At 73.9% G+C, this 43,698-nt stretch carries 37 protein-coding genes, 1 tRNA gene and 1 pseudogene; 17 read left to right on the forward strand and 22 right to left on the reverse strand.

Translation table 11 applies throughout. The features are described 5' to 3' along the window. Nucleotides 1-153: 153 nt before the first annotated feature. From ACZ4VT_RS34105 to ACZ4VT_RS34115, 3 genes are all read right to left on the reverse strand, one after another. Nucleotides 154-1,446, reverse strand: a complete 1,293-nt coding sequence (locus ACZ4VT_RS34105; protein WP_467955271.1) for a hypothetical protein — start codon at nt 1,444-1,446, stop codon at nt 154-156. Between the two features lie 293 nt (nt 1,447-1,739). Next, complete coding sequence (locus ACZ4VT_RS34110; RefSeq protein ID WP_467955272.1) at nt 1,740-3,008, reverse strand: S8 family peptidase; 1,269 nt, start codon at nt 3,006-3,008, stop codon at nt 1,740-1,742. Nucleotides 3,009-3,086: 78 nt separating this feature from the next. Continuing rightward, entirely contained in the window at nt 3,087-3,500 is a 414-nt protein-coding gene (locus ACZ4VT_RS34115) for a GNAT family N-acetyltransferase (protein ID WP_467955273.1), read from the reverse strand. A 209-nt stretch (nt 3,501-3,709) separates the two neighbouring features. Between ACZ4VT_RS34115 and ACZ4VT_RS34120 the strand changes: the two are divergent. Next, nucleotides 3,710-3,887: pseudogene (locus tag ACZ4VT_RS34120) on the forward strand (alpha/beta fold hydrolase); the annotation flags it as partial. Nucleotides 3,888-3,916: 29 nt separating this feature from the next. On the opposite strand, the gene ACZ4VT_RS34125 reads toward ACZ4VT_RS34120, so the two are convergent. Next, entirely contained in the window at nt 3,917-4,399 is a 483-nt protein-coding gene (locus tag ACZ4VT_RS34125; RefSeq protein WP_467955274.1) for a hypothetical protein, read from the reverse strand. Nucleotides 4,400-4,592: 193 nt separating this feature from the next. Between ACZ4VT_RS34125 and ACZ4VT_RS34130 the strand changes: the two genes are divergently transcribed. The 5 genes from ACZ4VT_RS34130 (at nt 4,593) to ACZ4VT_RS34150 (ending at nt 8,716) form a co-directional block, all read left to right on the forward strand. Then, nucleotides 4,593-5,057, forward strand: a complete 465-nt coding sequence (locus ACZ4VT_RS34130; protein WP_467955275.1) for a phospholipase — start codon at nt 4,593-4,595, stop codon at nt 5,055-5,057. Nucleotides 5,058-5,325: 268 nt separating this feature from the next. Then, the gene (locus ACZ4VT_RS34135; protein ID WP_467955276.1) at nt 5,326-5,895 is read left to right on the forward strand and encodes a hypothetical protein; all 570 of its coding nucleotides are present in this window, start codon (nt 5,326-5,328) and stop codon (nt 5,893-5,895) included. Nucleotides 5,896-6,261: 366 nt separating this feature from the next. Then, on the forward strand, nt 6,262-6,954 hold the full coding sequence (locus ACZ4VT_RS34140; RefSeq protein WP_467955277.1) for an LPXTG cell wall anchor domain-containing protein: 693 nt from the start codon (nt 6,262-6,264) through the stop codon (nt 6,952-6,954). Between the two features lie 17 nt (nt 6,955-6,971). Further along, complete coding sequence (locus tag ACZ4VT_RS34145; RefSeq protein ID WP_467955278.1) at nt 6,972-7,889, forward strand: sortase; 918 nt, start codon at nt 6,972-6,974, stop codon at nt 7,887-7,889. Nucleotides 7,890-7,900: 11 nt separating this feature from the next. After that, the gene (locus tag ACZ4VT_RS34150; RefSeq protein WP_467955279.1) at nt 7,901-8,716 is read left to right on the forward strand and encodes a phosphate ABC transporter ATP-binding protein; all 816 of its coding nucleotides are present in this window, start codon (nt 7,901-7,903) and stop codon (nt 8,714-8,716) included. A gap of 21 nt (nt 8,717-8,737) precedes the next feature. On the opposite strand, the gene ACZ4VT_RS34155 is transcribed toward ACZ4VT_RS34150, so the two are convergent. Further along, complete coding sequence (locus ACZ4VT_RS34155) at nt 8,738-10,039, reverse strand: phosphoribosyltransferase family protein (protein WP_467955280.1); 1,302 nt, start codon at nt 10,037-10,039, stop codon at nt 8,738-8,740. Between the two features lie 670 nt (nt 10,040-10,709). Continuing rightward, nucleotides 10,710-10,782, reverse strand: a tRNA-Arg gene (locus tag ACZ4VT_RS34160). 332 nt (nt 10,783-11,114) lie between these two features. Between ACZ4VT_RS34160 and ACZ4VT_RS34165 the strand changes: the two genes are divergently transcribed. The 5 genes from ACZ4VT_RS34165 to ACZ4VT_RS34185 all read left to right on the forward strand — a co-directional run bounded on the left by ACZ4VT_RS34165 (nt 11,115) and on the right by ACZ4VT_RS34185 (nt 18,058). After that, a complete protein-coding gene (locus ACZ4VT_RS34165) occupies nt 11,115-12,734 on the forward strand; it encodes a dynamin family protein (protein WP_467955281.1) in 1,620 nt (539 codons plus the stop codon). Nucleotides 12,735-12,738: 4 nt separating this feature from the next. Next, a complete protein-coding gene (locus ACZ4VT_RS34170; protein ID WP_467955282.1) occupies nt 12,739-14,601 on the forward strand; it encodes a GTPase in 1,863 nt (620 codons plus the stop codon). A 99-nt stretch (nt 14,602-14,700) separates the two neighbouring features. Further along, entirely contained in the window at nt 14,701-15,108 is a 408-nt protein-coding gene (locus ACZ4VT_RS34175) for a single-stranded DNA-binding protein (RefSeq protein ID WP_362808713.1), read from the forward strand. A gap of 161 nt (nt 15,109-15,269) precedes the next feature. After that, a complete protein-coding gene (locus tag ACZ4VT_RS34180) occupies nt 15,270-16,457 on the forward strand; it encodes a thioester domain-containing protein (RefSeq protein WP_467955283.1) in 1,188 nt (395 codons plus the stop codon). A 113-nt stretch (nt 16,458-16,570) separates the two neighbouring features. Then, a complete protein-coding gene (locus ACZ4VT_RS34185) occupies nt 16,571-18,058 on the forward strand; it encodes a phosphatase PAP2 family protein (protein ID WP_467955284.1) in 1,488 nt (495 codons plus the stop codon). A gap of 6 nt (nt 18,059-18,064) precedes the next feature. On the opposite strand, the gene ACZ4VT_RS34190 is transcribed toward ACZ4VT_RS34185, so the two are convergent. Continuing rightward, nucleotides 18,065-18,301 carry a hypothetical protein gene (locus ACZ4VT_RS34190; protein WP_467955285.1) on the reverse strand — a complete coding sequence of 79 codons (237 nt, stop codon included), beginning with the start codon at nt 18,299-18,301 and terminating at the stop codon, nt 18,065-18,067. A gap of 393 nt (nt 18,302-18,694) precedes the next feature. Here ACZ4VT_RS34190 and ACZ4VT_RS34195 point away from each other — a divergent pair, with 393 nt between their 5' ends. From ACZ4VT_RS34195 to ACZ4VT_RS34210, 4 genes are all read left to right on the forward strand, one after another. Further along, nucleotides 18,695-18,922 (forward strand): hypothetical protein, encoded by a 228-nt coding sequence (locus ACZ4VT_RS34195; protein ID WP_467955286.1) that lies wholly within the window; start codon nt 18,695-18,697, stop codon nt 18,920-18,922. Between the two features lie 183 nt (nt 18,923-19,105). Next, the gene (gene ettA / locus ACZ4VT_RS34200) at nt 19,106-20,770 is read left to right on the forward strand and encodes an energy-dependent translational throttle protein EttA (RefSeq protein ID WP_383575822.1); all 1,665 of its coding nucleotides are present in this window, start codon (nt 19,106-19,108) and stop codon (nt 20,768-20,770) included. Nucleotides 20,771-20,780: 10 nt separating this feature from the next. Continuing rightward, complete coding sequence (locus ACZ4VT_RS34205; RefSeq protein ID WP_467955287.1) at nt 20,781-21,263, forward strand: acyl-CoA thioesterase; 483 nt, start codon at nt 20,781-20,783, stop codon at nt 21,261-21,263. Continuing rightward, the gene (locus ACZ4VT_RS34210) at nt 21,260-22,009 is read left to right on the forward strand and encodes a DUF8010 domain-containing protein (protein WP_467955288.1); all 750 of its coding nucleotides are present in this window, start codon (nt 21,260-21,262) and stop codon (nt 22,007-22,009) included. Before ACZ4VT_RS34205 ends, ACZ4VT_RS34210 begins: the two co-directional genes overlap by 4 nt. 29 nt (nt 22,010-22,038) lie before the next feature. Here ACZ4VT_RS34210 and ACZ4VT_RS34215 read toward each other — a convergent pair whose 3' ends face one another. Next, the gene (locus ACZ4VT_RS34215; RefSeq protein WP_351591687.1) at nt 22,039-22,443 is read right to left on the reverse strand and encodes a globin; all 405 of its coding nucleotides are present in this window, start codon (nt 22,441-22,443) and stop codon (nt 22,039-22,041) included. A gap of 113 nt (nt 22,444-22,556) precedes the next feature. Between ACZ4VT_RS34215 and ACZ4VT_RS34220 the strand changes: the two genes are divergently transcribed. Continuing rightward, nucleotides 22,557-23,546, forward strand: coding sequence for a methyltransferase domain-containing protein (locus tag ACZ4VT_RS34220; RefSeq protein WP_467955289.1), 990 nt, complete (start codon nt 22,557-22,559; stop codon nt 23,544-23,546). Here ACZ4VT_RS34220 and ACZ4VT_RS34225 read toward each other — a convergent pair whose 3' ends face one another. The 14 genes from ACZ4VT_RS34225 to ACZ4VT_RS34290 all read right to left on the reverse strand — a co-directional run bounded on the left by ACZ4VT_RS34225 (nt 23,547) and on the right by ACZ4VT_RS34290 (nt 42,777). Further along, entirely contained in the window at nt 23,547-24,590 is a 1,044-nt protein-coding gene (locus tag ACZ4VT_RS34225; RefSeq protein ID WP_467955290.1) for an FHA domain-containing protein, read from the reverse strand. 44 nt (nt 24,591-24,634) lie between these two features. After that, complete coding sequence (locus ACZ4VT_RS34230) at nt 24,635-25,960, reverse strand: vWA domain-containing protein (RefSeq protein WP_467955291.1); 1,326 nt, start codon at nt 25,958-25,960, stop codon at nt 24,635-24,637. Between the two features lie 33 nt (nt 25,961-25,993). Continuing rightward, nucleotides 25,994-27,523, reverse strand: a complete 1,530-nt coding sequence (locus ACZ4VT_RS34235; protein WP_467955292.1) for a PP2C family protein-serine/threonine phosphatase — start codon at nt 27,521-27,523, stop codon at nt 25,994-25,996. Between the two features lie 132 nt (nt 27,524-27,655). Next, nucleotides 27,656-30,664, reverse strand: coding sequence for a serine/threonine-protein kinase (locus ACZ4VT_RS34240; protein WP_467955293.1), 3,009 nt, complete (start codon nt 30,662-30,664; stop codon nt 27,656-27,658). Then, nucleotides 30,661-31,950 (reverse strand): coiled-coil domain-containing protein, encoded by a 1,290-nt coding sequence (locus ACZ4VT_RS34245; protein WP_467955294.1) that lies wholly within the window; start codon nt 31,948-31,950, stop codon nt 30,661-30,663. Before ACZ4VT_RS34245 ends, ACZ4VT_RS34240 begins: the two co-directional genes overlap by 4 nt. Before the next feature lie 128 nt (nt 31,951-32,078). After that, on the reverse strand, nt 32,079-33,083 hold the full coding sequence (locus ACZ4VT_RS34250) for a glutamate ABC transporter substrate-binding protein (protein ID WP_467955303.1): 1,005 nt from the start codon (nt 33,081-33,083) through the stop codon (nt 32,079-32,081). A gap of 80 nt (nt 33,084-33,163) precedes the next feature. After that, nucleotides 33,164-34,573: a hypothetical protein gene (locus ACZ4VT_RS34255; protein ID WP_467955295.1), complete on the reverse strand. Its 1,410-nt coding sequence runs from the start codon at nt 34,571-34,573 to the stop codon at nt 33,164-33,166. Between the two features lie 204 nt (nt 34,574-34,777). Then, nucleotides 34,778-35,773: an N-acetylglucosamine kinase gene (locus ACZ4VT_RS34260; RefSeq protein ID WP_467955296.1), complete on the reverse strand. Its 996-nt coding sequence runs from the start codon at nt 35,771-35,773 to the stop codon at nt 34,778-34,780. Then, nucleotides 35,764-37,029: a 6-phospho-beta-glucosidase gene (locus tag ACZ4VT_RS34265; RefSeq protein WP_467955297.1), complete on the reverse strand. Its 1,266-nt coding sequence runs from the start codon at nt 37,027-37,029 to the stop codon at nt 35,764-35,766. The genes ACZ4VT_RS34260 and ACZ4VT_RS34265 overlap by 10 nt, the downstream gene beginning before the upstream one ends. 5 nt (nt 37,030-37,034) lie before the next feature. Beyond that, nucleotides 37,035-37,874: a carbohydrate ABC transporter permease gene (locus ACZ4VT_RS34270; protein WP_467955298.1), complete on the reverse strand. Its 840-nt coding sequence runs from the start codon at nt 37,872-37,874 to the stop codon at nt 37,035-37,037. Further along, the gene (locus ACZ4VT_RS34275; RefSeq protein ID WP_467955299.1) at nt 37,871-38,812 is read right to left on the reverse strand and encodes a carbohydrate ABC transporter permease; all 942 of its coding nucleotides are present in this window, start codon (nt 38,810-38,812) and stop codon (nt 37,871-37,873) included. Before ACZ4VT_RS34275 ends, ACZ4VT_RS34270 begins: the two co-directional genes overlap by 4 nt. A 14-nt stretch (nt 38,813-38,826) precedes the next feature. Further along, the gene (locus ACZ4VT_RS34280; RefSeq protein ID WP_467955300.1) at nt 38,827-40,161 is read right to left on the reverse strand and encodes an ABC transporter substrate-binding protein; all 1,335 of its coding nucleotides are present in this window, start codon (nt 40,159-40,161) and stop codon (nt 38,827-38,829) included. Nucleotides 40,162-40,323: 162 nt separating this feature from the next. Beyond that, nucleotides 40,324-41,559: an ROK family transcriptional regulator gene (locus ACZ4VT_RS34285; protein WP_467955301.1), complete on the reverse strand. Its 1,236-nt coding sequence runs from the start codon at nt 41,557-41,559 to the stop codon at nt 40,324-40,326. A 135-nt stretch (nt 41,560-41,694) separates the two neighbouring features. After that, nucleotides 41,695-42,777, reverse strand: coding sequence for a mechanosensitive ion channel family protein (locus ACZ4VT_RS34290; protein ID WP_467955302.1), 1,083 nt, complete (start codon nt 42,775-42,777; stop codon nt 41,695-41,697). A gap of 260 nt (nt 42,778-43,037) precedes the next feature. Here ACZ4VT_RS34290 and ACZ4VT_RS34295 point away from each other — a divergent pair, with 260 nt between their 5' ends. Beyond that, the gene (locus tag ACZ4VT_RS34295; protein ID WP_189737015.1) at nt 43,038-43,574 is read left to right on the forward strand and encodes an HNH endonuclease; all 537 of its coding nucleotides are present in this window, start codon (nt 43,038-43,040) and stop codon (nt 43,572-43,574) included. The last annotated feature ends 124 nt before the right edge of the window (nt 43,575-43,698 follow it).

Here is a 43,698-nt window from a genome sequence, read left to right on the forward strand (position 1 = left end):
AGAGGGGGGGGGGGGGGGGGGGGGGGGGGGGGGGGGGGGGGGGGGGGGGGGGGGGGGGGGTGGTTGGGGGGGGTTTTCGGGGGGGGGGGGGGGGGGGGGGGGGGGGCCCCCCCCCGCCCCCCCCCACCACCCTGGTGGAGCGAGTCGTACGGGTCAGGCGATCGAGAAGGTCACGACCGTCTGGTAGGTGTCGGCGAACATGAACGGCGGGAGCTGGATCATCCCGGCGCCGCCGACGGCGAACTCACCGCCGGTCAGCTCGTCCCCGCCGGCGGCCTGGGAGGCCACCTTCATCGGGACGTCGGAGATCGCGCCGGGCGTGCCCGCGGTGCAGGTGCTCGGGCTGTCCGGGTTGGTCACGGTGCAGGACGGCTGGATGCCGATCTGCGCCTTCGCCATCGAGTGGCCGGTGGCCTGGTTCAGGAACGGCGTACGCGTCGCCGTCACGTCCCAGCCGAGCGAGCCGCCGCGGAAGTCCTGGACGGTCGCGGCGTTGAAGACGCCGACCACCGACTGGGCCTTGCCGTTGATGGTGACCGAGCCGAAGCTGACGGCCGGCTGGCCGTCCTTCGGACCGAGGGCCAGCGGTCCGGGGAGGACCTCGACGTCGACCGGGTTCTTGACGCCGGCCTGCTCCTCCACGAACACGAACGGCTTGGAGGTGGTCGCACCGTTGATCTTGATCGTGTCGGCCTTCTTGGTGACCGTGAGGGTGCAGGTGGCCACGCCGGCGGCGTCCGCCGTGCCGGTGCCGTTGTCACCGGTCGGCGTGCCCGCGAGCAGGGCGGAGCAGGTGACGGCGCCGGGCGGCATGTTGGCGCCGCTGACGACGACCTCCTGGCCCGCCGGGCCGCTGTTGGGCGTCAGCTTCGTCGTGATCGGGTCCTTGGGCAGGGCCTCGACCGCGACCGAGCCGAGCGAGGCGCTCGGGCGGGGCGCCGGGGTGCAGGTGGTGGTGAAGACCGAACCGGAGAGGTCAGCGTCGGTCACCGCGAGGTCGAGCGCGACGTTGACCGTGGTGCCCTCGGTGCCGTCCGGAATCCTGATCGTTCCGGAGAAGGCCTTCGGGTCGAGCGGCTGCCCGGCCACGACGCTGACGGTCTCGGGCGGGCTGGTGACCACCTGGGTGGTCGTGCCGACCTTGAGGGTGATCTTGGAGGTGTTCACCGTGGTGACGGAGAACCCGGGGATCAGCGGGCTCGCGCCCGGGTCGATCGTGATCGGGACGACGTCGCCGGCCTTGGCTCCGTCGGGCAGGGTGACCGTCCAGTTCTGGTTGCCCGAGCCGTCCGGCTGCGGCGCCGGGGCGTCGCAGTTCTCGAAGACGGCGGTGGTCTTCGTCGCGGCCTGCGCGGAGCCTGCCAGGCCCACCACGCCGCCCGTCAGGGCCAGAGACAGGGCTCCCGCCCCGGCCAGCACTCTTCGTCTGAGCGTTCTCGTACTCACTGGGTCGCGACTCCTTCGTCATGACGAACCCCTCCCCCCACCCGCTGTGTGGGGGAGGCCGAGCCGGTGCGGTGGCCGATATTGACGCGTCGCGGTGATGAGAAGTCAATGACTTGCTTTCGCCCGAAGCACACAGAAATTGATGGGCCATCAGGGAGAGTCCGATGGCCCATCGGATACCGACTGGTCGGGGTGCGTCGGCTGCGCGGGGTGTGCGGGGTACGCGGGGTGAGCGGGGGTCCAGGTCGTCTCTTTCGGATCTTGCGTGTCAGGCGAGATCCGAAAGAGACGGCCTAGCGGTCGGTGGGGAGGTGGAGCAGCCGGTTCGGGGTGCCGGCCGGGAGCCCGGTGATCCGGTCGGGCACGGCGCCGTGCAGCAGCGCCTCGGACACCTGGGCGGGAGTGCGTGCCGTACCGCGCGCCAGGACGAGCGCGGCGACCCCCGCCACGTGCGGGGCGGCCATCGAGGTGCCGGAGGCGCGCGTGGTGGCGGTGGCGGAGTCCTTCCATGCCGAGGTGACACCGACGCCCGGGGCCGAGAGGTCCACGCAGGGGCCGTGGCTGGAGAACCGAGCGTGCCGGTCCGCCGCGTCGGTCGCGCCGACCGTGAGCGCCTGCGGGACGCGGGCGGGGGAGCCCGCGCAGGCGTCCTTGCGGTCGTTGCCCGCGGCCACGGTGAAGGTGATCCCGGAGGCCACGGCCCGGATCACCGCCGCGTCGAGGGCGTGGCTGGGGGTGCCGCCCATGCTCAAGTTGGCCACCGCCGGGGTGCCCGGGGCCTTCGCCGCGTCCTTCACCACCCAGTCGAGGCCCTTGAGGATGGCCGACAGGCTTCCGGAACCGCGGCAGTCGGCCACCTTCACCCCGACGAGCGAGACCCCCTTCGCGACCCCGTACGTCTCCCCGCCCACGGTCGCCGCCACGTGCGTGCCGTGCCCGTTGCAGTCGCGGGAGCTCCCGAGGAACACCGCGTTGTAGCCGAATCGGGCGCGGCCGCCGAACTCCTGGTGGAGGGTGTTGATCCCGGTGTCGACGATGTAGACGGTGACGCCCTCGGCCCTGGTGGGGTACGTGTACGAGCCGTCGAGCGGGAGCTCGCGCTGGTCGATGCGGTCCAGCGGCCAGGGCGCGGACGCCTGGGCCTGCGGCTGCGTGCCCGGCGTGCCCGGCGTGCCGGGGGTGTCGGGGGTGTCGAGGGTGTCGGCGGAGGTGACGGAGGTGGTGGTGGCGCTGGTGTGGAATTCCGCGTCCGGCTCCACGGAGGCCACCCGGGGGTCGGCGGCCAGGGTGGCGGCCCGGGCGGCGGTGGTACGGACGGCGAAGCCGTTGAGGGCGGCCTCGTAGAGGGGCCCGACCTCGTCGCCGGAGTCCGCGGCCTCGGCGGCCAGGGCGCCGGCCGGCGCACGCGAGCTGGTGTCCTTGAGGACGACGACGTAGGGGGCGACGGGGGCTTCGGCGGAGGCGGAGGCAGCGGAGGCCGGGAGCGGAGGCAGGGCGGCGGCCGTGGTGGCCGCCGCGAGGAGCGCGACGGCGGCGGGGAGGAGCGGGGCGAAGACGGTCATGCGGCCGATGCTCGGCGAGCGGCGGCGCGGGCGCGCGGAGGGTGCGCCGAGTGGGCGCACGACACGCCGCCGCGCGGGCTACGGGGTGAGGGGCCAGCCACGCATCGCGAAGACGCCCTCGTCGCAGGCTCCGGCGGCGTCGTAGGTGGCCAGGGCGGCCTCGTTGTCGGTGTCGACCCCCACCCACATGCCGTAACAGCCGCGGGCCTTCGCCTCGTCGGCGAGGGCCCGGGTCAGGGCGCGGCCGATCCCGCGGCGGCGGTACCCCTCGTCCACGGACAGCTCGTACAGGCACATCTCGGTGCCCTTGTCGGGGTGGCTCATCTCGATGCCGGAGACCATCCCCGCGGGCACGTCGTCGACGTAGGCGATGAGCATCACGTGCCCGGGGGCGGCGAGGAACCGTTCGGACCACTCCTCGCGGGCGGGCCCGTCGAGGAGGGATTCTGCGGCGGAGAGCTCGGCGGGGGTGAGGGCCCGGCGGATGTCCATGGCGGCCACGATAATGCGCGCATGACGGCTGGTGGGCGGAAGTCCGGCGCGGCGCGGCGGGCGGCGGGAAACTCCCGACCGGACGGCCGCGGCACCGGCCGGCTCCGCGACCCGGTGAACCTGCCCGGTCCCGGCGCCCGGACGGGCCGGATCCGAAGGAGACGGCCTGGCGTTGCCCTTCCGTCGATGACCGATTGAGGGGGAGCCTCGTGAGAAGTGCCGTCGTCACTCCGGAGGAGGACCGGATCCGCTGGGTCGAGCTGCCGGGGGGAGGAGCCGGCCCGGGTGTACGTGCACGGGCTCGGGGCCACCTCGCCGGCCCACTTCACGGCGAGTGCCACGCATCCGCTGCCGGCGGGGCGGCGCTCCCTGCTGGGCCGTCTCCTGCGGAGCCGTGAAGTCCGCGCGGGCGGAGGCTAGTTCCCCCGGGCCGGGGACGGGGTGCCGTCGGTCCAGGCGTAGACGCGCTTGCCGCGCACCGCGACCTGGTACTGGTGGGCGTCCCGGCACTCGGTCCGCACCTCGGCCCGGAGGCTGCCCGGCCACCACTTGGCGTGCAGGTCCGGGGCGCTCAGCTGCTTCGGCGCGCCCGCGCTGCACTGCGGGCCGTCGAGCGGTGTCGCGCCGAGGGTGAACCGGATCATCCTGGCCTCACCGTTGGTACGCATCCGTATGCGGACGTCGGTGGCGTCCTTGGGTATCCAGGACGGCAGCGCGAACCCGGACTTCGCGCGCACGGGCGCCTCGGCGGCGGTCGCGAACCGCCGGCCCTTCTCCTTGTACACCCGCTGTTCGATCGTGTCGGTCACGGGGTTGGGCGGCAGGTTGGGCAGGGCGAAGGCCGCGGTGGCGAGGACTCCCACCGTGGCGGCGGCGACGACGAGCGGGCGGCGGTTCATACCGTCCAGTCTCGTCCGGGAGGTGCCCCGCGCGCGTCCCTCCGCAGGACGAACCGCACGTGGGCCGGAAGTCTTATCCGGTCTCATACCTGGGAGGGGCACCGGTTCGGGCCGGGCCGGTGCGCAGTAACCGGGCGGCGTCCGCGGGAGTTGGCCGGAGGTGATCCGTCCGCCCCGGCCCCGAGGACCTTCCATGCGCCGTCGCCGCCTCGTCCCCGCCCTCGCCACCGCCGCCGCCACCGCGGTGCTCGCCCTCGCGCCGGCCGCCTGGGCCGCGCCGGAGGTCCCGGCCGACAAACCACTGATGCTGAGCCGCTGGACGCAGCCCAGCGCCGCGAGTTACCACGCGTGGGCCGACGCGCGCGAGCACCGGGACGCGTGGGCGGCGTACGGCTTCGACTGGTCGACCGACCAGTGCACGTCCTCGCCGGACAACCCCTTCGGCTTCCCCTTCGCCGAGGCCTGCGCCCGTCACGACTTCGGCTACCGCAACCACCGGGCGGCAGGTCTGTTTCCGGCCGCCAAGGCCCGAGTGGACCAGGCGTTCCACGCGGACATGAAGCGGGTGTGCGCCCAGTACGCGGGAAGTCGCAAGAGCTCCTGCGAGGGCACCGCCTGGACGTACTACCAGGCGGTCAGGCTCCTCGGGATCTCGTAGGGATCTCCGGGGTTTCCCCCAGGGATCACAAGGGGACCGCGTGACCCGCAGGCCGGGCGCGCAATCGCCGGGACGGCGCGTGCGCCTCCTCTTCTCGTTCACATGGTCTCCGTTTCTGCTTCACCAATCCGTGTGCCCCCCCCAGCCCTACGCCCCGTGGATTGTCATGCCCGCGACCATGGGTGGGTGGCCGATTTCCGGCCATGCACGGCTTGTGGGGAAGGGGGGCGGACCGATGTCTCGGCCACGTTTTCTGTTCGTGTCGTGGGTGGACGTCGCACGACGTCAGTCGCCGGCACGCGGTTCGGACCAGGGCGCCAAGGGCAGCGGTCCCGAGGCCGTGACCTGGCGGCTCGTCGGCGCCAACGACCACGAGCTCGGCCGCAGTCCGCACGTGCGCAGCAGCCTCACGGCCTGCTGCGCCGCCGTGCAGCGGCTCCGCGCGGAGGCCGACCGGGTCACCGCGCTCGTCGTGATGTCCCCCGGCACGGGCACCCGCGCCCACACCGCAACCGGCACACATGCCGGCACCGGCACCGGCACGGGAAGCGGAACCGGCGCCGGAAGCCGCACCGCTGCCGGACCCGGCACCGCCGCGGTCGCCGGCACCGGCGCCTGGACCTGGCAGCTCACCCGCGACGAGCACTGCGTGGCGGTGGCCGTACGCACCTTCCGCCGCCAGCGCGAGTGCCGGCACAGCCTCCAGCTGTTCCTGTCCGCCGCCGCCGAGGCGCAGGTCGCCTCCGGGGTCACCTACACCCGGCGGCTGCGCGGCCTGCGCCTGCCGGGCGCCGGAGACGCGCCGGGGCTGGCCGTCCGCGGGGGAGGCCTGCTGTGACCACCGCGACCACCACCGTCGTCGACGCGCCCGACCCCGCCGACCGGGGCGACGCGCCGCGCCCCCTCGCCAAGGGCGGGGACCCGGCCGACCGGATCTTCCGCGGCTCCGCCCGCGGGGCCGGCACCCTGGTCCTCCTCGTCATGACCCTGGTCGGCGTCTTCCTCGGCGGCCGCGCCCTGGAAGCGCTGCGCGACGCCGGCCCGGCCTTCCTCACCACCTCCGCGTGGGAGCCGGACTCCCGTCACTTCGGCATCGCGGCCGTGCTGCCCGGCACCGTCCTCATCGGGGCCGTCGCGATCGTCTTCGCCGTGCCTCGCCACCTCGGCGGCCTGCCCGGCGCCCGCCACCAACATCCTGGTGAAGGTGACCGGCAAGGGCTTCCCGGCCGAGGGCAAGAACGTGGTGGGCAACTCGCCGGTCTCCACTTACGGGCAGGCGCCCTCGGGCGGCATCGCCGTCCCGCTGACGATGACGATGCGCGACTACGCCAACGAGGCGGGCTTCACCACCCTGGAGGGCCGCTACGACCTGACCATGGTGTGCCGCAAGGCCTTCGGCAACGAGACGTACGGGGACTTCACCGGGTCGATGTGGTTCACGTCGAACACCGAGTACCGGACGACGGACCCGGGCGGCGGCGAGCCGACGCCGACGCCCACGGCCACGGCCACGCAGAGCCCGACGTCCACCCCGACGCCCACGCGGACGTCGACCCCGACTCCGACCCCGACCGCCACCTCGACCCCCACCCCGGACCCCTCCGGCAGCCCGACCCCGACCGCCACGGCCACCACGACCGGCGGCACCGGCCTCGGCCTGTCCACCAACGTCACCACCGGCGGCGCGGGCACCACCGCCGGCACCACCGCGGGCAGCGCGACCACCGGCGGCTCCGGCTCGGGCTCCGGCGGCGGCCTGGCCAACACCGGAACGGACGCCACCACCCTCGCCCTGATCGCCGCGGGCCTGGTGCTGACCGGCGGCTCGGCCGTCTGGTGGGCCCGCCGCCGCGGCCTGCTGACCTTCTCGGGCGCCTCCGGCGCCCCGGGCAACTGACCGACGGAGAAGCACAGATGACCGTCACCTCCACCGGGCCGGTGGACGTGCGCCCCGACCCCGCCGGAGCCTGGCAGGCTCCGGCGGAGCGGGCGGCGCGCCCCGCCCCGCCCGCGGGGCCCGGCCTGTGGGCCGCCGGAGCCGCCCTGGCCATCCTCGGCGCGCTCCTCCTCGGCTTCGTCGCCGAGGTCGGCCCGCTCGGCCACCTGCGCCACGAGCGGGACCGCCGCGTGGGCTACTCCCAGCTGCGCGACGAACTCGCCAACGCCACCGCCCCGGTGGGGCCGACGGAGGCCGGCAGGCCGGTCGCCCTGCTGGCCATCCCGCAGATCGGCGTACGGGAGGTCGTCCGCGAGGCGACCACCGCAGAGGTGCTGGCCTCGGGTCCCGGACACCGCCGCGACACCGTGCTCCCCGGCCAGCCCGGCACCAGCATCCTGATGGGCCGCCAGGCGCGCTACGGCGGCCCGTTCGGCGACATCGGCGACCTGGAGCGGGGCGAGACCTTCACCGTGACCACCGGCCAGGGCGAGCACGAGTACAAGGTGCTGGGCGTCCGCCGCGCCGGCGACCCGCAGCCCGCCGGGCCGAAGGGCGACGCGGCCCTGCTGACCCTGATGACCGCGGACGGCACCCCGTACATGCCGGGCGGGGTGCTCCACGTGGACGCCGAACTCGTCTCGCCCGCCCAGCAGTCCGGCGGGCGCACCCCCGGCCGGCTGCCCGCCGACGAGGCCCCGATGGCCGGCCAGTCCTCGGCCTGGGTCCCGCTGATCCTCTGGGGCCAGGCCCTGCTGCTCGCGGCGGCCGCCCTGGCCTGGGCCCGGGTCCGCTGGGGCCGCGCCCACACCTGGCTGGTCGGCTTCCCCGTACTGGCCGCCCTCGGCCTCGTGGTGTCCGACCAGGCCGCCCTGCTCCTGCCCAACCTCCTGTGATCGAGGCCCCCATGACCGAGACGCTCACCCTGCCCCAGGCCACCACCGCGGATGCTTCCTCCCTCGGCGCCCGCGAGATCTCCGCCTGGTTCGGCGGCCGCAAGGTCCTCAACCGGGTCTCGCTGACCATGCCCGGCGGCCAGGTCAGCGCCCTGATCGGCCCCTCGGGCTGCGGGAAGTCCACCTTCCTGCGGATCCTGAACCGCATGCACGAGCTGATCCCGGGCGCCGAACTCGCCGGTGAGGTCCTGCTGGACGGCGAGGACATCTACGCGCGCGGGCGCCGGCTGACGGACGCCCGCCGGCGCATCGGCATGGTCTTCCAGAAGCCGAACCCCTTCCCGGCGATGTCGGTCTACGACAACGTCACGGCGGGCCTGAAACTCACCGGGGTCCGCGCCTCCGGCGCCGTCAAGGACGACCTGGTGGAGGAGTGCCTCAGCAAGGCGGGCCTGTGGAAGGAGGTCCGTGACCGGCTGCGCCAGCCGGGCGGCGCCCTCTCGGGCGGCCAGCAGCAGCGCTTGTGCATCGCCCGCTCCCTCGCGGTCCGCCCCCGGATCCTGCTGATGGACGAACCCTGCTCCGCCCTGGACCCGACCTCGACCCGGCGCATCGAGGAGACCATCCGCGACCTGGCCGACGAGGTCACCATCGTGATCGTCACCCACAACATGCAGCAGGCGGCCCGCGTTTCCGACCAGTGCGCGTTCTTCCTCGCGGAACAGGGCACCCCCGGCCAGATCGTCGAACACGGCCCCACCCCGGCCATGTTCTCGACCCCGTCCGACCCCCGCACGGCGGACTACGTCGAGGGCCGCTTCGGCTGACGCGGCCCCCGGCCGGGGGCGCTACCGGACGAGGTGCCGGGCGAACCAGTCCCGGGCCAGGGCCGCCACCTCGTCCAGGGCGCCCGGCTCCTCGAACAGGTGCGTGGCTCCGGCGACGATCTCCAGCCGGTTCTCGCAGCGCAGTGCGCGCTGGGCCCCGCGGTTGAGGTCGAGCACGGTCGTGTCCCGGCTCCCAACGACGAGGAGCGTGGGGGCCCGTACGGCGGCCAGCCGGGGGCCGGCGAGGTCGGGCCGGCCGCCGCGGGAGACGACGGCGCCGATCCCGGCGTCCGCGTCGCCGGCCGCGGCTTCCGCGGCCGCCCACAGCGCCGCGGCGGCCCCGGTGCTCGCCCCGAAGTAGCCGATCGGCAGGGGCACACGGCGCCGCAGCCAGCGGGTGGCCTCCGCGAGCCGGCCGGCCAGGGGCTCGATGGCGAAGACGTTGGCCCGGTCGGCCTCCTCGGCGGGCGTGAGCAGGTCGAAGAGCAGGGTGCCGAGCCGCGCCCGGTTCAGTTCCGCCGCCACCGCGCGGTTGCGCGGGCTGCGGCGGCTGCTGCCCGAGCCGTGGGCGAACACCACGACCGCTCCGGCACCCTCCGGCAGGGCGAGGTCCCCGGCCAGGGTGAGGCCGCCGGCGTCCACCTCGACGGCGGCGGCCCGGACGTCCGCGCCGGGGCCGGGGCCGGGGCCGGCCGCTGCCCGCGCGAGCAGGGCGACGACCTCCTCGTCGGGGGTCTGGGAGAAGTCCTCGTACCACTCGCCGACGGCGCGGAAGGCGTGCGGTGTGGACAGGCACACCACTTCGTCGGCCGCGGTGCGCAGCCGGGTGACGGCGTCCGGCGGGGCCACGGGAACGGCCAGCACCACCCGCGCCGCGCCCTGCGCCCGTACGACCTCGCAGGCGGCCGCGGCCGTGGCCCCGGTGGCGATCCCGTCGTCCACCACGATCACCGTGCGGCCCGCGAGGGCCACCCGCGGCCGCTCGCCGCGGAACCTCCGCGCCCGCCGGGCCAGCTCGGCCTCCTCGGCGTGCTCGACCGCGGCGAGATCCTCCGGCCGGACCCGGCTGTCGCGGACGATGCGCTCGCTGATGACGCGTACGCCGCCCTCGCCGATGGCGCCGAAGCCCAGCTCGCGGTGGTAGGGGACACCGAGCTTGCAGACCACGATCACGTCGAGCGGGGCGCCGAGCGCCCGCGCCACCTGGAAGGCCACCGGGACTCCGCCGCGGGGCAGTCCCAGGACGACGGGATCCTCCCCCCGCAGGTGACGGAGTGCTTCTGCGAGACGCTCACCTGCGTCCGTGCGATGGCTGAACAGCACGGCGATTCACCCCCAAACCATGGGGAGTCGGAAAACCACGCCACGAAATCCACGCTACTCCGGTCCGGTGGGCACGGGGGCGGGCCAGAGGTGGCCGGGGGTGACGACGGAGGTGCCCGTGTCCCCGACGAGGGAGGCGTTCTCGGCGGGGAGTCGGGTGGCGATGGACTCCTAGCCGGGTATCTCCCCGTTGTGGCCGAGCCAGCCGTTGGTGTAGAGGATGCCGAGGCCGTAGGAGATCGGGGATCCCGGGGAAGCCGGTCGGCAGCGTCCGGAGCCGCTGCTCCTGCGTCTTCCCGGTCGGCAACCGGCCGTAGACGATCGCGTCGGCGGCCCAGCCCCAGGACGGGTTCCAGGTGTTGGCGTCGGCGACCGCGCCGCCGGGGGTGAAGTCGAAGAGGCCGCTGCGCATCTCGGCCACAGGGCGGCGCGCGGCGGAACCGGCGCGGCGGGTGCGGCGGCCCGGCGGTACCGCCCCCGGAATGGGTGATTCCCTGGCCATGGCCGGTCACCTTCGTCCGGGGTCGCCCAGACGTCGCGGAGCCCCCGGGGGTGTCCTTCCCACCGCAGGAGCGCCCGGTCCGCCCGGCGACCCAGCCGACCCCGGCGAACCGCCCTGACCTGCAAGAAAGCCCTCCGCGAAGGGAGGGCTCGGGTGGTGCGGAAAGAGTGCCCCCGGCAGGACTCGAACCTGCGGCCAAGTGCTTAGAAGGCACCTGCTCTATCCACTGAGCTACGGGGGCCGGAAGGTGGCCGTGGTGGGCCTGGAGCCCCTGGTGGGGGTGGGGCTGTGGTCCGTGCCGGATCAAGGATAGGGCTCCGGCCGCCTTGTCCCGGTTGCTTCACTCGCGGGCCACGATGTGGAGGTTCCGTGAAGCGGTCCCGATAATCGCAGGCAGGTGCGATTCTCGCATCGCTTTTGCGCCGCGGCGCCCTTGGTGTTGTGCACTCGTTATGCCTGCGCCCCACTCGTCCGTCGTGCCCAGAATGTCCCACTGGAGTCGCGGTCGGCGCGCAGAGGACGTATAAGCTTCAAAAATGGTCCTAAATTGGGCATTCTTCGCATGTGGTGACCTTGGATGTTCGGCCTCAGCTGCTCGATGCCCTGTCCGCCCTGCGCGACCGGGTCGCGTCCGTGCGTCTGCCGCTGCCCCTGCCCGGCGCCCCGCGCGCCCGCCAGACCAGAGCCGAGCTGCTCGCGCAGCTCGACGACTACCTCGTACCCCGGCTGAAGGCGCCCGAGGCGCCGATGCTCGCCGTCGTCGGCGGGTCCACCGGGGCCGGTAAGTCCACCCTCGTCAACTCCCTCGTCGGACGGCAGGTCAGCGAAGCCGGGGTGCTGCGCCCGACCACGCGCACGCCGGTGCTCGTCTGCCATCCGGACGACCATCACTGGTTCGCCGGAATGCGCGTGCTGCCCGACCTGATGCGCGTCTGGGTGCCCCACGAAGAGGAGGAACGCCCCTCGGCCATGTCACGGGCCCGACCCCGCGACCGCGGCCACGGCACCACCCACGCCACCCGCGAGATGCGCATCGAGACCGTCTCCAGCCTGCCCCGCGGACTCGCCATCCTCGACGCCCCCGACATCGACTCCCTCGTGGTCGAGAACCGGACGCTCGCCGCCGAACTCATCTGCGCCGCCGACGTCTGGGTGATGGTCACCACCGCCTCGCGGTACGCCGACGCCGTCCCCTGGCACCTGCTGCGCACCGCCAAGCAGTACAAGGCCACCCTCATCACCGTCCTCGACCGGGTCCCGCACCAGGTGCTCGCCGAGGTCTCCCGGCAGTACGGGGCCCTGCTCACCAAGGCCGGGCTGGGCGAGGTACCGCGCTTCACCGTGCCGGAACTGCCCGAATCGGCGGGCGGGGGCGGGCTGCTGCCGGCCAGCGCCGTCGCCCCGCTCTACGCCTGGCTCGCCCACCATGCCCAGGACCCGGCCGCCCGGCAGTACGCCGTCGGGCGGACCGCGCTCGGCGCGCTGGACTCCCTCGGCCGGCGCATGCCGGAACTCGCCTCCGCCGTCGCCGCCCAGCACGCCGCCGCCGTACGGCTGACCTCGGCCGTCGAGGACGCGTACCGGCGCGAGGGCAAGAGGGTCCGGGGCCGCCTCGACCACGGCGCCGTCCTGGCCGGGGACGCGCTGACCCGGTGGCGCGGCTACCCGCTCGACACGAGCGCCGACGAACTGCTCGACTCCCTCGCCGAGTCGCTCGCCGCACTGCTCCAGTGCGCCGTCGCCGCCGCCGACGAGCGGATCGCCGAGGCCTGGCGGCGCGAGCCCGCCGCCGGCGCGGTGGCCCTGCCCGCGCCCGACCGGGAAGCGGGGGAACGCATCGGCATGGCCGTACGGCGCTGGCGGCGCGTACTGGAGGAACTCGCCGAGGAAGAGGTCGCCAAGCTCGACAAGCAGCCCGCACCCGACCCCGACGGCGTCGCGGCCCTGCTCGTCGCCGCCCTGCTCGGCGGCAAACGCGCCCGGCCCGCGGGGGAGAAGCTCGCCGAACGCATCGGCGCCCAGGCCGCCCTGCGGCTGCGCGACCGGGGCGGCGAACTCGTCGGCGACCACCTCGACCAGGTGCTGCGCGCCGAGCGCGACCGCCGGCTCGCCCCGCTCGAAGCGCTCGAAGTGAGCCCGGAACCACAGGCCGAGCTGATCGCCGCGCTGTCCGTACTGCAGAAGGAGAGGTGACGCGGTGACCGCCCTGACCGACCGCACCGACGACCGCTGGGACGACGGACTCATCGCGCGCTCGCGCCCCCGGGCCGCCGGCGGGATCGAGGAGGACGGAGCCGACGGGACCGACGGGTCCGACGAGCGGGACATCGGCGACGACGCGCTCGTACGGGCCGTCTCCGGCGCCGGCAGCGACGGCGGCAAGTCGCACGCGCCCCCGCTCAGCCCCGAGGCGCAGGCCCTGCGCCTGCGCCTCGACGCACTGCGCCAGCTCGTCGGACTGTCCCGGACCAGGCTCGACGGCAAGACCCTCGCCGAGGCCGGGCGGGTCCTCGACGAGGCGGCGGCGCGCCGCGGCCTCTCTCCGCAGCACACGGTCGTCGCCATCGCCGGAGCCACCGGAAGCGGCAAGTCCACACTGTTCAATTCGCTCGCCGGGGTGCAGATCTCCGAGACCGGGCTGCGCCGCCCGACCACCGCGGCGCCCATCGCGTGCAGCTGGTCGGACGGGGCCGCCGGCCTGCTGGACCGCCTGGAGATCCCGGGACGGCTGCGCCGGCGCCCCCGCGAGACCTCGGAGGCGGAGGCCCTGCGCGGGATGGTCCTCGTCGACCTGCCCGACCTGGACTCGGCGGTCGGCGCGCACCGGGACCACGTGGACCGCGTCCTGGCCCTGGTCGACGCCGTGGTGTGGGTGGTGGACCCGGAGAAGTACGCCGACGCCGTCCTGCACGAGCGGTACCTGCGGCCGCTGGCCGGGCACGCGGAGGTGACCTTCGTCGTGCTGAACCAGATGGACCGGCTGCCCGGCGAGGCCGCCGACCTCGTACTGGACGACCTGCGCCGGCTCCTCGACGACGACGGCATCGCGCTCGGCGAGCACGGCGAGCCCGGCGCCACGGTCCTCGGGCTCTCCGCGCTGACCGGGGAGGGCGTCGGGGAACTGCGCGAACTCCTCGGACAGTTCACCCAGGAGAGGGGCGCCGCCACCCGGCGGATCTCCGCCGACGTCGACCGCGCGGCCGTGCGCCTGCGGCCGCTCTACGTCGCCGACGGGCACTCAGGTCCGGAGATCGGCGAGGCGGCGCGTGCCGAGTTCGAGGACCGCCTCGCCGAGGCCGTCGGGGCGTACGCGGCCGGACTCGCCGCCGAGCGCGCCTGGCGGCGCAACGCGGGCAAGGCCTGCGGGACGCCGTGGCTGCGGCTGTGGCGGTGGTACGAGGGCCGGCGCGCCCCGCGCTCCCTGGCGGGCCTGGCCGCGCTGGCGGCCATCGGCAGCCGCGGCCAGACGGTCGCGCAGCCGCCGGTAGAGGAGGAGGTGACCGCGCGTCAGCGGGTGGAACAGGCCGTACGGGCGGTCGCCGACGAGGCGGTGGCCGGCCTGCCCGACCCGTGGGCGCAGGCGGTCCGGGAGACCGCCGTGCGCGGCGCCGACCGGCTCCCGGAGGCGCTCGACGAGATCGCGGTGACGCTCGGGGCGGCCGTCGCGGTGCCCAGCGTCAAACCGCCGCGGCCCACATGGTGGCCGGCCGCCGTGCTGGGACAGGCGGCCATGACGCTCGTGCAGATCTTCGGCGGGCTGTGGCTGGTCGGGCAGATCGTCGGCGTCCTGGAGCCGAAGCTGCTGCCGCCGGTGCTGCTGATGGTGGCGGGCATCATCGGCGGGCCCCTCGTGGAATGGGCCTGCTCGATCGCCGCCCGGGGCCCGGCGCGCCGGTACGGGCAGGACGCGGAGCGCAGGCTGCGGCAGGCGGCGGCCGGATGCGGGCGGGCCCGGGTGCTGGAACCGGTGGCGGCGGAGCTGCTGCGCTACCGGGAGGTGCGGGAGCAGTACGCCACGGTGGCCGCAGGGGGGAGCCGGTTGTCCACAACCCGCCAGTAATCCACAGGCCGAAGCGGGGATCCGCGGCCTGCCCCAGCATGGCTCGTAGCTCGTACGGATGGACCGCACGGGCACGGACGACGGGGGAGGGCGGCCGGGATGAACGACACCCAGGTGACGCTGGTGGGCTGTGTGGCCACGCAGGTCGACTACAAGGAGACGGTGAACGGTCCGTCGGCGCGCTTCCGCTTCGCGGTGACGCCGAGGTACTTCGACCGGCGCAAGGAGGCCTGGACGGACGGGGCCACCAGCTTCTACACGGTGTGGGCGCGGCGCGTGCTCGCCGTCAATCTCGCCGGTTCCGTATCGGTCGGCGAACCGCTGGTGGTGCACGGGCGGCTGCGCGTGCGGGAGGACCCGCCCGACGGGGACGGCAAGCGGTGGGTGTCCGCGGAGATCGACGCGACCGCCATCGGACACGACCTGAACCGCGGCACGGCGGCCTTCCGGCGCGTGGTGCGAACGGACACTCCACTGATGGCCACTCAGAAGGCGGCGGTGGTCTGAGTGTTCGAGACGGTTAGGATTCCCCGGTACTCACGGGCACCTGGGTCTTTGGCCCGAAGGGGAAGACTGTGTCGATTGCCGTTCCCGCATCCTCCGCTCCTGAACCCGCTGCCGGCGCCGCGCCTCGCGCCGCTGCCGGCTCCGTACCTCGCTCCGCCGCCGTGCCCGCGCCTCTCGAACCTGCCGCCGCCGTACGGGGCTCCGCGCGCCGGCCGCTGGCGGTGGCCCTGCTGGCCGCGGCCCTCGCCACCGCCCCCGCCGCCCGGGCCGCCGCCGACTCCGACCCGGTGACGCCCCGGGCACCGGAGGGCGCGAGCGCCGTGCTGGACGGACTCAAGACGTACGGGCAGGCGGTCCTGCGCTCCGGGGACGGATCGGTCCGGCAGATCCCGGCCGGGCTCTACGAGATGCGGGTCGACGGCGGCGGAATGCTCCAGACGTACGGGGTCGGCGTGGCGGGCAACGCCCAGCCGCAGTCCCGGTACACCGAGAGCGGCTGGAGCGGCAGCCCGCTCGCCGGCAACCGGGAGGCGGGCCGGATCCGCTGGGTCCTGGAGCACTCCTACCCGCAGCTGAACGACCTGGCCGGGCTCGCCAAGGCGGCCGGTGCCGGGGCGCTCACCGCGGAGAGCGCGGCGGCCGGGACCCAGGTGGCGATCTGGCGGCTGGCGGACGGGGTGCACGTCGAGGCGGCGGACCCGGCGGCGGAGAAGCTGGCCGACTACCTCCAGCGGGCGGCCGGGCAGCTGCCGGAGCCGCCGGCCTCGCTGGGGCTGGACCCCGGCGACGTGTCGGGGCCGGTCGGCACCCGGCTCGGCCCGGTGACCGTGCGGACCGGGGCGCGGAGCGTGTCGGTCGTCCCGGACGCGGCGGCCGTCGCGATGGGGGTGCGGGTGGTGGACGCCGAGGGGGCGCCCGTGGACACCGCCGTCAACGGGAGCCGGCTGTACTTCGAGGTGCCCGCGGGCACCCCCGACGGCACGGCATCGGTCACCGTCCACGGTGCGACCAAGGTGCCGGTCGGGCGGGTCTTCACCGGCGAGGTGCCCGCACAGGCGCAGATCGTGGCCGGCTCCAGCGAGTCCGCGGCCGCCGCCACGGCCACGGCACTCTGGCCGCCGGCCCCGGTGGCCGGGGCGGGCACGGTCACCGGCTCGGACGCGGTGGCGCTGGGCGCGCCGTCGGCGGCCGTCCCGACGACCTCACCGGACGAGGAGCGGCTGGCGACCAGCGGCAGCTCGGCGGCCACCCCGGTGATCGCCTCCCTGGCGGTGGGCCTGGTGGTCCTGGGCGGCCTGGTGGTCCTGCTGCTGCGCAAGCGCCCGCTGGACGAGGAGGACGGGGCGTAGTCCTCCTCGGGGCGCCGAGGGGTGCCCGGCGGGTCGTCGGGGCCGTTGGGCCCGTTGGGCCGGGTGGCCCACCGGGGCAGATTCGGATCCGCCGCCCCGGGTAAGGGCAGAGGATGGCTGATCAGGAACTGACCTTGCAGGGTGCCGTCGCCCGATGGGACCGGCAGTTGTTCGACGTGGTGGCCCGGCGGCACTGGCCCGGGGCCGACCGGGTGCTGCCCCGGCTCGGGCGGGCCGCGAACCACGGCGTGCTGTGGGGCGGGGCCGCCGCGGCGATCGCCGTCTTCGGCTCGACCAGGGGCCGCAAGGCGGCCGGGCGCGCGGTCGCCTCCCTCGCGCTGGCCTCCGCGACCATCAACACCGTCGGCAAGTGGTCCGTACGCCGGCCGCGGCCACTGCTGGACGGGGTGCCCGCCGTACGGCAGCTGGCGACGCAGCCACAGACCACCTCCTTTCCTTCCGGGCACTCGGCATCGGCGTTCGCCTTCACCGCCGGGCTGGCGCTGGAGTCCCCGGGCTGGGCGGTGGCGCTGGCCCCGGTGGCGGCCTCCGTGGCCTTCTCCCGCGTCTACACCGGCGTGCACTACCCCTCCGACGTGGTCGCCGGCGCGGCGCTCGGGGTGGCCGCGGCCGGAGTCGTACGCCGCCTCGCGCGGGACGTACAGGAGGCCCGGGTCGTGCCGGGTGACGAACGGGCGGCCGCCGGGGCGCCCGCGCTGCCCGACGGGGCCGGGCTGACCGTGGTGGTCAACACCGCGTCGGGAACCGCCGCCGACGCGGGGCTCGGCCTCCTGCGCACCCGGCTCCCCAAGGCCGAGGTGATCGAGTGCGCGGGCGAGGAACTGCTGCCCGCCCTGACGGCGGCGGCCGGGCGGGCCGCCGTGCTCGGGGTCTGCGGAGGCGACGGCACGGTCAACGCGGCCGCCACCGCCGCGCTGCGCGCCGGGGTGCCGCTGGCCGTGTTCCCCGGCGGCACCCTCAACCACTTCGCGATGGACCTCGGCCTCGGCGGAAGCGAGGACACCTGCCGCGCCCTGGCCGACGGGCACGCCGTCCGCGTCGGCGTGGGCCGCTTCTCCCCGGGCCCCGGGGAAGGCCCGGCAGCGGAGCCCGGCTACTTCCTGAACAACTTCAGCATCGGCGCCTACCCGGAGCTGCTGGGCCACCGGCTGCGCTGGGGCCCGCGCATCGGCGGCGGCCCCGCCGCGCTGCTGGCGGCCTGGCGGGTGCTGCGCGCCCAGCGGCCCGTGCGGCTGCGGCTCGCCGGGCGGCCCCGGAGCGTATGGCTGCTCTTCGCGGGCAACGGCACCTACCACGGCACCGGCCCCACCCCCCGCCGCCGCGACAGCCTCGGCGAGGGCCTGCTCGACCTCCGGATCGTCTACGGCGGCGGCCGCCCCGGCCCCCGCCTCCTGGCCGCCGCCCTCGCGGGCCCCCTCAGCCGCTCCCCGGTCCACACCGCCACCCGCCTGCGCAGCCTCCGCATCGGCGACATCCCCCCGGGCACCCCCCTCGCCTACGACGGCGAATACGCCGAAGCCCCACCCGCCCTCGTCCTGGACGAACTCCCGGAAGCCCTCACGGTCTACCGCCCCCGCTGACCCCGCTCACGGGCCGACCGCCGGCGCTCCGCCCGCCTGAGGGCCCACCCCCAGGTCGGCTCTCATGGCGCCGCGCATGTCCTGCCACTGGCCCCCGACACCCGCCAGGGCGCCGTGCATCTCCTCGAACGACTCCCCGGGCCGCGGGTTGCCCCCTCCCAGGCGCATGGTCCGGCTGTACGCCCGGGAGAGGGTGTCGGTCATGGCGTCCAGCTCGGCCGGCACCGTGTCGGAGGCCATCATCTGGGCCTCCGTGAAAGCGGCGTGCAATGGCGTGCCGGGCGTCCTCCAGGTCCGCCCGCCCCTGAGCCGTCACCTCTCCCTTGTGGAGGAGCCACAGGTGGTTCATGAGCTCGACGCGGTAGCGGCGGCAGCCGGAGCCGGCCGTCACGTAGCACCGGCGCCGCCCTTCCAGCTCGGCGATCTCCCGCCCGCGCTGCCACTGCGCACCGGCCAGCCGCTCCTGCCGCGCGAACTGCTCCGCCTGCACGCGGGCCGCCAGGCGCTGCGACGGGACGGACCGATGCCCTCATGCCAGGGACCTCCTGCCCGTGACACCGACTGCATCCTTTGGACTACCGTGTTTTCGGCCCTGTGGAGGATGATCTTGCGGCATCGCCGCGAGAGGGTTGATCCGTGCGAACAACCATCGGATACACCGTCGAAAGCATCGGCTACGTCGTAGGAGCCCAGGGGCTTGTCAGCTTCGCCTCGCAGACCTTCTTCGGCACGGAGTGGGGCTGGATGCACAAGGTCGTCGACCTTCCGTCCACCGCCTACCTCGGCATCGTCGCCTTGGGGCTGGCGCTCATCGTCGGCGGGATGAAGACGCGGACGGCGCCCGAGCGCCGGGAGATCGCCTGACCTGCCGGCCGTCGAGAGCCCTCAGCGGCTACCCATGACGACCGGCGGTGACCAGAGCGTGAGACCCGTCCCCCGATCCGCGCCCCGGCTCAGGGGGCCGGACCATACGCGTTTCCCCCGGGGTATGGACGCCTGGCAAGATGGGGTGTATCTGCCCACCATCGATCTGCCGGACGGTTTCTCTTGGCTGAGTTCATCTACACCATGCGCAAGACGCGCAAGGCGCACGGCGACAAGGTGATTCTTGATGACGTCACCCTGAACTTCCTGCCCGGCGCGAAGATCGGTGTGGTCGGCCCGAACGGTGCCGGTAAGTCCACCGTTCTGAAGATCATGGCGGGCCTGGAGCAGCCGTCCAACGGCGATGCCTTCATCTCGCCCGGCTTCACCGTCGGCATCCTCATGCAGGAGCCCAAGCTCGACGAGTCGAAGACCGTCCTGGAGAACGTCCAGGACGGCGCCGCCGAGATCATGGGCAAGCTCAAGCGCTTCAACGAGGTCGCCGAGCTGATGGCGACCGACTACACCGACGCGCTCATGGACGAGATGGGCAAGCTTCAGGAGGACCTGGACCACGCCAACGCCTGGGACCTCGACGCCCAGCTGGAGCAGGCCATGGACGCCCTGGGCTGCCCGCCCGGCGACTGGCCCGTCACCAACCTCTCCGGTGGCGAGAAGCGCCGCGTCGCGCTCTGCAAGCTGCTGATCGAGGCCCCGGACCTGCTCCTCCTCGACGAGCCCACCAACCACCTCGACGCCGAGTCGGTGAACTGGCTGGAGCAGCACCTCTCCCAGTACAAGGGCGCCGTCGTGGCCGTGACCCACGACCGTTACTTCCTCAACAACGTCGCCGAGTGGATCCTCGAGCTCGACCGCGGCCGCGCGCACCCGTACGAGGGCAACTACTCCACCTACCTGGAGAAGAAGGCCACCCGTCTCAAGGTCGAGGGCCGCAAGGACGAGAAGCGCCAGAAGCGCCTCAAGGAAGAGCTGGAGTGGGTGCGGTCCAACGCCAAGGGGCGTCAGACCAAGTCCAAGGCCCGTCTGGCCCGCTACGAGGAGATGGCGGCCGAGGCGGACAAGATGCGGAAGCTGGACTTCGAGGAGATCCAGATCCCGCCGGGCCCGCGCCTCGGTTCCATCGTCGTCGAGGTCAACAACCTCTCCAAGGCCTTCGGCGACAAGGTGCTGATCGACGACCTGTCCTTCACCCTGCCGCGCAACGGCATCGTGGGCATCATCGGCCCCAACGGCGCCGGCAAGACCACGCTCTTCAAGATGATCCAGGGTCTGGAGGCGCCGGACTCCGGCTCCGTCAAGATCGGCGAGACCGTCAAGATCTCGTACGTCGACCAGTCCCGCGCCAACATCGACCCCAAGAAGACCCTCTGGGCGGTCGTGTCGGACGAGCTGGACTACATCAACGTGGGCCAGGTCGAGATGCCGTCCCGCGCGTACGTCAGCGCCTTCGGCTTCAAGGGTCCGGACCAGCAGAAGCCGGCCGGCGTTCTCTCCGGTGGTGAGCGCAACCGCCTCAACCTGGCACTGACGCTCAAGGAGGGCGGCAACCTGCTGCTCCTCGACGAGCCCACCAACGACCTCGACGTCGAGACGCTCTCCTCCCTGGAGAACGCCCTGCTCGAGTTCCCCGGTGCGGCCGTGGTCATCTCCCACGACCGCTGGTTCCTCGACCGAGTCGCCACGCACATCCTGGCGTACGAGGGCGAGTCCAAGTGGTACTGGTTCGAAGGCAACTTCGAGTCGTACGAGAAGAACAAGGTCGAGCGTCTCGGTGCGGACGCCACCCGCCCGCACCGTGCCACGTACAAGAAGCTCACCCGAGGCTGAGGTAGCCGTCATGGCCAGACACCACTACCGGTGCCCCCTGCGCTGGGCGGACATGGATGCCTTCGGGCACGTCAACAACGTCGTCTTCCTCCGTTATCTGGAGGAGGCGCGGATCGACTTCATGTTCCGCCTCGCGCCGGGGGAGGGCAGTGAATCCTTCACGGGCGGCTCCGTCGTGGCCCGCCACGAGATCGACTACAAGCTGCCCCTCGTGCACCGTCACGAGCCGGTCCTCATCGAGTCCTGGGTGACCCGGATAGGCGCCGCGTCCCTGACCATCCGCTACGAGGTCAAGGACGAGGCGACCGAGGACGCGCCCGAGACGGTCTACGTGCGCGCCGAGACCGTGGTCGTGCCCTACAACCTCGCCGCGGGGCGGCCCCGCCGCATCACGGCCGAGGAGAGGCACTTCCTGGAGGAGTACCTCGACGAGCCCGTGGCCGCGTCCGCGTCCGCTTCCGGCGACCGCCGGGAAGGACGCCTCGCGGCATGAACGAGCAGTTGCGCTTCGCCGATTCCGGGGAGGCGGCGGACCTCGCCGCCTTCCTGGGCCGGCTGGTGCACTACGACCGCGCCGCCGCCGTCCGCCTCCAGGCGGGCGGCGGTGCGCTCGGCGTCTTCGGACGGCCCCCGTCCTTCGAGGTCCTGGCCATCCGCACGGTGCGGCTCGCCGCGCCCGTCACCGCACCCCTCGACCTGACCGTGTCCGCCGGCGAGCTCCTGGAGTCCGTGGACGAGGCCTCGGCCGCGGCCACCGTGCCCGGGCCGGTCACCGGACCGCCCTGGACCGGGGTGCTCCCGCCCCGCGGCGGCTGGCGGCAGCTGCCGGGCCTGCCCGGCCCGCGGGAGATGAGCGAGGCCGTGGCGGCCGCCATCGCCGAGTTCCGCGCCCGTGACGAGGCCCTGCCCGCCCAGCACCGGACCCGGGCCGAGCGCGACCGCATCGGCCGTGAGATCTGGTCACGCACCCTCGGCGACACCGAACTCCCGCTGCGCGTCGTCCACGCCGCGCAGTCCCTGGGCTTCCTGCGGCCGGTACGGGCCGCCGTGCCCGCCGCCGCCCCCGTGCCCGCCGCCGCCCCCGTGCCCGCCGCCGCCCCCGTGCCCGCGGCCCCCGCCCCCGTCGCGCTGCTCGCCGCCGGGACCTGGCTGCGGCTGCGCACCCCGTACGGGTCCGTCGCCACCCGCCGCCCCGGCGTGACCGGCGGCCTGGGCGCCCTCCAGGTCCGTCCGGTCTGACCGTCCGCCCGCAGGCCCGGAGGGGGGCCCTAACCCGCCGTGTTGATCATCGACGCGGCGGCGTACGTCAGGTACTTCCACAGCTGCGCCTCGTGCTCCGGCGCCAGGCCCAGCTCGTCCACCGCGACCCGCATGTGCTTCAGCCAGGCGTCGTGCGCCGCCGCGTCCACCTGGAACGGCGCGTGCCGCATCCGCAGCCGCGGGTGCCCGCGGTGCTGGCTGTAGGTCGTCGGACCGCCCCAGTACTGCATCAGGAACAGCGTGAACCGCTCCTCGGCGGGGCCCAGGTCCTCCTCCGGGTACATCGGGCGCAGCAGCGGGTCCTCCGCGACCCCCTCGTAGAAGCGCCGGACGAGGCGGCGGAAGGTGTCCTCGCCGCCCACCTGCTCGTAAAAGGTCTGCTCCTGAACCGTGCCCCGCGGAATCTCATTCACCCGACCATCGTCTCAGACACCCGGACGGAGGACCGGGGGCCTAAGACTCTTCGACGGGGGCCGGCCGGGGCCGCGCGTTCGCACACGAAGGCCGTGCGCAGGACAGTGGAGGCATGGGCGCACACACCGCACGCACCGAGACGCGCGATCTGCGGGAGACCGCGCACGCCGCCCAGGTGCGGGAACTGACCGCTGCCGGGGCCCTGGAGGACCCGCGCTGGCGGGCGGCGTTCGCCGCCGTGCCCCGGCACGTCTTCGTCCCCTACTTCTGGACCGGCCGCGGTGCCGGCCACGAGCGGCTCTGGGCCGAGGACCCCGACCCCGAACGGCGGGCCCGCTGGCTGCGCGGGGTCTACGTCGACACCCCGCTGGCGACCCGGCTGCGCGACGGCCGGCTGGTCTCCTCCAGCAGCCAGCCCTCCCTGATGGCGAAGATGCTGCACGCCCTCGACGTGCGCGACGGCGACGACGTCCTGGAGGTCGGCGCGGGCACCGGCTACAACGCGGCCCTGCTCTGCCACCGGCTCGGCGAGGAGCACGTCACCACCATGGACCTGGACGAGGAGATCACCGACTCCGCGCGGGCGCACCTGGCCCGGCTCGGTTACCATCCGGTCGTGGTCACCGGGGACGGCGCGCGCGGCTGCCCCTCCCGGGCCCCGTTCGACCGGATCATGGTGACCTGCACGCTGCCGCTGATCCCGCACGCCTGGCTCGGCCAGTGCCGGCCGGGCGCGCGGATCCTGGCCCCCCTGTCGACCGGGCTGATCGCGCTCACGGTGCGGGACGCCGGTTTCGCGGAGGGCCGCTTCCTGCACACCTCGGCGTACTTCGTCCCGCTGCGCGGAGCCACGGCCTCCGCGCCGCCCGAGCCGGGCGAGGCGGCGTACGGGCTCCCGTACGAGCTGGTGGAGAACGAGCGGTTCCAGTTCATGCTCGTGCTGACCGCGGGCGTACTGCACCCCCGCGAGGCCCTGGACCTGTGGCGCAGCGAGGGCCGTCCGGCCCGCGAGCGCTTCGGGGTCTCGGTCAGCCCGGAGGGCCAGTGGTCCTGGCTCGACGATCCCCAGGGGCCCTACGTATGGCCCCTGGGGGAGGCGTGATCAGCCGCGGCGGATGGTGATGGTGGTCCAGGCGCCGACGTGGACGCGGTCGCCGTCGGTGAGCGGGACGGGGACGTAGGGCTGGATCGGCTCCTCGCCGCCGTTGATGGTGGTGCCGTTGGTGGAGTTCTGGTCCACCACCGCCCAGCTGAGGTCGGGCTGCTGGACGAGGACCGCGTGCTGGTGGGAGACGCCCGGGTCCTCCGGGGGCACCGACAGGTCGATGTCGGGGGATTCGCCCGTGGAGGCGCGGCGGCGGCCGATGGTGATCTGCCCGCCGGAGAGCGGAAGGTGCTGCTCCGGGGAGTAGGCGGGCAGGTTGAGCCCCGCCGCCTCGGGGCCGCTGCGCTGCATCATCGCCATGAAGTACGAGCGGTCGGGGCCGACCGTCGCGGACCAGGCGCCGCCCTGGGGCGGGAACGGCTGGTGCTGCTGAGGCGGAGGCTGCTGCTGGTACTGCTGCTGAGGCGGGGCCTGCTGCTGGTACTCCTGCTGGTACTCCCGCTGCTGCGGCGGCGGGGGCTGCTGCTGGTACTGGGGCTGCGCGGGCTGCTGGTACTCCCGCGGCTGCTCGTGCGCGGGCGGTGGCAGCAGCCAGTCGTCCTCGCGCTGGAGCGGCTCGGCCGGCCGGTTGACCCGGGACGGCCGCGAGCCCTGGTACTCGAAGTGGTCCTGGGAGTAGTTCCCGGGAGCGGGCACGGGCGGCGGAGGCGTGCCACCGGGACCGGGACCCGGGCCGGGACCGGGAACGGAGCCCGCACCGGTCGGCTGCGGGCCCGCGTCCGGCGCCGGCGGCGCGTACGAGGTCGCCGAACGGGTCAGGAAGTTGTACCGGCACTCCTCGCAGAACGGGGCCATGGCCTCGCGGGGGGTCCGGCACTGCGGGCAGAGCTCGGCCTGGGCGGTCGGCTCACCGGCGGTCGGGGGGAAACCGTAGCCGTAGGAGGGCACCGGGGGAGGCCCCTCCGGGGCACCCATGCGGTGGCCGCAGACCTCGCACCAGTCGTCGGAGGCGGACTGGTGCCCGTTCGGGCAGGTCGGCATGGCGGCGCTTCCCCCTTCTTCTCCCTGCGTCTTCACGTCAGGTCTCAGGACTTCTTCACTCGGACGGTCTGCGTCGATCGCGTTTCGAGCGTCATCTCGTCGGCATCGGCGACCCTGGCTTTCAGCCGCACAGTACCCGCCGCGGCGTCCACGACATCCACCACCTTCGCCAGGAGCTTGGCCGTGTCGGCGTTCCCGGAGGCGCTCGCGAGTTGTACGGCGCGTCCCAGTTTGGCCGTGGCCCCATCGACATCGCCCAGTTTGCGGGCTTCCAGACCCTGTTGGATGGCCTGCGCCAGCTCCGCCTGCCCCGTGTAGTGGGCGACCTGCGGGCTGATGGCGGTGGACGCGACCAGATCGGTCGTCCACACCGCGCGCACCAGGCCCTGGGCGAGAACGGTCTCGGAGCCGCCCGCCGCTCCCGGCAGGACGAGCGTCGCGCGGGCGGCGAGCATCTCCTGGCCGACGGCGGCGCCCGGGACGCGCACGCACACGTGGTACTCGCGGGACTCGTCGCCCCACGAGCCGGTCGGGTAGTCGCCGGCGCGCGGGCCGGCCGCGACGCGGCGCTCGGTCAGGTCCTGCACGGTGGGCGCGACCTGCTTCACGTACTGGATCTCCGCGCCGACCGGGGTCCACAGGCGCAGGGCGACGTCCGCGACCTCCTTGCCCATGACGTTCTCCATCATGAGCGTGAAGTCCTCGCTGAGGTGCGCCGGGTCGGCCACGATGTCGGCGGAGCCGAGCAGCGCGCTCGCGATGCCCGTGACCTCCTTGACCTCCCAGTCGGTGCCCACCCCGCGGGCGTCGCAGGTGAAGCGGCCCGCGCAGGCGTCGAGGGTGGCCCGGAGCGCGGCCGGCTCCTCGTGCTCGTTGCGGCCGTCGGTGAGCAGGATCCCGTGCCGGATGACGGCCGTCGAGCCGCGCAGCAGGCCGTCGGCGAGGCGCAGCCAGGTGCCGATGGCGGTGCCGCCGCCGGAACTGAGCCCGCGCAGGGCCTCTTTGGCCTGGGCCCGGGTCGTCGGGTCGGCCACCGCGAGGCGGCCCTGGCCCGGGTAGACCTCCTTGGCCACGTGCGTACCGGCGATCACGGCGAAGGCGGTGCCGTCGCGCAGGGTGTCGACGGCCGCCGCCGTGGCCTCGCGGGCGCCCCGCATCTTCTCCGGCGGGTACTCCATGGACCCCGAACAGTCGACCATGATCACGACGGCGGCCGTGCCGTCGGCGGCCGCCGTCCGGGTGGCGGCGGCGCCACCGGTGGCGGTGACGGTGACGATGGCATGGACGTCCCGCCCGCCCTCGGGGAGGAACTCGTTCTGGTACACCTCCACGGTGAAGCGCGGGGCGCTCGGTTTGGCGAAATTCGCCATCGGTGGGACTCCTAGGGTGCTCGGGCAGGCGGGTCAGACCTGCGGGCGCGCTTCCGGTTCCGGTCGTGCTGCCGGGCCCGGCTCCGCATCGGGTCCCGGTTGCTGCTCGGGGTGCGTGGCGAACGGCACCACCGCCACGGTGACGTTGTCGTGGCCGCCGCCGTCGAGGGCGTGACCGACCAGGACCTGCGCGCTGTGCAGCGGGCGGGTCGCGGCGTCGGCGGGCAGCACCTGGGCCATCTCCCGTGCGGACTCCGCGTAGTTCCACAGTCCGTCGGTGCAGACCACCACCACCCCGGGGTGGTCGGGCTTGAAGGTCGCGGTGTGCGGTTCGAGGTCGTACGCGTCGGCCCCCAGCCAGCCGGTGATGGCGTGCGCGCGGACGTCCGCGTAGGCCTCGGCCTCGCCCATCAGACCGGCGGCGACCATCTGCGCGGCCCACGAGTCGTCCTCGGTGAGCCGGCGCGGCAGCGCGGCACGGTCGTCGGGCACCCAGTACGCACGGCTGTCGCCCACCCAGCCGATGGTCAGCAGGCCGCCGCTGACGACCGCGCCCACCAGGGTGCAGGCGGGGGCGTTCTGCGCGCCCGGGGTCTCCGGGGCCAGGGCGTTCACCGCGGCGGCGGCGGCCAGGATCGCCTCGTGCATGGCCTCCTGCGGGTGGGCGCCGCGGGGCAGCGCCTCCAGCAGCGCCTCGTTGGCGGCGCCGGCCGCTGCGGCCGAGGCCTCGTCGGGGCGGCTCGCGGAGGAGACGCCGTCGCAGACGATGGCCACGGTGGCGGCGGATCCGTCGGGCAGGGCGGTGGCCGCCACGGCGAAGGAGTCCTCGTTGCGGTGGTGGCGCAGCCCCCGGTCACTGACCGCGGCGACGCTCCCGAGCTCCTCTTCGAGGTGGTCCCGCTCCCGGGGCTGCGCGTGCCCGCAGTGCTCGCAGTACCCGTCGGTGTCCACGTGTCCGGCCCGGCAGGCGACGCAGGTCTTGCCGCCGGCCGCCGCACCGGGCTGGGACGCGTTGTCGTACGGTGCCGCCTCGTAGGGGGCGGCCTCGTACGGGGCCTCGCCCGAGCCCCAGGGCGTCTCCTCCGAGGGCGTGCCGGGGCTGCCGCCGGGCCGGTCGTGGCGGGTCTCGGCGCCGTCCGCCCTGCCCTGCGGGCCGGAGGGCCGGGGCCCCGACGGGCTGTGCGGCGCCGGCTCGGGTCCGTCCGCGGCGCTGCCGCGGGGCCGGCCGACGTACCCCTGTTCCGGGGCGGACACGGGGGCGTACGGGCCGTCGCCCGATCCCCACGCGGTCCCCTCCGGGGGCGTTCCGGTGCCGTACGGGCCCTCGTGGCCCGGACTCCCGTACGCGGCCTCGGCCGGGCCCGGCCGCGCCAGGAGCCCGGGCTCCGCCGCGGCGCTCCAGCCGGCCGGCTCGTCGACCAGCGTCGGCGCGGCCGCGGCCACGCTGCCCCAGCCGGGCGCCGGTTCGGCGGCGGCGCCGTCGTGGTGCGCGCCGGGCGCCGGGGTCCCGTAGCCGCCCGCGGGGGCGGCCGGCGGGGCCGGTGGACCCGGTGGGATGGGCATGGTCGGATGGTCCGCGGACGCAGCGGGGGGAGGAGCGGTCACGGCGTAGCCGCAGACGCCGCAGAAACGGTCACCCTCCTCCAGGGGTTCCGCGCAGCTGGGGCAGCCCGACAGCCGATGCATCGACATCACTCACACCCACGTCCGGGGACGGAAACGGTTTGCCCGCTCCACCAGTTCGATCCTCTCCTCGCCACGCCGCGCCAGCCGTGCGAGGACGCGGTACGAGCGCTCCAGTCCGAAGCGCAGGCCCCGCTCGTCCAGTTGACTGCCGAGCAGCGAGGTCCGGCCGGGGTCGGAACCCCGGCTACCCGACAGTACCCAGTCCAGGGCCGAGCCCAGAACCTCCGTCGAGAGCCGCTCCTGCCGCTCCGGGTCCAGCCCGAACCGCCGCAGGGCCTCCACCTGGTCGGCTGCCGCCGCCAGATCGGCCAGCAGCGCCTCCTGTGGGGACCGGTCGTGCAGACGTGCGCGTACCGCCGCCACCCGGGCGGCGGTGTAGTGGATGGAAGCCTCCGGTACGGACTCCAGCGTCCGCACGGCCGCGTCCCGGTCACCGGCGGCCAGCTGGACCCGGGCCAGCCCGAAGGCCGCGCTCACGAACCCCGGGTCGGTGATCCACACGAGCCGGTAGTACTCGGCGGCGTTGTCCAGCTGGCCCAGCACCTCCGCGCACAGCCCGAGGGCCAGCTTCGGCGCGGGCTCGCCCGGGAAGGCGTCGTAGATCGCGTCGAAGGACAGGGCCGCGATCTCGTTGTCCCCGGTGGCCAGCGAGGCGATGCCGCGTGCCCACACCACCCGCCAGTCGTCCGGATGCCGGGCCTCCAGCTCCACCAGGGTGCTCCCGGCCGAGGACAGCTCGCCCAGCTCCAGCCGGGCCCGCAGCTCGCGCAGCCGCAGCTCGGCCGAGTCGGCGGGCGCCGCGGCCAGTGCGCCCAGCAGGTCGCCCGGCGCGGAGGCCAGCAGACCCGTCAGGAAACCGGCGTTCGGATCGCCCGCGTCCACCAGCGGCACGGGCAGCGCCAGCGCGGTGTCGCGGGCGTCGAGGGTGGTCGTTCCCGCCGGGGCCGGCGCCGCGAGGGGAGCGGCCGGGGACACCGGGGGCGGTACCGGACCCGGGCCCGGCGCCTGCCGTGCCCGCGGCACGGCCGCCCCGGCCACGTGCGTGGCGGTGGTCCCGAGCGCGGGGACCGGAGCCCCGGCCGGCCCGGACGCGGGCGCCGGCCCGAAGGGCGAGGCCGCCCACGGGCCGGCGCCCCGGGCGGACGACGGCGAAGCCGGGCCGCCCACCGCTCCGGGCGCCTGCGCCCCCGTACCGGCCGGGCCGCCGGCGGGCGCGGGACCGCCGACCTGCGGCTGCCCCCACGGTCCGGCAGCCCCGGCCGGGACCGAACCCGAGCCGTACGGGGCCCCGGCGGGCGCCGCCCCGGGCAGGGGAGTCCCGCCCGGCGGAGTGCCACCGGTGAGCACGTGGCCTTGGGGGCCGCAAGCCCCTGCGGGCCGGGCCGCGCCGCCCGGCGCGTGCGTTCCCGTGGGACGGGCCGGGCCGCGGCCGAGCGCCCCGAGCAGCCCGCCACCCCGCCGGGAGGCGAGCGGGCGCCGGCCCAGTCGGGATACGACCGTGCCCGGGGCGTCGGCGAACAGCTGAGTGTCCGGAACGCGCAGTTCCGGGCCGAAGAGGGTCGACAGCTGCGGCCGCGGCCGGCCCGTCTGGAGCGCGACCACCTCGCGCAGCACGCCCGTCAGCTGGTCCGCCATCTCCTGCGCGGAGGAGAACCGCCGCCCCGGGTCGGGGTCGGTCGCCCGGACGAGCAGCCGGTAGAAGGACTCGTACCGTCTGAACACCTCGATGTGCTCGGGGTCCGGCAGCGAATCCACGAACACGTTGGTGTAGCCCTGGAAGTCGAAGGTCAGGACCGCCAGCGTCCGCGCCACCGTGTACAGGTCGGAGGCGACCGACGGGCCCAGCTCCGCGACCTCCGGGGCCTGGTAGCCCACCGTGCCGTAGATGGCCGACTCCTCGTCGTCCATCCGGCGCACCGCGCCCATGTCGATCAGCTTCAGCTGGTCCTGCTGCTGGATCGCGTTGTCGACCTTGAAGTCGCAGTACAGGAGGTTCCTGCTGTGCAGGTGGCCCAGCGCCTCCAGCGCCTCGATCCCGTACGCGCACGCCTGCTCCACCGGCAGCGGATCGCGCCGCCCGTCCGGCCGACGCCGCTCGTTCGCGATCTCCTTCAGCGACTTGCCGCCGACGTACTCCATGACGATGTACCCGTCCAGCGAACCGGTCCGCTGGTCCAGGTGCTCCACGAAGTTGTAGATCCGCACGATGTTCGAGTGCTCGATCTCCGCGAGGAAGCGCCGCTCCGATATCGCGGCCTCCATCGCGTCCTGGTCGCCCGTGTCGAGCAGGCCCTTCAGGACCACCCACCGGTCCGCGACCGCCCGGTCCACCGCCAGGTACACCCAGCCGAGACCGCCGTGCGCGAGGCAGCCCGCCACCTCGTACTGGCCGCGCACCACATCGCCCGGGTTCAGCTTCGGCACGAAGGAGTACGGGTGTCCGCACTTCGTGCAGAACCCTTCCGTCCGGCCCGGCCGGTCCCCGCGGGAGCGGCCCACCGGGGCCCCGCAGTCCGAGCGCGAGCAGAACCGCTTGCGCTCCGGCACCTCCGGGTTCTCCAGGACCGCCGCCGAAGGATCCGGACGCGGCACCTCCGGAACGTTGACCAGCCCGGCTCCCAGCCTGCTGCGCCCCGAGGACGCCGCCGCCGAGCCCGAACTGCGCACCGACACCGACCGGGTGGACGCCGTCCCCGCCAGGGACCGCGACAGCCGCCCCGACACCGAGCGACGGGAGGAGGAGGACCGGGAGGAGCGGGCCGAGGCCGAGGACCGCGCCGAACCGTGCGAGCCCTGCGACCCCATCGACCCACGAGACCCCCGGGACCCGCCCGATCCCAGCGAACCCCGGGCCGCGCTCGTCATCCCCGTCGGCGGCGACACCAGCTCGTCCGCACCCGCCGCGACCGAGCCGATCGGCGCCAGCCCGCAGGTGTCGCAGTACAGCTCGCCGCCGCCCATGTCCTCGTACGTCCCCGGGCAGCCGGGGCGAACGCACGCGGTTCCGACCAGACTCACGCGTCCTCCTTCCCCGGCCCCTCGGGCCGGAACTGCTCGGGTCGATGATCTTCGTGCCTCGTCTGCTGCGGCACAAGCGATTCCGCCGCCGCCCGCTGGTACCGCAGGACGGCCTGCTCGGCGGCCCGCAGGTCACAGGGCGCGCTCCACAGCATCCGGCGGGCCGCGTCGTACCGCTCGACGAGCACCGGATCCTCCGCCATCCCGTGGCGGGCCACCTTCGCCTTGTACGCGTCGAGCCGCCCCCGCAGCTCGGCCCGTACCGCCAGCGGTGCCGTCACCGCTGTCAACGATTCACGAGCCCGTCGCAGTTCCTCCTCGGCCCGCACCTCCAGAGATTCCAGCAGCGGCGAGAGCCGGTGCCAGCGCGACTGGCGCCGGTGCTCGGCCGCCGCCGCCAGCTGCTCCTGCAGCACGGTCGGCGGGCCGCTCACCGCCGGCACCTCGGACGCGGCGATCTTCGCCAGCACCTCGCCGCGCGCCGTCCGCGCCTCCGCCAGCGTCCGATCGGCCCGGGAGAGCACGTCCCGCAGGCTGATCAGCCGCTGCTCGGCGTCCTGCCGCACGTCCAGCACCGCCTCGACCTCCCGGCGTACGTCCTCCAGCGCGAGCGCCGCCCGGTCATAGCGCCCCGTGTCCGGACGGCCACCGCCCGGCGCCGCGCTCCCCGCCGCAGGCAGCCAGAACGCCAGCGGGTCCGCGATCACCTGCGCCCGCAGCTGCGTCAGCTCGGCCGTGATGTCCTCCAGGTCGTCGCCCGACGGGTGCTCACCCGGGCGCACCCCCACCGAATGGGCCAGCGAACGGGTGCGGTGCAGCTCCGCGGCCAGCAGGTCGATCCGGGCCGGCAGCGCCGACCACACCGCGTCGGCGGCGACCACCACGTCCAGCGAACGCGCGTACAGATCGTTCATCCGGGCCACCAGCTCGGCGAGCGAGAGCCGCTCCGCCAGCGCGACACCCTCCGTCGCCGCCCCCGCGATCAGCACCCCGGGCCCGCGCAGCCGCTCCGTCAGCTCGATCAGGTCCTCGCGGTTCGGCCAGCGCCGCCGCTCCCGGACCTCCCGGGCGGCCGTCAGGGCCCCGCTGTAGGCGTCGAAATACGTCCACAGCCGGGTGATGTCCGCGTCGGCGGCCGCCCACCGGTCCTTGGTGACCCCGGTCAGCGCGGCCCCCTCCAGCAGCCGGCGCCCCGCATGGTCCTGGAGGGCGAGCAGCGAGGTCTCGACGGCCTCGTGCTCCGCGCCCAGCCTGGCCAGGGCGCGGTCGACGCCGTCCCGGTCCATCACTGCCGAACCCGCCTCCACCGACTGTGCCTCCGCTTCCGCTGCCGCCTCCGTGTCCCTCCCCGTGTGGTCCGCGCGCTCCGTGTCCGGGCCCGCGCCCGGTCCCGTGCCCGAAACCGCCACCGGCCTCAGCCGTCCCGGTACTTGGGGGCGGGCGGCGCGGACACGCCGGGCAGCACCGGCTGGAGGTGCTTGAGGTACGCCTTCATCCAGGGGCTGTCATTGCCGCCCGCCCGGTAGTTCTCCAGCACCTTGTTGACCCGGCGGACCAGGTCCGAGGCGTCCTTGTTCATCGCCACCCCGTAGAACTCCCGGGTGAAGGGCGAGCCCACCAGCTGCACCGACGGGTCCTGCGCCGCCTGCCCGGCCGCGAGGGCGTTGTCCGTGATGATGCCGTCGACCTCGCCCAGCTGGAGCCGCACCAGGCAGTCCAGCTGGTTGGCCACGGTGACCGGGACCGAACCGTACGACTGCGACTTCAGCGCCGCCTCCGCCGTGGAACCGGCCGCGAAGCAGATCCGCTTGTCCTTCAGCGAGGTGTCGTACCCGGTGATCGGCGAACCCTTGGGGGCCAGCACCTGCTGCCCGGCCTCGAAGTAGGCCGTCGAGAAGGCCACGTCCTCCAGCCGCTTGCAGTTGATGGTCATGGTCCGCACGACGATGTCGACACGGCCCTCCTGGAGGGCCGGGACCCGCTGACTGGTCGGGATGGCCCGGTAGATCACCGCGTTCTCGTCGCCCAGGATGTCCCGGGCGATGGCCTTGACCAGGTCGATGTCGAAACCGTCGAGGCGGCTGCCCTCCGCGGTCTGGTTGCGGTAGCCCCAGCGGAAGCTGTTCTGGTCGACGCCGGCGACGAGTTTGCCCGCCGCCTTGATCCGCGCGATGGCCGCCCCGTCCACGTCGGACGGGCGCAGGCTCGCCTCCGGGTCCTGGCAGGTGTCCGTCAGGGCCCACGGCGCGGCCGGGGCCACCGCCATCGAGGCCGGCTTGCGCAGCGCCGGCCCGCCCGTGTCGGGCGTCGCGTGGGCCAGCGGCAGCAGCACGACCGCGGCCGTCACCGCGCAGGCGACGGCCATGGCGCTCACACCGCCCCAGCCGCGCAGCCGGCCCGCGGCCCGCCTCAGCCGCATGCCGGACACGGCACCGCCCTCGTGGCTCCCGTACCCCTCGTGACCTTCGGCGGCCCGCCCCGCTCGTATCCGCATCGCCTTCACCTGTACTCCGAAAGCCTGCGCCCGATACCGAGCACCGCCGCCGCCGCGCCGATGACCACCAAGGCCGCCGCGCCCGTCACCAGACCGCCCAGCGCGCCGAGCCCGTCCCGCGCGGCCCGGGTGAACTCCCGCTGCTCGTGCGCCACGGCCTGGTCCAGGGAGGCGTCCACCGTGTCGAAGGCGGCCCCGCTGCTCTCCTTGTGCTTGTCGTCCCCGACGACCTGGGGCAGCGCGGCTTCGTAGTCGCCCTTCAAATCCGCCTCCCGGGCCGCCGTGTGCCGCTGCTTCCACTGCTCCACGCCGTCCACGGCACGGCTCACCGGGCTCCGCCCGGCCTCGTCGTCGGCCAGCCGCAGCGCGGTCGCCAGCCCGGCGTCCAACTGCTTCATGTTGTTCGTGAAGTCCACGTCGTACTTGTCGGACTTCTTGTCCTCCGCCAGTACGGCGCCCCGCGCGATCAGGGTCAGGTTCTCACCGGCCCGCGCCTGCAAGGAGGCGATCCGCGCGTCGTTGAGCACCTTCATCGACTCCTGCCCGTCCGCCCGCGCTTCACTCAGCGAGGACCGCGCCACCGTGTGACCCACGGCCAGCCACAGCAGCACCACCACCGACGCGGCCGTCGCGGCCAGCAGTCCGTGGTTGAAGACCCGGTTCGTGTGCCGGTAGTTGCGCCGCTGCGCCCACACCAGGCCGGCGACCGCGAGCAGGCCCGCGCCCAGCGAGGCCAGCGGCCAGGACCGGGCGTCGTCGTAGTCCTCGTAGAGCCGGCCGGTCTCCGCCTCGTACAGCCGCTGCGCGGCGGGCAGCAGCTGCGTGGTCATCTGCTCGTTGGCGTACCGGAGGTAGGCGCCGCCCAGCGGAAGCCCCTGCCGGTTGGTGGCCCGGGCCTGCTCGATCAGGCCGGTGTAGCGCGGCAACTGCTCGCTCAGCAGGGCGATCTGCTCACGGGAGTCCTCGTTGCCGCCGGTGTTGGCGGCCGCGCTCACCAGCAGCTTGGAGGCGTTGGCGATGTCCCTCTCGTACCGCTGACGGACCTCGCGCGGCTCCTGGGCGCCCAGCAGGAAGCCGCTGGAGGAGGTCGTGTCGGCGTCGGCCAGGGAACGGTAGATGCTCGCGGCGTCCGCGCTCAGCGGCTGGCTGCGGCCCACCACGTCGTCGGCGGCGGTGGTCCGCTCGGAGATCTCCCACACGCTCACCGTGCCGAACAGCACGATCAGGGCGGCCAGTGCGGCGCCGATGATCCGCAGCCGGCCCGGCTCGGTGGTCGCCGCCTCGCGCAGCCGCTCCACGCCCTCGGCCCAGGCCGTGCTCCGCCCGGGCGGCCCCTCGGGCGGCGACGCCGACGCCCCGGCGGGCGGCACGGCAACACCGCCCCCGGGCGCGGGCGCGCGTGATGTGATCGCCACCGTGACCTCCCCCTCGGTCCTGTCGCCCCCGGCCAACGGCGGGAGGCCCCCTGCGCAGCAGTATGGACGTAGTGCCGGTCGACCACAGCACCCGGTGCTGCATCCGGGACGATCCCTCCCCACGGGCGCCCTCCGCCACCCCTTCATCGTCAATACGCGTGCACGAGCGCCACGGTTCCAGACCGGCGGCCTTCCGGGGCGGGTTCACCCGAAATGGGCACGGAGTTTTCCGTAGGCGAGGGGCGGGGAGCCGAGGGCGTCGAGGCCCAGGAGGCCGGCGCCCAGGACCGGGGGGGCCGTGACCACGTGGACGCGGGCGTGCGGGGCGCGTTCGGCGAGGCGCTCCGTGATCCGGTCGTTCAGCTGCGGGTGCCGGGCCGCCAGCACGCCGCCGCCCAGGACCACCGGCACCTCCTCGTGCAGCAGGTCCAGGCGGCCCAGTGCCACCGAGGCCATGGCCACGATCTCGTCCGCCTGCCGGTGCACCAGCGACCGGGCCACCGGGTCCCCGGCCGCGGCCACCGCGAACAGCACCGGGGTCAGTTCGTGGCGCCGCCCCGGCGGGATCCGGCCCAGGTGCAGTGCCTCGATCAGCGCGGCCATCGAGTCGTGGCCCAGGTGCGCGGGCAGCGCCCGGGCCAGTTCCGTCGGCTCGCCCCGCCCGTCCTCGGCCCGGGCCGCGAACCACAGGGCCTCCTCGGCCAGTCCGCCCCCGCCGCCCCAGTCGCCGGAGATCCGCCCGATCGCGGGGAAGCGCGCGGTCCGCCCGTCCGGGGTCATCCCGACGCAGTTGATGCCGGCCCCGCACACCACCGCGACGCCGCACGGTTCGGCGCCCACCGGCAGCCCGGCGCGCAGCAGGGCGAAGGTGTCGTTGCGCACCTCCGTCGCGCGCCCCCAGTTGCGGCGCTTGATCTCGCGCGCCAGCTGCCGCTCCTCCAGCGGGAAGTCCGCGTTGGCCAGGCAGGCCGACACGTGTTCGGCGCAGGGCCCGCGGCCGCGCCCGTCCCGGTGGTCCAGCCCGACGGAGGCCATCGCCTCGGCGATCACGTCGACGGCCGCGGCCACGCCCGTCCGGGACGGCTGGAACCCCCCGGCCTGCCCGGAGACCAGGACCGAGCCGTCCGGACCGAGGAGCGCCACGTCCGTCTTGCTGTTGCCCGCGTCGATCGCCAGGACGGAACAGAGGGTCACGCCCATGCCAGGTGCTCCTTGTTGTGCGCGAGGAGCCGGTCGGTCAGCCCCTCGGCCAGGTCGTACTGGCCGACCAGCGGGTGCGCGAGCAGGGCCTTGAAGACCCGCTCGCGCCCCCCGCGCAGCGCCGCGTCCAGGGCGAGGTCCTCGTACGCGCTCACGTGCGAGACCAGCCCGGCGTAGAGCGGGTCCAGCCGCGGTGCCGCCAGCGGCCGCGGGCCCGAGGCGTCGACGTGGGCCTGCACCTCGACGACGGCGTCGTCGGGGAGGAAGGGCAGTGTGCCGTTGTTGTACGTGTTGACGACCTGGAGGGCCGGGCCGCCGTCGCCCAGCAGCGAGGCGGCCAGGTCCACGGCGGCCTCCGAATAGAAGGCGCCGCCCCGCTTGGCGAGCAGCGCCGGCTTCTCGTCCAGCGCGGGGTCCCCGTACAGGGCGAGCAGTTCCCGTTCCATCGCGGCGACCTCGGCGGCCCGCGAGGGCTTCGTGCCGAGCTCCCGCACGACCTCGTCGTGGGCGTAGAAGTAGCGCAGGTAGTACGAGGGCACGACGCCGAGCCGGTCCAGCACCGCCCGCGGCAGGCGGAGGTCCCCGGCGATCTTCTCGCCGTGCGCGGCGAGCAGCCCCGGCAGCAGGTCCTCGCCGTCCGGGCCGCCCCGGCGCACGCCCCGTTCCCAGGTGAGGTGGTTGAGGCCCACGTGGTCCAGGTGGATGTCGCCGGGGGCCAGGTCGAGCAGGGCCGCGAACTTGCGCTGGAGGCCGATGGCGACGTTGCACAGCCCGACGGCCTTGTGCCCGGCCCGCAGGAGGGCGCGGGTGACGATTCCCACCGGGTTGGTGAAGTCGATGATCCACGCGTCCGGGTTGGCCCGACGGACCCGCTCGGCGATGTCGAGGACCACGGGGACGGTGCGCAGCGCCTTGGCGAGGCCGCCCGCGCCGGTGGTCTCCTGCCCGACGCAGCCGCACTCCAGGGGCCAGGTCTCGTCCTGGAGCCGGGCGGCCTGTCCGCCGATGCGCAGCTGGAGCAGGACGGCGTCCGCCCCGTCGACTCCCGCGTCGAGGTCGGCGGTGGTGGTCACCCTCCCCGGGTGCCCTTGCCGGGCGAGGATCCGCCGGGCCAGGCCGCCGATGAGTTCGAGCCGGTCGGTGGCCGGGTCGATCAGGACGAGTTCGGTGACCGGCAGGGTGTCGCGCAGCCGTGCGAAGCCGTCGATCAGTTCGGGGGTGTAGGTGGAACCGCCGCCCACCACTGCGAGTTTCATTGCCGTCAGCCTTTCACGCCGGTCAGGGTGACTCCCTCGACGAACGCCTTCTGGGCGAAGAAGAAGAGGACGATCACCGGGGCCATGACCAGCACGGTCGCGGCCATGGTCAGGTTCCAGTTGGTGTGGTGTGCGCCCTTGAAGGACTCCAGTCCGTAACTGAGGGTCCAGGCGGCCGGGTTGTCCGAGGCGTAGATCTGCGGGCCGAAGTAGTCGTTCCAGGCGGAGAAGAACTGGAACAGCGCGACGGCGGCGATGCCCGGTCTGGCCATCGGGAGGACCACGCGCAGCAGGGTGCGCACCTCGCCGCAGCCGTCGACGCGGGCCGCGTCCAGGTACTCGTCGGGGATGGTCAGCAGGAACTGGCGGAGCAGGAAGATGGAGAAGGCGTCGCCGAAGGCCATCGGGATGATCAGTGGCCACAGGGTTCCGGACAGGTCGAGCTGTTTGGCCCAGAAGAGGTACATGGGGATGACGACCACCTGCGGCGGCAGCATCATCATGGCGATCACGAGCAGCAGCGAGAGCCGTCGCCCTCGGAAGCGGAACTTGGCGAGGGCGTAGGCGACGGGCACGGAGGAGACCACGGTCAACAGGGTGCCGAGCCCGGCGTACAACAGGGTGTTGCGCCACCAGGTCAGGAAGCCGGGCGTGTTCCAGACGGTGGCGTAGTTGTCCCATTCCCAGGTGTCGGGCCACAGGTCGCGGGTCAGGGCCTGGCGGTCTCCCATCAGGGAGGTGAGCAGGAGGAAGACGAAGGGGAGGACGAAGAAGAGGGCCGCGGCCACGCCGAGCGCGTGGACCGCGATCCAGTGCAGTACGGCCTTGCGTCCGTGCGCGTTCACTCGCCGGCTCCGATCAGTCCGCCACGGCGCCGCATCAGGAGCGCGGTGAAGGTCATGGAGAGGGCGAACAGGACGAGCGCGACGACACACGCCGTGCCGTAGTCGAAGCGCTGGAATCCGAGGTTGTGGACGAGCTGCGGCAGGGTCAGGGTGGACTTGTCGGGATAGCCCGGCTCGAACTGCTGGCCGGAGCCGCCGATCACCCCCGCCGCGACCTTTCCCGCGACGAGCGGCTGGGTGTAGTACTGCATGGCCTGGATGACGCCGGTGACCACGGCGAAGGCGATGATCGGCGAGATGTTGGGCAGGGTGATGTGCCGCAGCCGCGCCCAGGCCCCGGCTCCGTCCAGTTCGGCGGCCTCGTACTGCTCCTTCGGTACGTCGAGCAGTGCGGCCATGAAGATGACCATCAGGTCGCCCACCCCCCACAGGGCGAGGGCGGTGAGCGCGGGCTTGGACCAGTCGGCGTCGGTGAACCAGCCCGGGGTGGGCAGTCCCACGGCGTCCAGCAGGGTGTTGGCGGGGCCGGTGCCGGGGTTGAGCAGGAAGACGAAGGCCAGGGTGGCGGCGACGGGCGGGGCCAGGTAGGGCAGGTAGAACAGGGTCCGGAAGATCCCGACGCCCGTCTTGATCTTCGTGACGAGCAGGCCGATGCCGAGGCCGAAGACGACCCGGCAGGTCACCATCACCAGCACGAGCCACACCGTGTTGCGCATCGCCGGCCAGAAGAGCGGATAGTCGGTGAAGACGTAGCTCCAGTTGTCCGTGCCGTTGAAGGCGGGCGGGCGGAAGCCGTCGTACCTGGTGAAGGAGAAGTACAGGGTGGACAGCAGGGGGTAGGCGAAGAAGACGGCGAACCCGATGAGCCAGGGGGACATGAAGGCCGCGGTCCGCAGGGCGGAGCGGCGGCGTTTCGACCGCAGGGTGGGGGTGGTCATCCGGGTCATCGGGGCTACTTCGCCTTCGCGATGTCCGTGTCGATCTGCTGGTCGGCCTTGGCGAGGCCGGCCGGGATGTCGGTGACGTCGCCCTTCTCGACCGCGTACGCGAAGTCCTGGAAGGTCAGCTGGTAGGTGCCGCCGTCGGCCTGGGCCGGGGTGGTGCCGGACTTCGGGTGCCGGGCGATGTCGAGGAAGGTCTTGGACTCCGGGGTCACCCGGAGGTTCGGGGAGTCCAGGGCGGCGAGTGTGGACGGCACGTTGTGGATGGCGTTGGCGAAGGCCACGACCGCCTCGGTGTCGGTGGTCATGTACTTGACCAGTTCCCAGGCGGCGTTCTGCTTCTTGCCGCCCGCGGCGATGCCCATGACCGTGCCCGACAGGTAGCCCTTGCCGTAGTCGGCGGCCTGCTCGTCGGGTACGGGCAGCGGCGCGGTGCCGATCTCGAACCCGACCCCGGCCTCCTTGGCCATCGGGGCCCGCCATTCGCCGTCGATCTGCATGGCCACCTGGCCGGTGTGGAAGGGGTGCTCGGCGCTCCACTCGTCGCCGAAGGTGCTGCGGAACCGTTCCAGCTTCTCGTAGCCGCCGAGCTTGTCCACCAGGTCCTTCTGCGCGGTCAGCATCTTCGCGAAGCCGGGGTCCTTGGCCAGGCTGGACTTGCCGTCCGCGCCGAAGTAGGCGGGGCTCCACTGCGCGGCGAGCCGCATGGGAGTGGTCTCGTAGCCGTGGAAGGTGGGCATCAGGCCGACCTGCTCGTACGAGTCCCCCTTGGGCTTGGTGAGCTTCTGCGCGACCTCGGTGAACCGGCTCCACGTCCTGGGGGGTTCGGTGATGCCGGCGGCCGCGAAGGCGGTCTTGTTGTAGACGAGGCCGTACGCGTCGTGGAGCAGCGGCAGCGTGCACTGGTTGCCGGCGAACTGGGTGTACTCCAGCAGGGTCTTGGGGAAGACCTTCGTCTTGTCGATCCCGGACTTGCGCAGGAAGGGGTTGAGGTCGGCGAAGGCGCGGGAGTTGCAGAACTTGCCGACGCTGTCGGTGGTGAAGGAGGACACCACGTCGGGGGCCTTGTCCCCGCCGGCGCGCAGGGCCTGGTTGATCTTGTCGTCGGTCATGTTTCCGGTGACCTTGACCTTGATGTTGGGGTGCGCCTGTTCGAAGCGGGCGATGTTGTCCTCGATCGCCTTGGCCTCGCTCGGCGCGGACCAGCCGTGCCAGAAGGTGAGGGTGACGTCCGCCTTCGGGTCGTCGGAGGCGGCGTCGGCGCCCTGGCCGGTACAGGCCGTGGCGAGTGCGGATATCGCGACGAGGAGGGCTGCTGCGGTGGTCAGGCGTCCGGTTCTGGGCATGGCGGGGCTCGCTCTCTGCGGGAGACGAAACTTCCGGTGGGGGGCCGTTCGGGGCCGTTCGGAGCCGGCGGGGCCGGTGGGGGGCCTGTGCGCTGGAGGCGGCGGGTCGGTGGCGGGGCGGGGCGGGGCGGGGTGGTGTGCCGGTGGGCTGGGCGGGGCGGTTCAGCGGGAGGTGTCGAACACTTCGTCCCGGGTGGCGGCCAGCGCGCTCTCCAGCGCGCCGTGCAGGACCGGCCGTTCCCGTACCTCGCCGGGGACCAGCCGGGGCCGGGAGGGGGCCAGTTCGGCGAGCTCGGCCTCCAGCAGCGCGCGCAGCGGTTCGCCGCCCGCGCTGATCGCGGCCCCGGACAGGACCACGATCTCCGGGTCCAGGACGGCGACGAGCGAGGCCAGACCGGTGGCGAGCGCGGTGGCGTACGACTGGAGGAAGCGCAGGTGCGCGCCCTCGGGCGCGGCCGCGGCCTGCCCGAGCAGGGCGACGGCGGCGGCGACCTCCGGGCTGTGCGGGGTGTCCGGGCCGTGCGGGCTGCCGGCGGCTGGCCCGGGCACGGCCTCCACGCCCAGTTCCGCGGCGAGCCGGGGCAGTCCGTCCACGCCGGCCAGATCCTGGTAGCCGCCGGAGTTGGCCCGGGTGACCTGCCGGACCAGCGGGCGGCCGGGCACGGGCAGGAAGCCCACCTCGCCCGCGCCGCCGGTCCAGCCGCGGTGCAGCCGGCCGCCGAGCACCAGGGCGGCGCCGAGGCCCTCCTCGTTCCAGAGCAGGACGAAGTCCTCGTGGCCGCGGGCCGCGCCGAGGCGCTGTTCGGCGACCGCGGCGAGGTTGACGTCGTTCTCGTACTCCACGGGCATCGGCAGGGCCGCCGCCAGGTCGTCGAGCAGGGTGGGGGAGTGCCAGCCGGGCAGGTGGCTGGCGTAGCGCAGTCTGCCGGTCTGCGGGTCGAAGGCGCCGGGAGTGGCGATGACCACCCGGTGCAGGTCGGAGCGGTGCAGGCCGGCGGCCTTGACGGCGCCGCCGAGGGCCTCGGTCACCTGGTCCACGGCCTGGGCGCCCTCGGTGTACGGGATCTCGTGGGAGGCGATCACCGTGCCGGTGAGGTCGGCGACGGCCGCCAGCACGCGCCCCGGGGTGACGTCGAGCCCGCCGACGTACGCGGCCCGGGGGTTGAGCGAGTACAGCTGGGCGCTGGGGCCGGGGCGGCCGCCGTCGGTGCCGGTGGCCAGGACGAGTCCGGCCGCTTCCAGGCGGGCCAGCAGCTGGGAGGCGGTGGGTTTGGACAGTCCGGTCAGGTGCCCGATGCGGGTCCGCGAGAGCGGGCCGTGCGTCAGCAGGAGTTCGAGCGCGGCCCGGTCGTTCATGGCGCGCAGCAGACTGGGCGTTCCGGGCGTGGCGGCGGGCATGGAGTGGTCTCTCCCTCACCGAGGCGACTGTTAGGTAAGTTTCCTATCGTCCTGTGATCCGTGTCAATGCCGCTGCCCCGCAGGTCATTCGCGAATGACCTGCGGGGCAGCGGGGACGGAACGGGGGCGGCGCGGTTACTTGGTGATCCGCGGGCCGGCCGGCGGCGGGATCGGGGCCGTCGCCAGCGACTGCGGGGAGGCCGGGTTCGCCAGAGCGGACGGCGCGGCGACGGAGGCCGACGGGTCCACCGCGGCCTCGTCCTCCTCGTCCCCGGCCGGCAGGCCGCCGATGATCCGGATGCCCGCGGCGTCGAAGGCCTCCTTGATCCGCCAGCGCAGCTCCCGCTCCACCGCGAACTGCTGGCCCGGCATGGTCTTCGCCGAGACGTTCACCGTCATCGAGGCGAGCAGCACCTCGCCCAGGCCCAGCACCTCGACCGGACCCCACAGGCGCTCGTCCCACGGGGACTCCTTCGCCAGGGTGTCGGCGACCCCCTGGACCACCTCGCGGATCCGCGGCAGGCTCTCCGTCGGCTTGACCTGGACGTCCACGCCCGCGGTCGCCCACCCCTGGCTGAGGTTGCCGATCCGCTTGATCTCGCCGTTGCGCACGTACCAGATCTCGCCGTTGTCCCCGCGCAGCTTGGTCACGCGCAGGCCGACCTCGATGACCTCGCCCGAGGCCACGCCCGCGTCGATCTTGTCGCCGACGCCGTACTGGTCCTCCATGATCATGAAGACGCCGGACAGGAAGTCCGTGACCAGGTTCCGGGCGCCGAAACCGATGGCCACACCGGCCACACCGGCACTCGCCAGGAGCGGCGCCAGATCGATCTTCAGCGCGGCCAGGACCATCAGCGCGGCCGTGCCGAGGATCAGGAACGAAGCCACCGAACGCAGGACCGAGCCGATCGCCTCCGAACGCTGGCGCCGCCGCTCCGCATTGACCAGCAGCCCGCCGAGCGCGGTGCCCTCGACCGCCTCCGCGCTGGTGTTCATCCGGGTTATGAGCTTGGTCAGCGCCTTGCGGACCACCGACCGTATGACCGCTGCGATCACCACGATCAGCAGGATCCGCAGGCCGATGCTCAGCCAGGTGGCCCAGTTCTGCTCGATGAAGCTCGCGGCCTCGGTGACGCTGGCCTGCGCCTCCTTGACCGAGGCGGGCGCGTCCGGAACGTCGGCTGCCAACGGCAGCAGAGCGGCGGGCCAGGGCACGACGGGAACCTCCAGGTGTAGCGGTCTGCCCGCGGAACGGGTTGCAGGGGCAGACCAACCACACTAACGGGGCAATCCCTTCACCTTGGTGCCGTGTTCGAGGGAGAGACCAGACTCACCTGGGGATGACTGACTGTGGTTGAAAACACCTCGGACCCGTTACGGGCGCGTGGTGGCGCTTCGACCAGCCGTAAGGAGAGACTGGAGAGCAGATCGTCCCGGCGCGAGCCACGCGCCGCCGACGTACAAGGAGGCAGTCCGTGCCGCACGTCCTGGTCCTCAATGCGTCGTACGAGCCCCTCGGCGTCGTACCGCTCCGCCGCGCGCTCGTCCTCGTCCTGGAGAACAAAGCGGTCTCCCTGGAGGAATCCGGCGCCTACCTGCACAGCGCGACGAGGGTCGTCCCCGCTCCCAGCGTGGTACGGCTCAAGCGCTTCGTGCGGGTCCCCTACCGGGGGCCCGTTCCACTCACCCGGCGCGCCCTGTTCGCGCGGGACGGCGGCCGCTGCATGTACTGCGGCGCCGTCGCCACCAGCGTCGACCACGTCATCCCGCGCAGCCGGGGCGGGCAGCACGCCTGGGACAACGTCGTCGCCGCGTGCCGGCGCTGCAACCACGTCAAGGCCGACCGGCACCTGCTGGAGCTGGGCTGGCGCCTGCGCCACCAGCCGGCGCCTCCTTCCGGACTGGCCTGGCGGATCATCGGGACGGGGCACCGGGATCCGCGCTGGATGCCGTACCTCCAGCCGTACGGGGCCGAGGACGCGCTGGAGCGCATCGGCGTCGCGGCGTCGTAACCGGCGGGCCCGCAGCCGGGGCTCCGCCGCAGACCCAGGGGGGGGGAGGGAGGGGGGGGGGGGGGGGGGGGGAAGGGTGGGGGGGGGGGGGGGGGGGGGGGGGGGGGGGGGGGGACCAAAAGGT

The sequence above is a fragment of the Streptomyces sp. NPDC029164 genome (assembly GCF_055563995.1).

Excerpts from the sequence above, each read along its gene's own strand:
- ACZ4VT_RS34110 (WP_467955272.1), bottom strand. The coding sequence starts at position 3,008 with ATGACCGTCTTCGCCCCGCTCCTCCCCGCCGCCGTCGCGCTCCTCGCG.
- ACZ4VT_RS34115 (WP_467955273.1), bottom strand. The coding sequence starts at position 3,500 with ATGGACATCCGCCGGGCCCTCACCCCCGCCGAGCTCTCCGCCGCAGAA.
- ACZ4VT_RS34125 (WP_467955274.1), bottom strand. The coding sequence starts at position 4,399 with ATGAACCGCCGCCCGCTCGTCGTCGCCGCCGCCACGGTGGGAGTCCTC.
- ACZ4VT_RS34130 (WP_467955275.1), top strand. The coding sequence starts at position 4,593 with ATGCGCCGTCGCCGCCTCGTCCCCGCCCTCGCCACCGCCGCCGCCACC.
- ACZ4VT_RS34145 (WP_467955278.1), top strand. The coding sequence starts at position 6,972 with ATGACCGTCACCTCCACCGGGCCGGTGGACGTGCGCCCCGACCCCGCC.
- ACZ4VT_RS34150 (WP_467955279.1), top strand. The coding sequence starts at position 7,901 with ATGACCGAGACGCTCACCCTGCCCCAGGCCACCACCGCGGATGCTTCC.
- ACZ4VT_RS34175 (WP_362808713.1), top strand. The coding sequence starts at position 14,701 with ATGAACGACACCCAGGTGACGCTGGTGGGCTGTGTGGCCACGCAGGTC.
- ACZ4VT_RS34185 (WP_467955284.1), top strand. The coding sequence starts at position 16,571 with ATGGCTGATCAGGAACTGACCTTGCAGGGTGCCGTCGCCCGATGGGAC.
- ACZ4VT_RS34190 (WP_467955285.1), bottom strand. The coding sequence starts at position 18,301 with ATGATGGCCTCCGACACGGTGCCGGCCGAGCTGGACGCCATGACCGAC.
- ACZ4VT_RS34205 (WP_467955287.1), top strand. The coding sequence starts at position 20,781 with ATGGCCAGACACCACTACCGGTGCCCCCTGCGCTGGGCGGACATGGAT.
- ACZ4VT_RS34210 (WP_467955288.1), top strand. The coding sequence starts at position 21,260 with ATGAACGAGCAGTTGCGCTTCGCCGATTCCGGGGAGGCGGCGGACCTC.
- ACZ4VT_RS34220 (WP_467955289.1), top strand. The coding sequence starts at position 22,557 with ATGGGCGCACACACCGCACGCACCGAGACGCGCGATCTGCGGGAGACC.
- ACZ4VT_RS34225 (WP_467955290.1), bottom strand. The coding sequence starts at position 24,590 with ATGCCGACCTGCCCGAACGGGCACCAGTCCGCCTCCGACGACTGGTGC.
- ACZ4VT_RS34230 (WP_467955291.1), bottom strand. The coding sequence starts at position 25,960 with ATGGCGAATTTCGCCAAACCGAGCGCCCCGCGCTTCACCGTGGAGGTG.
- ACZ4VT_RS34235 (WP_467955292.1), bottom strand. The coding sequence starts at position 27,523 with ATGCCCATCCCACCGGGTCCACCGGCCCCGCCGGCCGCCCCCGCGGGC.
- ACZ4VT_RS34245 (WP_467955294.1), bottom strand. The coding sequence starts at position 31,950 with ATGGACCGGGACGGCGTCGACCGCGCCCTGGCCAGGCTGGGCGCGGAG.
- ACZ4VT_RS34250 (WP_467955303.1), bottom strand. The coding sequence starts at position 33,083 with ATGCGGCTGAGGCGGGCCGCGGGCCGGCTGCGCGGCTGGGGCGGTGTG.
- ACZ4VT_RS34260 (WP_467955296.1), bottom strand. The coding sequence starts at position 35,773 with ATGGGCGTGACCCTCTGTTCCGTCCTGGCGATCGACGCGGGCAACAGC.
- ACZ4VT_RS34265 (WP_467955297.1), bottom strand. The coding sequence starts at position 37,029 with ATGAAACTCGCAGTGGTGGGCGGCGGTTCCACCTACACCCCCGAACTG.
- ACZ4VT_RS34275 (WP_467955299.1), bottom strand. The coding sequence starts at position 38,812 with ATGACCACCCCCACCCTGCGGTCGAAACGCCGCCGCTCCGCCCTGCGG.
- ACZ4VT_RS34280 (WP_467955300.1), bottom strand. The coding sequence starts at position 40,161 with ATGCCCAGAACCGGACGCCTGACCACCGCAGCAGCCCTCCTCGTCGCG.
- ACZ4VT_RS34285 (WP_467955301.1), bottom strand. The coding sequence starts at position 41,559 with ATGCCCGCCGCCACGCCCGGAACGCCCAGTCTGCTGCGCGCCATGAAC.